Source organism: Streptomyces sp. NPDC018026 (genome assembly GCF_044327745.1).
GTDB classification, from domain to species: domain Bacteria; phylum Actinomycetota; class Actinomycetes; order Streptomycetales; family Streptomycetaceae; genus Streptomyces; species Streptomyces rubrogriseus.
In genome coordinates, this window is the sequence record NZ_JBIRFY010000005.1 from 113595 (window position 1) to 171265 (window position 57671).

A 57671-nucleotide genomic window follows, 5' to 3' on the forward strand; every position below is an offset into this window, starting at 1 on the left:
CGTGTCCGACCTCGCGGACCGGCCCGTCGACTCGCTGTCCGGAGGGCAGCGCCAGCGGGTGTGGATCTCGATGACCCTCGCCCAGGGCACCGACCTGCTGCTGCTGGACGAGCCGACCACCTATCTGGATCTCGCGCACGCGGTCGACGTGCTCGACCTCGTCGACGACCTGCACGAGTCCGGGCGCACCGTGGTCATGGTGCTGCACGACCTCAATCTGGCCGCGCGCTACAGCGACAACCTCGTCGTCATGCGGGAGGGCGAGATCCTGGCGCAGGGCCACCCGCGCGACGTCATCACCGCCGGCCTGCTGCACGAGGCGTTCGGGCTGCGCGCCAAGGTGATCGACGACCCGGTCGGGGACCGCCCGCTCATCGTGCCGATCGGACGCACCCACGTCGAAGTCGGCTAATCCGCACCCGAGTTGTTGAAGTGAGGGTAGGCTTACCTCACACTGGTTGCCGCGACAGCAAAGGGATGCCCGGGATGCTCCTCAGAACGACGCGTATGAAGCCCTGGCGACGACTCGCGGCGGCCCTGTCCGCCGCCGCGCTCGGCGTCGGACTCCTCGCGGGGTGCGGTTCCGACTCGGACGACCCGGCCGACGAGGCCGGCGGCGGCACCCCGGCCGCGGCCGGCGCCTTCCCGGTCACCGTGGAGCACGCGTTCGGAACGACGAAGATCGACAAGGCGCCCGAGCGGGTCGTCTCCGTCGGCTACACCGACGACCAGACCGTCCTGGCCTTCGGCATCAAGCCCGTCGGCATGGTCGACCAGTACCCGAACCCGGCCGGCCAGAGCCCCGACATCAACACCCAGTGGCCCTGGGTGAAGGACAAGTGGGGCGACACAAAGCCCGAGGTCATCATGAAGAACGGTGACACGGGCCCCAACTACGAGAAGATCGCCGCCCTGCGCCCCGACCTGATCGTCGCGGTCTACTCCGAGATCGACCAGGCCGCCTACGACAAGCTCTCCAAGATCGCGCCCACGGTGGGCCGCACCAAGGGCGAGAAGGAGCCGTTCAGCGCTCCCTGGCAGGACAACGCGCTGCACATCGCCAAGGCGCTCGGCAAGGCCGAGGAGGGCGAGAAGATGGTGGCCGACATCCAGGGCAAGCTGGACGCGGCCAAGCAGGCGCACCCCGAGTTCGCGGACAAGACCGCGGTGGTGCTGTCCTGGTACAAGGACTCGGTGGCCCCGTTCACCTCCACCGACGTGCGCGGACGGCTGGTGACCGGCATCGGCTTCAAGTACCAGACCGAGATCGACAAGGTCGCCGGCGGCGACTTCTACACCACGCTCTCGCCCGAGCGCGTCGACCTGGTCGACGTGGACCGCATCTTCGTCATCAACGACAAGGCGGACCAGGACGCGTTGAAGAAGTTCGAGCTGTTCACCAACCTGGACGCCGTCAAGAACGGCAAGGTGTCGTACCTGCTGGACAGCGAGGGCCCGGCGGTCGGCGCGGCCATCTCCCAGGGCACCCTGCTGTCCATGCCGTACGCCGTCGACGAACTCGTCAAGTCGGCCGGGTAGGTGTGAGCGCCACCGACACCCGCGCCGCCACGGCCCCGGCCGTCCTGCGTACGGCGACCGGACGCGAGTCCGGCCGGTGGGTCGCGGCACACTGCCGCGAGGCGCCGTGGCTGACGGCCGCCACGGTGCTCACCACGGTGGCCGGAGCGGCGCTCCAGGTGCTCCCCGTGCTGCTGCTCGGCCGGGTGGTCGACGCGGTGGCCGGGGGCGAGTCGCAGTCCGTCCTGGTCACGATCGGGGCCCTGATGGTCGCCGCGGCGCTGCTCGGCGCGGCGGCGACCGCGGTGTCGACCTATCTGATCGGGCGGCTGGGCGCCGACCTGCTCGCCCGGCTGCGGGAGGGCGCCGTCCACGCCGTCCTGGCGATGCCCAGCGCGCGCGTCGAACAGGTGGGCCGCGGCGACGTGCTGTCCCGGGTCGGCGACGACGTCGCCGTGATCTCCAAGGGAATCCGCACCGCCGTACCCACGGTGTTCTCGGCCGGAGTCCTCGTCGCCATCGCCACGGCCGGCATGTTCGGGCTCGACTGGCGGCTCGGTCTGGCGGGCGCCGGTGCGCTGCCCGCGTACGCGCTGGCCCTGCGCTGGTACCTGCCGAGGTCCGCCCCGCTGTACCGGAAGCAGCGGGTGGCCCAGGCCGACCGGGCGCAGGCCCTGATCAGCGGCCTGAACGGCATCGACACCGTCCGGGCCTACCGGCTCGAAGGCGCCTTCCGCGAGCGGGTCACCCGGGAGTCGTGGCGGGTGCGCGAGCTGGGCATCGAGGTGTTCCGGTTCTTCGGCCGGTTCGTCGGCCGGGAGAACCGCGCCGAGTTCATCGGGCTGACCCTCATCATCGTGGTGGGCTACGCGCTGCTGGAGGCCGACGCGGCCACCCTGGGCGAGGTGTCCGCGGCACCGCTGCTCTTCCACCGGCTGTTCACCCCGCTGGGCGCCATCATGTTCACCTTCGACGAGGCGCAGAAGTCGGGCGCGAGCCTGACCCGGCTGGTCGGCGTGCTGGCGGAGGACGCGGAGGACCGGCTGGTCGGCGACGCCTCCGTCGGGACTGCGGCGGCCGGCGCGTACCCGGTGACCGTGCGGGGGCTGACGTTCACCTACCCGGGCGCCGACGAACCGGTCCTCAGGGACGTCGACCTGACGATCCCGGCAGGGGGCTCGCTCGCCCTCGTGGGGGCGACGGGCGCGGGCAAGACGACGCTGGCCGCGCTGGTCGCGGGCATCGGCACCCCGCAGACGGGGTCGGTGCGCGTCGGGCCGGTGGACCTGGCGGAGTTGGACGAGGCCGGGGCGCGGGCCCTGGTGAGCATCCTGACCCAGGAGACGCACGTGTTCTCCGGTCCGCTCGCCGACGACCTGCGGCTGGCCGCGCCGGAGGCGACCGACGCCCAACTCCGGGACGCCCTGCGCACCGTCGGCGCCGGTCCGTGGGTGGACGCGCTGCCCGACGGGCTGGACACGCCCGTCGGTGAGGGCGGCGAGCGGCTCGACGTGACCAAGGTCGCCCAGATCGCGCTGGCCCGGCTGGTGCTCGGCCGGGCGCCCGTGGTGGTCCTCGACGAGTCGACCGCGGAGGCGGGCAGCGAGGGCGCCGCGGAGCTGGAACGGGCCGTGCTCGCCGCGTGCGCGGGACGCACCACGCTGTTCGTGGCGCACCGCCTGACCCAGGCGATGGCGGCGGACCGGATCGCCGTGCTGGACGCCGGCCGGGTCGTCGAGGAGGGCACGCACGCGGAGTTGGTGGCCCTGGGCGGCCGCTACGCACGGCTGTGGCGGGCCTGGCGGGAGGGCGGTCGGGCGGGGTGTTAGGCATGCCTAAGTTAGGTTAGCCTGCCTTCATTCCTTGGAAGGGGCGTTGAGTCTTCGATGATGGAACCGACCGCTTCTCTCGTACGGCTTTCTCCCGAGCGGCTGACCGGCCTGCGCCGCCGCACCGGCGACTTCTCCGACCGCGTCGTCACCGAGGCGTGCGCCGTCGCGCTGGCGTACTGGGCCGAGGGCCGCGGCCCCGCCGGACTCGACCTCACCCCGGGCACCCTGTTCACCGACGTGCTCGGCTGGACCGACAACGGCGGTACCGCACCCACCGGTTGGAGCGTCGATGCGGACGGCCCGACCATCGCCCTCCCGGACGGCGTCGTGCCGCACGAGGCACAGCTCGCGCTCGACGACCTGGCCGACTTCCCGGACCGCCCGCTCGGCACCATCGGCCCCTCGGGCCCGGCGGAGCGGCTGGAGCTCCTCGCCAGGTGGAACGACACCGACGCCGACCGGGCCCGCCCCGGCCTGGTGGAGATGTTCCGCGAACAGGCGCACGCCAGGCCGGACGCCGTGGCCGTCGTCGACGAGCGCCGCACACTGACCTACCGACAGGTTGCCGAGAAGTCCGCCCAGTTGGCCCACGACCTGGTCGCACGAGGGCTCACCGCGGAAGACGTCGTCGGCATCTCCCTGGAACGCTCCGCCGAGATGGTGATCGGGCTGCTCGCCGTCCTCCGGGCGGGCGGCGCGTTCGTCCCGCTCGACCCGCACTGGCCCGCCGAGCGCCGGGCCGTCGTCATCGAGGACGCCGGGGTCGTCGTACAGCTCAACGCCTCGGGCGAGTCCGCCCCGGGCGAACCGGAAGCCGTGGCCGTCGACCTCGGCGACTGGCGGTTCGACGCCCGTCCCACCGAGGGGCCCGCAGTCACCGTCCCCGGCGACGCCCTGGCCTACGTCATCTTCACCTCGGGCTCGACCGGGCGTCCCAAGGGCGCCATGATCCGGCACGAGGCGATCAGCGAGCGCCTGCTCTGGCAGATCAACGAGATCCTGGGCTTCGGCCACGACGACGCGTCCCTGTTCAAGGCGCCGCTGTCCTTCGACATCTCCATCAACGAGATCTTCCTGCCCCTCGTCAGCGGCGGCAGACTCGTCGTCCTGCGACCCGGCGGCGAACGCGACCCGCACCACCTGCTGAGCGTGATCGACGAACAGCGCGTCACCTTCACGTACCTGGTCTCGTCCATGCTGGACGTGCTGCTGGAGATGGCCGGCGACTCGGGGCGCCTCGACAGCCTCCGCCACGTCTGGTGCGGCGGCGAGGTACTGACGCCCGAACTCTACGAGCGCTTCCGCACCCGGCTCGACATCCCCCTCTACCACGGCTACGGACCAGCCGAGACGACGATCGGCGTCTCGCACGTCGTCTACCGGGGCGCGGCGGAGCGTCTGTCGACGTCGATCGGCCGGGCCAACCCCAACACCCGGCTGTACGTCCTGGACGACGAACTGCGCCCCGTCCCCGTCGGCGTCGGCGGCGAACTGTACGCGGGGGGACTGCTGCTGGGCCGCGGCTACGTGAACGCGCCGGGCCTGACCGCGTCCAGGTTCGTGGCGAACCCCTTCGCCGACGACGGCTCCAGGCTCTACCGGACCGGCGACCTCGCGCGCTTCGCCCCCGACGGCTCGCTCGACTTCCTCGGCCGCGCCGACAACCAGGTCAAGATCCGGGGCATGCGCCTGGAGATCGAGGACGTCGAGGTCGGCCTCGCCGAGCACCCCCAGGTGCGCCACACCTGCGTCGTCGCCAAGAAGAACACGGCGGGTGGCACCTACCTGGTGGGATACGTCATCCCGGCCGCCGGACACGGAGACCTGCGAGCGGACGAGGTCAAGGCCTGGGCCGGCGAGCACATGGTGGAGTACATGGTGCCCGCCCACGTGGTCGTGATGACGGAGTTCCCGCTCACCGCCAACGGGAAGCTCGACCGGAACGCGCTGCCCGAGCCCGTGATCCCCGCGGGCTCGTCCGCCCCGCCCGCCACCGACGAGGAGCGGACGGTGTGCGCGGCGGTCGCGGCACTGCTCCAGCTCGACCGGGTCGGCGTCGACCAGGACTTCTTCCAGCTCGGCGGCGACAGCATCCTGGCCATCTCACTGCTCGGCCGGCTGCGCGACGCGGGGCTCTACGTCACGGCCCGGCAGATCTTCACCCACAGCACGGTGGGAGCGCTGGCGGCGGTGGCGAGCCGCGAGGACACCACCGTCGTGGACCACCGTGACGTGCCCACCGGCAGCGTCGTGGGGTCGCCCGTCGTGCAGTGGCTCGGCGAGACCACGGACGCCGTCGACGGATTCGTCCAGTCGGTGGTGCTCAACACCCCGGCGGACCTGACCGCCGAGGCCCTCGACGCGGTCCTCGCCGCCGTGGTCCGCCGGCACCCCATGCTGCGGGCCCGGCTGGTGCGCGGCGAACGCTGGGGATTCGACATCCCGGAGGCGGAGGCCGCCGCGCCGCTCTGGCGGGAGAGCGACCAGCCGCTCGACGCGTGCCTCGCCCTCGCCACCGAGGAACTGGACCCGGCGGGCGGCGCGATGCTGCGCGCCGTCTGGCGCCGCGAGGCACGGCAACTGGCCCTCGTCGTGCACCACGTGGTGATCGACGGCGTGTCCTGGCGGGTGCTGATGGACGACCTGGCCACGGCGTGGCGGCAGTTCACCTCGGGCACGGCGGTGGAACTCCCAGCGGCCGGAACGTCGTTCCGCCGCTGGACCCAACTGCTGGAGCGTGCCGCGTTCGACGCGGACAGCTCCTACTTCCGGCGCCCCCTTCCGGGGCCCGACGAGCCGTTGGCCGGACGCCCCCTGACCCCGGACGACACCGTGGCACGCGAGCGGATCCGGACCGTTTCGATCGACGCCACGACCACCGCCGCGCTCCTCGGCGACACACCCGCGAAGTTCCACGCCGGGATCAACGACGTCCTGGTGACCGCGCTCGCCGTCGCCCTGGCCCGACGGCGCCACGACCTGGGCCAGACCCAGACCTTCGCGCACATCGAACTCGAGGGCCACGGCCGCGAGCCCGGGTTCGTCGCCCCGTCCGCCGGCTTCGAGCCGGAACTCTCCAGGACTGTGGGCTGGTTCACCACCCTCTTCCCGGTGACCGTCGACCCCGGCGCCGCCCCGGACCCCACCGCACCCGCCTACCTGTCCGCCGCGCTCAAGGCGGTCAAGGAGGACCTCGCACGCGTACCGGACCACGGCGTCTCCTACGGCGCGCTGCGCCACCTGGCCCGCGCCGCCTTCGACGCGCCCGCCCCCCAGGTGCTCTTCAACTATCTGGGCCGCTTCGACGCGGGCTCGTCCGACGACTGGCAACTCGCCAGTGTCAACGGACAATTGGGCGAGAAGCGCGACCCGCGCATGCGGCTGCCCCGCGCCCTGGAGTTCAACGCGATCGCCGAACCCGACGCCACCGGCGCGTACACACTGGTGACCGCCGTCTCCTGGCCGGACGGCATGTTCACCGACACGGACATCACCACCCTCGGCGCGTACTACGTGGAGGCGCTCACGGGGCTGGCCGCCCTGGAGAACGGCGGCCACTCGCCCAGCGACTTCCACCCACTGCGGCTCACCCAGGCGGACGTCGACGCCCTCGACGGCCCGGCGCTGCGGGACGTCCTCCCGCTGACCCCGCTGCAGGAGGGTCTGTACTTCCACTCGGTCTACGACGACGACGCCACCGGCAGCTACGTCGAGCAGCAACTGCTCACGCTGGAGGGCGAGGTGGACCCCGGCCGACTGGCCGCCGCGGCCACCCGCCTGCTGGCCCTCCACCCGAACCTGGCCGCGCGCTTCGTGGCCCTGGCCGACGGCCGCGTCGTCTCCGTACTGGAGAGCGGGCACGAGGCGCCCTTCACCGTGCTGGACCGCCCCGGCATCACCGACGACGAGATCCGCGCCCACGCGGAACGCGACCGCCGCGCCGGATTCGACCTGGCCGGCGGTCCGCCGATGCGGTACACCCTCGTCCGCGCGGGAGCCGGCAGACACGTCCTGGTGCAGACGGTGCACCACATCGTCGCCGACGGCTGGTCCGTGCCGCCCATGCTGCGCACCCTGCTGGCCGAATACCGGGCGCCGGGTTCCGGACACGCGCTCGGCGGCTTCCCCGACCACGTGCGCCGGCTCGCCGCACGCGACGAAGCGGAGAGCGACCGGGTGTGGGACGGGCAACTGGCGGACCTCCCCGGCCCGTCGCTGATCGCCGAGGGGCACCCGCCCTCCGCACACTTCGCCGACACCGCGACGACGGCGGACGTCGACGTCGACGCCGCCGCCCGGTCGGCCGGTGTGCCGCTGAGCGTCGCCGTGCACGGCGCCTGGGCCCTCACCCTGGGCGGCATCCTGCACCGCGACGACGTGGTGTTCGGCTCCACGGTGTCCGGGCGGGACGCGGACGTGCCCGGCATCGAGGACATGGTGGGCCTGTTCATCAACACGATCCCCCTGCGCGCCCGCTGGGCCGCCACCACGACCGCGCGAGAACTGCTGGCCGCCGTCCGGGCACACCAGGCCGCCGTACTGCCGCACCAGCACGTCTCGCTCGCGCGCATCGCCCGCCGGGCCGGAGCCGGAGCGCTCTTCGACACCCTGGTGGTGTTCGACGTGGCGACCGACGTGGACGAACTGCGGCACCCCGGCGACCCCCTCGCCGTCACCGGCATCACCAACGAGGGCGCCCCGCACTACCCGCTGACGCTGGTGGTGGAGCGCACACCGGACGGCCGCGCGCGCTTCAACCTGATCCACGACGCCGAGCTGCTGCGGGAACCCGAGGTCCGCGAGATCCTGCGCTCCTTCACCCGGACCCTCACCGGTCTGCTCACCCGGCCGGACGCCCCGGTCGGCGGCCTGGCGTCCGAGGGCACCGGGCGGGTCGAGCCGGTCCCGCCGACCACCCTGGGCGAACTGTTCGACGCCGCGGCGCGCCGTGACCCGGCCGCCACCGCCGTCACCCAGTGCACCCTCGACGGCGCCACCCGCTCCCTGACCTACGGTGAACTCACGAAGGCCAAGGACGAGTTGGCCGCCGTCCTGCGCGCGGCCGGGGTCGGCCCCGGCAAGCGGGTCGCCGTCGCCGTGCCGCGCTCCCTGGAGCAGGTCGTCGCCCTGATCGCCGTCGTCGGCGCGGGCGGCGCCTACGTACCCCTAGACCTGGCCTACCCCGACGAGCGCCTGGAGTACGTCCTCGCCGACTCCGCCCCGCAGGTCGTCCTCGTGGCCGCGGAGCAGCGCGACCGGTTCGCCCGGCTGCTGGACCGAGCGAAGGTACGGGCCCGCCTGCTCGTACCGGGGGAGGAGCACCCGCCCCCCGCCGCGGAGCCCGGACCCGGAGCCGGCTGGCACGACCCCGCGTACGTGATCTACACCTCCGGATCCACCGGCCGACCCAAGGGCGTCGTCGTCCCCCACTCCAGTGTGGTGACGCTGCTCGCCAACACCCGGCCCGCCATGGCCTTCGGCCCGCACGACGTGTGGGTCCAGTTCCACTCCTTCTCCTTCGACTTCGCCGTCTGGGAGCTGTGGGGCGCGCTCACCCACGGCGGTGAGCTGCTGGTGCCGGACTACGGTCTGACCCGTTCCCCGGTCGACTTCCACCGGCTGGTCCGCGAGCGCGGGGTCACGGTGCTCAACCAGACCCCGTCGGCCTTCCACCGGTTCGCCGAGGCCGACCGGCACGCGGGCGAGCCGCTGCCCGCACTGCGCAGGATCATCTTCGGCGGCGAGGGACTGGACCTCGCGCGGCTGCGCGACTGGGTGGCACGGCACGGCACCCAATCGCCGGAACTGGTCAACATGTACGGCATCACAGAGACCACCGTCCACGTCACCCACCGGGTGCTGACCGCCGCCGACTTCACCCCCGGCGCCCGTGCCGCCAGCCCGATCGGCGGCCCGGTCCCCGGCCTCGTCGTCCACCTGCTCGACGACCGGCTCCGCCCGGTGCCGCCGGGGCGGGTGGGCGCCATCTACGTCGCGGGCGACCAGGTGTCGCTCGGCTACCTGGGCAGGCCGGGGCTCACCGCCGGCCGGTTCGTGGCGAACCCGTTCACCGCCGACGGCACCCGCATGTACCACACCGGCGACCTCGCCCGCCGCACACTCGACGGGCAGCTGGAGTTCGCCGGCCGCGCCGACGACCAGGTGCAGCTCAAGGGCTTCCGCATCGAACCGGGCGAGGTGGAGTCCGCGATCCGCGACCTGGACGGCGTGGTGGACGCCGCCGTCACCGTGGCGGACACCGACGACCACCTGGTGGCGCACGTCGTGGGCCGGGTGCCCGCGGACCTCACCGGGCTCCTGTCGGCGAAACTGCCCGCGCACATGGTGCCGGGCCGGGTGCTGCCCGTGGACGCCCTGCCGCTGACGGTCAACGGGAAACTCGACCGCAGGGCACTGACCGAGCGCGCGACCAGCACGCCGAGCGCGGAGGCCGCGCCGCACGGCGCGAACGACTCCGCACTCGCCACCCTCGTCAACCTCTTCGCCGAGACGCTGCCCGGCTCCGCACCGGACGCCGACACCGACTTCTTCGGCGCCGGAGGCGACAGCATCATCGCCATCACCGTGATCAACCGGGCCAGGGCGGCCGGCCTGCCCGTCGCACCCCGCGACGTGTTCCTGCTCCGGACACCCCGCGCGCTCGCCGAGCACCTGGCGGCGCGCACACCGCTGCCCGAGGTCTCCCCCGCACCCACCGGCTACCAGGACGGCCCGCTGCCACCCACACCGATCATGCTGCGCCGGCGTGAACTGGGCGGCCCCCTCGCCCGGTTCGCCCAGGCCAGGACCCTGTCCGCACCCGAAGGCACCGGATTCGCCGACGTCGAGCGTGCCGCCCGCGCCGTCGTCGCCACCCACCCGGCACTGCGGCTGCGGCTGCGCGTCGGGCACGGGGTGTGGTCCCTGAGCACCGAACCCGCCCGCGAGGTCACGGTGACCCGCGCGGCCGGGACCGACGTGACGCGGACGGCCGACGAGGCGGCCGGCCGGCTCGATCCCGAGAACGGCGACATCGTCGCCTTCACCTGGCTGGAGACCAGCCGCACCCTGGTGGTAGCCGTGCACCACCTCGCCGTCGACGCCGTGTCCTGGCTGATCCTGCTGGACGACCTGGCCGCCGCGCTGCGCGGGGCCGCCCCGGCACCGCCGACCACGTCCTACGCCGAGTACGCACAGGCCCTCACGCACCGGTCCGCACAGGAGACCGACGGCCTGGACCACTGGATCAGCACGCTCCGCGCCCCCGCACCGCTGCCCGCCGCCGGGATGCGGCGCGAGACGACGGCCGTCCTCGCCCCCGACGTGAGCGACCGCGTGACCCGAACCGCACCCGCCGCACTGGGCCTCGGCCTCACCGAGCTGCTGTGCGGCGCGCTGCGCACCGCGCTGACCCGCGTCCAGCCGACGCCCACCGATCTCGCGGTCGAGCTGGAACGGCACGGCCGGGTCCCGGCCCTCGGCCACCACGACTACACCCGCACCGTCGGCTGGTTCACCGCCATCGCGCCGGTACGGCTCACCGCGCACACCGACCCCGTCGCCGCGGCGCGCGAGGTCGCCGAGCGCCAGCCGGACGAGCAGGCGCACGTCGCGTACGGCGGCCTCAGGTACCTCAACCCGCAGACCGCGCCGCTGCTCGGCACCGCTCGGCCGCAAGTCCTGTTCAACTACCTGGGCCGGGGCGGCGAGTCGGACGCGCCGCGCCTCACCGGCGGCGACACGGGCAGCCCGTACGCCGTCGAGGTGAACGCCTGGACCGACGCGGCCACCGGCAGCCTGCACGCGGTCTTCACCCTCGCCGAGGGCGTCCCGGACGAGATCACCGAGCACTGGCACCGCGCACTGGAACGGATCGCCGAAGCCGCCGCGACGGCCGAGCGCACGGCACCCGTCACCCCTCTGCAACGGGGCCTGTACTTCCAGGCCCAGCTGACCGGCCCGGCCGGACACTACGTCGCCCAGAGCTACTTCACCTTCGAACGGCGCCTGGACGCGGACGCGTTGTCCCGGGCGACGGCGTACGTGCTCGCCCGGCACCCGGCCGTCGGCGCGGGCTTCACCACGGACGAGGACGGCAACCCCGTCCAGGTCCTCGCCGCGGGCCGCAGCGTCGACGTCCACACGGTCGAGGCGGCGACGGAAGAGGAGGCCGACGCGCTGCGTCTCGCGGACCGGGAACGCGGATTCGACCCCGCCGAGCCGCCGCTGATCCGCCTGACCGTGGTGCGCCTGCCCGACGACCGCGACGGCCTGCTGCTCAGCTACCACCTGCTGCTGTGGGACGGATGGTCGCGCGAGATCGTGCTGCGCGACCTGTTCGACGCCTACCGTGCCGTCCTGGCGGGCGAGCCCCTCGACCCCGGGCCGGCCGCACCGGGCTTCGAGGACCATGCCCGGGCCCTGGCCGCCAAGGACCCGGCCGCCTCGGAACGCTTCTGGGCGCGGCACCTGGCCGGCCTGTCCGGCCCCACCCTGCTCGCCGGACCGGCGCCCGCCCTCCCCGACGACCTGCCGCGCGCGCTCGCGCACACGCTGACCGCCGAACGGTCCCACGCGCTCAGGGCGGCCGCCAGGACGTACGGCGTCACGCTGAACTCGGTGCTGACCGGCGCCTTCGGCCTCCTCCTCGGCGCCCGCACCGGCCGCGCCGACGCCGTCTTCGGCGTGACCGTCTCCGGCCGCGAGGGCGAAGGGCTGGCCGACGTCGTCGGCGTACTGCTCAACACCGTGCCCATGTGGACCCGGGCCCGGCCGCAGGACACCGTCCGCGCCTACCTCACGGCCGTGCAGGAAGCCAGGGTCGACGCCATGGAGCACGAGCACCTCGGGCTCGGCGACATCCAGCGGGCCGGCGGCCACGACACGCTGTTCGACAACCTGTTCGTCCTGCAGAACTTCCTGGACCTGGACGCCTTCGCCGAGATGAACGCCCGGCACGGCATCACCTCGGTGCGGGCCGACGACTCCACCCACTATCCCTTCACCTGGGTGGTCACCCCCGGCGACCGGCTCACCGTCAAACTGGAGTACCGCGACCACGACACCGCCCACGCCCGGGCCCTCCTCGACGACTACCTCCGGATCCTCGACGACCTGGCCGGACGCACCGGGGCCGCCGAGTCCCGTGCGCCGGTCGGCGCCCTGCCCCCACTGGCCCCTGCCCCCGAGCCCGCGCCGCGCACCGAGATCGGCACGGACACCGTCGTGGACCGCTTCGACCGGGCGGCCGACCGGGCACCGGAGCGGACGGCGCTGGTCGCCCACGGCGCCACGATGACCTTCGCGCACCTGCGGGACCGCAGCCGGGCCGTGGCGGGAGTGCTGGCCCGGCGCGGCATCGGCCCCGGAGCGACGGTGGGCCTCGCCCTCCCGCGCTCCCTGGACTCGATCGTGGCCCTCTTCGCCGTACTGCGCACCGGCGCCGCCTACGTCCCGCTGGAACTGGACCACCCGGACGAGCGGATCGCCGCCATCGTCGCGGACGCCCGCCCCGACGCCGTACTCACCGTGAGCGCCGTGACGCCCCGGCTCACCGGCGGCCCGGACCTGATCGAGCTGGACCGGCCGCTGCCGGACACCGAGCCGTGCGTGACCTTCGCGCCGGACGATCCCGACCGGCTGCGGCACCCCGCGTACACGATCTACACCTCCGGCTCGACCGGCCGGCCCAAGGGCGTGGTGACCGAGTACGCCGGACTCACCAACATGCTCGTCAACCACCGGCGCCGGATCTTCGAACCGGTCCTGGCGCGGCACGGCCACCGCACCTTCCGCGTCGCCCACACCGTGTCCTTCGCCTTCGACATGTCGTGGGAGGAGCTGCTGTGGCTCGCCGACGGCCACGAAGTGCACATCTGCGACGAGGAACTGCGCCGCGACGCACCCCGGCTGGTCGCGTACTGCCTGGAGCACGGGATCGACGTCGTCAACGTCACCCCGACCTACGCGCAGCAACTGCTCGCCGAGGGCCTGCTCGACGACCCGGCCCGCCGGCCCGCGCTGGTGCTGCTGGGCGGCGAGGCGGTCACCCCGGCACTGTGGACGCGGCTGGCCGAGACCGAGGGCACCGTCGGCTACAACCTGTACGGCCCCACCGAATACACCATCAACACCCTCGGCGTCGGCACCTTCGAGTGCCCGGACCCGGTGGTGGGCGTCGCGATCGACAACACCGACGTGTACGTGCTGGACCCGTGGCTGCGGCCGCTGCCCGACGGCGTCCCCGGCGAGCTGTACGTCGCGGGCGTCGGCATCGCGCGCGGCTATCTCGGGCAGCCCGCCCAGACCGCGCACCGCTTCGTCGCCTGCCCGTTCGGCGCGCCCGGCGAGCGCATGTACCGCACCGGTGACCTGGTGGTGCGGCGCCCCGACGGCAACCTGATGTACCTCGGCCGCACCGACCAGCAGGTCAAGATCCGCGGCCACCGGGTCGAACCCGGCGAGGTCGAGGCCGCGTTCGCCGCCCACCCTGCGGTGCGGTTCGTGGCCGCCGTCGCCCAGCCCGACCCGCAGGTCGACGGCGCCCACCGGCTGGCCGCCTACCTCGTGCTGGACGGTGCCGACCTGACCGAGGTCGCCGCCCAAGTGGGCGCCGCGCTGCCGGACTTCCTGCGTCCCACCCACTACGCCCAGGTCGACCGCATCCCGCTGACCGTGAACGGGAAGGCCGACACCAAGGCGCTCCCGGAGGCCAAGCCGCTGGGCGCGCTGAGCACGGCGGGGGAGCGGGCGCCGGAGACGGAGACCGAGACGACGGTGTGCGAACTCTTCGCCGAGGCCCTGGACCTGGACGACGACGAGGTGAGCGCCGTGAGCGACTTCGTGGCCCTCGGCGGCCACTCCATGCTGGCGGTGCGGCTGACCGGGCTGCTCCGCCGGGAGTACGGTCCAGTGATCACCATCCGCGATCTGTTCACCCTGCGAACCCCGGAAGCGATTGCCCGCCACCTCGATGACCACAACTGACACACAGCGGCCCCGCGCGGGGTCCGACATCCTCCGCACCGCCCTGCGGCGCAACGTCGGCGCGATGGCGTGGGGCACCCTCCTCATGGGCCTCTACCAGGCCGGTGAGACCGCCTTCCCCATCGCGCTCGGCCTGATCGTCGAACACACCATGCGGGACCGGAGCCCGCAGGCGCTCGGCCTCTCCATCGCCGCCCTGGCCGTGATCATCACGACGGTGTCCCTGTCCTGGCGGTTCGGGATGCGGATCCTGCAGAAGGCCAACACCACCGAGGCGCACCGCTGGCGGGTCCGGGTCGCGGGCCGCGGACTCCAGCCGGTGGCCAGGGACGTCGACCTCAAGTCCGGCGAGGTGCTGACCATCGCCACCGAGGACGCCGACCAGACCGCCGACATCATCGAGGTGGTGCCGCTGCTGATCAGCTCGCTGGTGGCGGTCGTGATCGCGGCGGTGGCGCTGGGGCTGGCCGACCTCAGGCTCGGACTGCTGGTCATCGTGGGCACCGTCGCGATCCTGTCCGTCCTGAGCGTGATGTCCAGGCGCATCGGTTCCAGCACCCGCGAGCAGCAGGCCCGGGTGGCCCGGGCCGGCGCCAAGGTCGCCGACCTCATCATCGGCCTGCGCCCGCTGCACGGCTTCGGCGGCAACCACGCGGCGTTCCGCTCCTACCGCGAGGTCAGCACGGAGGCGAAGCGCCAGTCCGTCACCGTCGCCCGGGTCAGCGGCGTCTACGCGGGCACGGCGCTCGCCCTCAACGCGGTGCTCGCCGCCGCGGTGACCCTCACGGCGGGCTGGCTGGCCTTCCGGGGCCGGATCACCATCGGTGAGCTGGTCATGGCCGTGGGCCTCGCGCAGTTCATCATGGAACCGCTGAAGCTGTTCTCGGAGATGCCGAAGTACGTGATGATCGCGCGTGCCTCGGCCGAACGGATGGCGCTCGTCCTCACCGCGCCGCCGGTGACGACACCGGGGACGGAACGACCGGCCGCGGGCGGGGACCTGGAGGTCTGCGGCGTGCGGCACGGGGCGCTGCGCAAGGTGGGGTTCCGGGTGCGCGCCGGCGAGTTCGTGGCCGTCGCGGCGTACCAGCCGCGCGCTGCCGCCGATCTCGCCGCCCTCCTGGCCCTGAACGTCCCGCCCGACACCTACGAGGGGACGGTGCGGGTCGGCGGACGGGACCTCGCGGAGCTGGCGGTCGAGGAGGCCCGCGAGCACCTGCTGGTCAACCCCTACGACGGCGAGATCTTCGCGGGCACCCTCCGTTCGAACATCGACCCCTCCGGCACCAGCCGGACCGTCCCCGAAGCCGTCGAGGCCTCGATGCTGACCGATGTGGTCGCCCTGCACCGCGAGGGACTGGACTACGCCGTCCGCGACCGCGGCGCCAACCTCTCCGGCGGGCAGCGCCAACGGCTGTCCCTGGCCCGCGCCCTGGCCGCCGACACCGAGGTATTGGTGCTGCGCGACCCGACCACGGCCGTGGACGCGGTCACCGAACAGCTCATCGCGCGGGGCGTCGCCAAGCTGCGCCGGGACCGCACCACCCTCGTGATTACCAGCAGTCCCGCCCTGCTGGACGCCGCCGACCGCGTCCTCGTCCTGGACGAGGGCGTCATCACCGCCGAGGACACGCACCGCAACCTCCTCGCCACCGACGAGGCGTACTGCCTGGCGGTGACGCGGTGACGCGGTGACCGGGCGGACCGGGGTCCGGCGGGCCGGTCGCGGCGGCCGCTATGCGAGGGCCCAGGCCACGTCCCGGAGCAGCGCGTGCCGCCAGCCCGCGCGGTCGTGGCCCGAGGCCGACCTGGAGACCCGCACGGTCGCACCGGCCCGTTCCGTCAGCGACTCGACCAGGGCGCAGTGGGGGAGCATCCGCTGCTCGTGTTCCCCCACGTCGAACGCGATCCGCAGCCCGGACAGGTCGGGACGGGCGCGCAGCCGTGCCGCGATCGTGCCGCCGACCGGGCCGCCCAGGGGGTCCGGCAGATCCGCGGCGCCGGGCGTCCACCACAGCGACGCCGACTGGCAGGCGACGCGCGACACCAGGTCCGGGAACTCCAGCGCCGCGTACAGCGCGCTCAGACCGCCGAGGCTCTGCCCCGCGACCACCGTCCGGCCGGGGTCGGCCCGCACCCCGCTCCCGGCCACCAGGGGCAGCAACTCGTCCCGCACCGCCTCCCACAGCGCGGGCCGGCATCCGAACTCGGCGCCGCGGTCCCCGGCCGGGAGGAACACCAGGGTGACCGGAGGCATCTCACCGCTCGCGACGGCGGAGTCGAAGGCGGCCGTCGCCGGGTGCAGGTACAGCCAGTCGTCCCCGTCGAGCAGCAGGACCACCGGCCCGCCCCCAGCCACCGGATGGACCCGCACGGTGCGCCGCCCGCCGAGCCGCTCACTGGTCCAGCGCAGCCGGGTGCGGGGCAGCGGCAGCACGTCCGTGGCCCCGACCTGGGGCCAGTGCGGCTGGGCCGGGGCGTCCGGGGTCGCGGCGACGGACCGCTCGCCGCCCGCGCCCGCGGGGTTGTACGGGTCGGCGTACGCGTCCTCGCCCACGACGAACCGGTACGTCACCCGCAGCCGGGCCGGCATGCGCACCTCGGCGTACCAGCAGTCCGTGTCGCGCCAGCGCCGCAGGGGCACCGGATCCGACCAGCTCTCGAAGACGACGCTCGCCGCCCGCGGCCCGCGCCGCAGGAACAGGGTCGTCCACCCGTCGCCGTCGGGTATCGACAGGGGCGTCGTCAGACCGTCCCAGAAGGCGTCGCTGCCGGGCACCGCGGTCAGCCCGAACCCGGCGAAGGTGTCCGCCCCCGCCGACCTCATGAACGTCTCCTTGTGGAGCGGAAATCCGGAAGGCTAAGCTCATCGCGCATTAGGCGAGCCTAACCTAATCCACTGGGAGGTACCGGGTATGAGCACCAACCCCTTCGACGACGCCGACGGCCGTTTTCTCGTCCTGGTGAACGACGAGGGCCAGCACTCGCTCTGGCCGTCCTTCGCGGCGGTGCCGGGCGGTTGGACGACCGTGTTCGAGGAGAACACCCGGGACGCCTGCCTGGCCTACGTCGAGGCCAACTGGACCGACCTGCGCCCGCGTTCCCTCGCCCGGTCCGCGGACGCCTGAGACCGAACTCCGTCACGCGTCGCCGGTGAACTCCCAACTGCCGTGTCCGGCGCGCAGGATGTCGAAGCCGGGCACCGACCGCACGAACTCCGCCCCGCGGGGAGCGGTCGCGCGCCCGGCCTCGGACACCGGCACGTGGACCTCCGCCAGCGCCCCGACGGGCACGCGGACCGTCAGCCGCAGCCTCCCGTCGACGGCGGACCACGCCACCGCCGCCTCCCCGCGCACGGTACGGATGGCGGTGTGCGCCCATTCCACCCCCGTACGGGCGTCGGGGCGCACGGTGAAGGTGCGCCACCCCGCGTCGCCCGGCCTGAGCCCGGCCACGTTCTCGTACAGCCACTGGGCCACGGTGCCCTGGAAGTAGTGGTCGCGGGAGCGGGAGTCCAGCGGCCACATCTCCCACATCGTGTCGGCGCCGTTGTCGTGCCAGTAGCCCCAACTCGGGTACGTGCGCCGGGTGGCCACGGCATGGGCGACGTCCGGGCGGCCGTGGGCGCACAGGACCCGCAGCAGCACGCTGGTGCCCAGGGCGCCCGTGTTGAGGTGGTTCCCGCGCTTCTCGACGTCGGCGACCAGACTCTCCAGGACCGTGGCCCGGGCCCCCGGCGGCACCAGCCCGAACGCCAGCGGTATCGCGTTGGACGTCTGCCGGTAGTCCGGGTCCTTGGCCGTGCGGTAGTGCCCGTCCGGCCCGAGGAACGCCTCGTTGAACGCGTTCCGCAGCCCCTCGGCGGCGGCACGGTAGCGGCCGGGGACATCGTTGTCGCCGGGCAGGCCGGAGAGCGCCTCGCCCAGCTCCGCCGTGTGCAGCAGCGCCCGGTACAGGTAGGCCGTCGCGGTCAGCCGGGTGTCCTCGGGCGGGTTGCCGCCGTAGCCGGGTGCCAGGTAGTCGCCGAGCGCGGTGACGGCCAGTCCGTCCCGCAGCCGGCCCAGTTCCCAGTCCAGGTAGCGGGTCAGCGTCTCCCAGTGCTCCCGGGCCGCCCGCTCGTCCCCGTACGCCCGGTACAACTCGCGCACCACGAAGGGGTACACGGTGGTCCACTCGGGGGAGGGCCCGAGGTCGCCGTAGCCCCAGCCGCCGCTGGGCACGATCACGGGGAGCTGTCCGTCGTCGTTCTGGCTGTCGGCGAGGTCCCCGAGCCATTTGGACAGGAAGCGCTGCATCCCGAAGGCGTACGTCATGACCGGCGTGCCGAGCTGGGCGTCGCCCGTCCAGCCGTTCTTCTCGTACATCGGTGTGTCGGTGGGGATGCCGTGCAGGTTGTTCAGGACGGTGCGCCGCATGGCCCGGTCGAGCCAGTCGTAGAACGGCTCCGAGCAGGCGAACGAGCCGACCTCGTCCACGCGGGAGTGCACCAGCCGTCCCAGCACGTCCTCCGGGGCGGGCCGCGCGGGCAGGCCGTGGACCTCGACGTACCGGAAGCCCTTGTACGAGAAGCTCGGCTCCCACACCTCCTCGTCCCGGCCGGCGCACACGTACTCGTCGGTCTGGAAGCGGCCCGGCACGTGCCCCGTCTCGGCGTGCACACCGCCGTCGGGCTTGAGTTTCTCCCCGTGGACGAGCCGGACCACCGTGCCCTCGGCGGCACCGCGGACGGTCAGCCGGGTCCAGCCGGCCATCGTGCGGCCCATGTCCACGACGTACCCGCCGTCGCGCAGCTCCTCGACGGCCGTCGGGCGGACGGTGTCGACGATCTCGATCGGGTCGTGCGGCTGCGCGCGGAGCGTGCCGCCCGGCGCCTCGCGCACTCCGGCCGGCCGCCACCCCGAGTCGTCGAACCCGGCCCGGGACCAGCCGTCGGGGGCCCGCCGGGCGTCGTAGGTCTCCCCGGCGTACAGGGAGTTGGACAGCGTCGGTCCCTCGGTGATGCGCCACTCGCCGTCCGTGGCGACGGTGGTGCGGGTCCCGTCCGGGTGGTCGATCTCCAACTGCGCGAGCAGCCGGGGCTCGCCGTGCCACGGCGCGCGGTGCCAGTTCCAGACGTTGGGCGTAGTCATGCCGTAGAAGCCGCGCCCGAGGGCGACCCCGATGGCGTTCTCGCCGCGCCGCAGCAGCTCCGTCACGTCGTGGACGGCGTACAGCACCGTCTCGTCGTAGTCGGTGAATCCGGGGTCGAGGACCTGGTCGCCGACGCGCCAGCCGTTGATCTCCGCCTCGTAGTAGGCGAGTCCGCTGATGTGCAGGCGGGCGCGCGCCACGCGGCCGCGGACGGTGAAGGAGCGGCGCAGCAGCGGTGCGGGTGCCTCGGGGCCGGTGACGGTGACGTTGGCGCCCCAGGGCCCCTGGCCGTAGGGGGCCAGTACGGCGGCCGCCTGCCAGTCGCCGTCGTCGAACCCGGGCCGTTCCCAGCCCTCTTGCGCGGCGCCGGTGGTGCGCCAGCCGTCGCCGGTGCGCAGTTCACGGGTGTGTCCGTCCTCGGTCTCGACGAGGAGGCGGGCGAGGAGTCCGCCGGGGTTGACACTGGCCCCGGGCCGGTTGGTGGCGAGGGCGGCGACGAGGATCCCGCCGTCGGCGGAGCGAGCCTGCTCCGTGACGTCCGCCGTGCGGCCGGTGCGCCAGCCGTCGGTCTGCGACGGCGCGTGGAGCACCTGGTGCCCGCCGACGTAGAGGGTGAAGTCGTCGTCGGCCGTGGCGCTCACCACGGCACGCTTCACCACGGAGCCCGCGGGCAGGGTGAGCGTGGCGCGGAACCGGCGTTCGCCCTCCGGGGCGTCCGAGGAGGTCGCGCCGGGGGACCAGATCCAGGACGCGCCGTCCAGGGACGGCGGCGCGGGCGGCTCCTCGGCGCCGATCCAGCTCGCCCGCCAGCCGTCGGCCGGCAGTGAGGTCTCCCACCAGCGGGTCTCGCTCCAGCGGGAACGGCGTCCGGCGGCGTCCCAGACCCGGACCTGCCAGTGGTAGCGGGTGCGGGGGAGCAGCTCGGGCCCGCCGTAGGGGATGCCGACGCTGCGGTCGGAGACGACCTTGCCGGAGTCCCACACCGTGCGGGTGCGCGGGCCCCGGCCACCGGAGTCCCGGGTGACCCGGACGTGGTAGGCGGTCTGCCGGGCGCCGTGCCCGGGGGCGGTCAGCTCCCAGGAGAGCCGCGGGCGTTCGACGTCCGTGCCGAGCAGGTTCTCGGCGTACTCGACGTGGGTCCGCACCACCCGCAGACCGGACTCCGCCGTGCCCGCCTGCGACGGGTCGCCGGCCGTTCCGCCGCCCGCCGCCGCGACCGCGCCGCCGCCGGTCAGCGCCGTGACGCCCGCGACGCCCGCGGTCGTCACGGTGCCGCGGAGGAAGACTCTTCGGTTCCAGCCCTCGGTTCCGGCCGAACTTTCGGTCCATCCGTCGGTCGTGTCCTCGTTCGTTTCCTCGCTCATGTGGGTCCGCCTTTGCGCTTGAAACGATTCAACCGCTCGCTTCACGATCCTATGCACCCGCTGCGGACCGCATCAAGGGATGCGACGGGGATGCGACGGGGGTGCGACGACGGTCGTGCCGAGCGCTCAGTCCTCCGCGTCGAGTCGGGCCAGCCGTGCCGTCACGTCGTCCGCGAGACGGGTGAGCAGGCGGCTGAGGTCCTCGCGGTCCCGGCGCGGCCAGTCGGCGAGCGCCTCGGCGAACCAGCCGAGCAGGGAGGCCACGTACCGGTTGGCGGCCTCCAGTCCGTCCCCGGTCGGCTCGATGAGGCTCGCGCGGCGGTCGTGGGGGTCGGCGACCCGGCGTACCAGACCGCGCTTCTCCAGCGCCTGCACCTGGCGGGTGACGTGCGGGCCCACGACCTGCATCCGGTCGGCGATCTCGCCGATCCGCAGCGGCTGGTCGGCCGTGCGCAGGGTCACCAGCACGCCCATGGCGGGGCGGTCGAGGGCGAGTCCGGCCGCCTCGGCGGCGCGTTCCGTGAGGCGCCCCTTGTTGAACGCGGCGCTGAGCTGGGTGAGCCGGGGCAGTACGGAGAGCAGGTCGTCGTGCGGATCGTCCGGTTCATCCGGTTTTGCGGGTCCGGCGGCTTCGGGGGTCATGAGATCTCCATTTGCATACCTGACTTAGGTATCTATATCGTGGGGAGCGGCCGGTGTCCGGCAGGGTGCCGTAAGCCCTCAATAAAGATACCTAAGGTACGTATGTTTGCCGCTCGTGCGGCACGTGCCTCCGTCTTCCCGGGGTTCGTCCCGGTGGAAGGGTGAGAAGTCATGGTCCACACATCCCGTCCCGCTCGCCGCGTACTGATCTCCGGGGCAAGTATCGCGGGCCCCGCGCTCGCGCACTGGCTCGACCGGTACGGCTTCGAGGTGACCGTCGTCGAGAAGGCGGCCGCCGTCCGCGGGGGCGGCTACCCGATCGACGTGCGCGGCACGGCCCGCGAGGCCGCCGACCGCATGGGTCTGCTGCCGGCGCTGACCAAGGCGCACGTCGACAGTCAGCGGGTCACGTTCGTGGACGCGGCGGGGGAGACGGTCGGCTCGCTCCAGCCCGAGCAGCTGACCGGGGGAGCGGCGGGGGTCGACCTCGAGGTCCGGCGCGGCGACCTGGCCGACGCGCTCTACGCCCCGCTGCGGGAGCGGGTCGAGTTCCTCTTCGAGGACTCGATCGCGACACTCGACGACACCGGCGACGCCGTGCACGTCGTCTTCGACAGCGGCCTGCGCCGCACCTTCGACCTCGTGGTCGGCGCGGACGGACTGCACTCGAACACGCGGAGGCTGGTCTTCGGGCCCGAGGAGCCGTTCCACCGCTACCTCGGGCGCGTCTTCGCGGGCTTCACGCTGCCGAACGAGTTCGGGCTGGCGCACGAGGCCGTCGTCTGGAACGAACCGGGTCGCAGCGCCGTCCTCTACGCCCACGAGCCCGCCGACCGGCTGCACGGCTTCCTCGTCTTCACCCGCGACACCCCGCCCTTCGACGCCTTCCGCGACCCCCGCGCCCAGCGGGACCTGGTGACGGCGTGCTTCCCCGAGCGGGTCTGGCACCTGCCGCGGCTGGTCGAGGGCATGCGCGAGGCCGACGACCTCTTCTTCGACGTCGTGAGCCAGATCCACATGCCTGCCTGGTCCCGCGGGCGTGTCGTCCTCGCGGGCGACGCCGCGCACGCCACGTCGTTCATCTCCGGCCAGGGATCGAGCGTCGCGCTCGTCGGCGCGTACGTCCTGGCCGGTGAACTGGCCACGCACGCGGACCACACGGACGCCTTCGCCGCCTACGAGCGCAGGATGCGTCCCTTCGCCGAGCGCAACCAGGCGCTGGCCACCGGCGGCGGCTCGGCGTTCACCCCCGCCACACGGCAGGAGCTGGACGCGCGCAACGCCCTGCTGCGTGATCCGGAGGCGGTGGCGCGGGCCTTGGTGACCGCGAGCGCACGGGAAGGGCGCGCCGCCCACTCCTCCCTGGAACTGCCCGACTACCCGCGGGCCGCCTGAGGGGGACGCGGGCCCGCCTGTGACCGCCAGCCGTGCAGGAGCAGGTCGAACACCGTCTCCACGGTCGCCCGGGGATCGCGCCGCCCCGTGGTCAGGGCAGGGATCTCCAGGACGAACCGGGCCAGCGCCGCGCACGCCGGGTCGTCCGGCTCCCGGTCGAGTTCCTGCGCGATCGCGGTGCTCAGGGTGTCGGCGTGTCGCATCCACATGCGCTCCCCGTACTCGCGGAGCGCGGGCGTGTCGCCGACCAGGGCGGTGAAGCGCTCCCGGCGCGGATCGGTCACGATCGGCACCCAGGACTCCAGGGCGTGTGCCCGGAGCGCCTCGACCACGCCCTGTCCGTCGGGCCGTTCCCGCACGGCGGCGACCAGCGCGGCGTCGACGTCCTGCTCCCGGTCGAAGACCAGCGACTCCTTGCTCGGGAAGTGCGCGAACAGGGTCGTCGTCGAGACATCGGCCTGCTCGGCGACGTGGCGGACGCTGACCCGGTCGAAACCGTGCTCCAGGAACAGCTCCAGGGCGGCGTCGGCGATGGCCTGCCTGGTCGCCGCCTTCTTGCGCTCGCGACGGCCAGGGGGCGAAGAGTCGGGCATGGCGCCACTCTAACGCACGACTGGAACGACACAGAAACCGGGCCGAGGCAGAAAGCGTAGTGAATAAGAAACTGGAACAGTTGCAGTTTCTCACTCGTTTCTGCTTTGGTGGCTTCCACGGGGGACCCGCCAACGGAAGGAAGCCACCATGAACGCTCCGACGCCCGCCGCCGCGCGGATCAGCATCATCGGTGCGGGCCCGGGAGGGCTCACCTGCGCACGTGTGCTGCGACAGCACGGCATCGCGGTGACGGTGTACGACCGCGATCCGGACGCCGGCTCGCGCGACCAGGGAGGCTCGCTCGACCTGCATGAGGAGGACGGTCAGCTCGCGCTCCGTGAGGCGGGCCTGCTGGAGGAGTTCTTCGCGCTCGCCAGGTGCGAGAGCCAGGAGGAGCGCCGCTTCGACACCGCGGGGCGGCTCCTCGGGCACCGGCTGCCGGACGAGGGCGAGACGGCCCGCCCGGAGATCGACCGCGGTCAGCTCCGGCAGCTGCTGCTGGGATCGCTGGACGCCGGGACGGTGCGGTGGGGACACGGCCTGGAATCGGTGGGCGGGCCGGCCGGCGGACCGCGGACGCTGACGTTCGCCGACGGCAGCACCGTGGAGACGGACCTCGTGATCGGGGCGGACGGCGCCTTCTCCCGCGTCCGTGCGGCGGTGTCCGACGCGGTACCGCGCTACACCGGGGTCGGCTTCCTCGAGGCCTGGTTCGACGACATGGAGTCCGCGCACCCGGAGCTGTCCGAACTGGTCGGCCGGGGCAGCGCCCACGTGGCCGACGGACAGCGGGGGCTCTTCGCGCAGCGGAACAGCGGTGGGCACATGCGCGTGTACCTCATGCGGCGGGTAGCCCTGGACTGGCTGGCGGCGAGCGGGCTGCGTCCGCACGACACCGACGGCATCCGGGCCCGGCTCCTCGCCGAGTACTCCGGCTGGTCACCCCGGATGCTCCGGATGATCACCGAGAACGACGGCCCGTACGTCGACCGCCCGCTCTTCGCCCTGCCGGTGCCGCACACCTGGCGGCACACGCCGGGCGTGACCCTGCTGGGTGACGCCGCGCACCTCATGCCGCCGCTCGGGGTGGGAGTCAACCTCGCCATGCTCGACGCCGCGGAACTCGCGCTCGCCCTCGCGGCGTCCGCCACCGTCGACGATGCTGTGCGCACCTACGAGAAGACGATGCTCCCGCGCTCGGCCGAGATCGCCGGCATGCTGGAGGGCGGTGCCGGTTTCCTGCTGGAGGAGCCGGACGCCGAAGACCTCGCGCGGCTCGGTGCGCCCGGAGCGGACGGGGGACCCGGGGAGTGACGCGGGCCCGGGGAGCGATGCCTGCCCGGGCCGGCAGGGTCGAGCCCATGGCTGCGCTCCCGCCGTTCGTACTCCTCGCCGGCGCCGACGCGGCCCCCTCGTGACCGGGCGCGCCGGTGGGCACGAGGGGGCGGGCGGGCCGGACGGGCCGGGCGGGTCCTAGCAGCTCAGGTTGCCGCCGGGCTCGACGCCGAGGAGCTGGGTGAAGCGCTCGTAGTTGTCGATCCGGCTCTGGACCTGCCCGGGATTGCCCCCGTCGCACTCCAGGCTGCCGTTGATGGACCGGATGGTCTCCCCGAACCCGGCGCCGTTGACCATGGCGTCGTGCGGGGTCATGGTGCCGGGCCCGGTCTGGGTGTTCCAGTACCACAGGCCCGTCTTCCAGGCCACGGCCGAGTCGTTCTGGACCAGGTCGGGGTTGTTGAGCAGATCGATGCCGAGGGCGTCCCCGGCGGCCTTGTAGTTGAAGTTCCAGCTCAGCTGGACGGGCCCGCGCCCGTAGTACTTGTCGTTGCCGGCCGGGCAGCCGTAGGGCTGGGACGCGTCGCAGTAGTGCGGGTAGTTGGCGGTGTTCTGCTCCACCACGTACTTCAGCCCGCCGGTCTCGTGGCTGACGTTGGCGAGGAAGGCGGCGGCCTCCTGCTTCTTCACCGTGTCGCTGCCGGTGTTCGAGAACCCCGGGTAGGCGCTGAGCGCGGCGGTGAGGCCGCTGTAGGTGTAGAAGGAGTTCCGGCTCGGGAACATCTGGTCGAACTGGGCTTCGCTGACCACGAATTCGGCGGCGGTGGTCCGGGCGTCGGACTTCTCGGCGACGGCCGACGGCGCCATGGTCAGCGTGCACAGGGCGGCGGCCGCACCGGTGGCGGCCAGCAGCGCGAGCTTGCGGTGCTGCACGGTATCTGCTCCTGCTCGATGGGAGGGAGGGTCGGTGGAGCGCGGAGGCGGAGGGCCGAGGGGGAGCGGCCGTGCACCCCGAAGGGGGTGTGACCGCTCCCCGGACCACTCCGACCGGTCCGTCAGCCGCCGACGTTGACGTCGATGCAGGCGTAGAACGCGTTGGACGTGTCGGCGACGTTCCACACGGCCAGGACCTTCTGCTGTCCGGTGAGTCCGCCGAAGTCGACCTGGTGGTTCACGACCGCGCCCGGCTTCGCGCCGCCGTCGTCGAACAGGGCGATCCGCTGACCGCCGACGTAGTACTCCCAGGTGCTGGTGGCGTGCTGTGCGGTGAGCTGCCACGAGAACGTCGTGGTCTTCGACACCGGGGTGACCTTCCAGCCCTTGCTGTCGTCGTCCAGCTCCGCGAACCGGCTGTTGCCGCCGCTGCAACTGGTCAGGCCCTTGGGGCCCTCGACGCTCTGCGGCTCGTACTTGATGTCGCCGCAGGACACCGTGCCCGCGGCGCACTGGGCCTGACGGCTGGGCGGGTCGGAGATGTAGCCGTGCGCGCTCGCCGAGGAGGCGGGCAGGCTCACGGCCACGACAGGGGCGAGGACCGCGCCGATCAGGGCAGCGGTCTTGCGACGTGCGTGCATGGGAACTCCTTCACATCCGGCCGTCCCAGGCGCGCGCGGCCATGTGTGGGGGGACCGCGCGCACGCCGAGTACGGCCTCTCGTGGGTGGGGCCAGGAGGCGCGAAGGTGACGCGCACTCACCGTCCCCACCGGGGCGTGGGACCCCGGCAGGGCTCAACTCCGTAAACGGAGCGGCGAGTTCTGTTGGACTAGACCATACAAGCGGTCGACGTGACCGTGTCAAGAGTGTGTCAACGGCGAACCTGCCCCCGGAGAATGCCGGTTGATCAGACCCGCCATCGCGGCGGCCGGCAACGACGGATTACCGGCCGCCGCTTCCACCACCTCCCAGTCGGCGTCGTCCAGCAGCTTCAGGAGAACCGGCGGGGGCAGTGCCGGATGACCGGCGGCCCGGCGGCGCCCTTGCTCGTCCGCCAGGCAGGCGAGCAGGGCGGGGGCCGTCGCGCGGGGATGCCGGGCGATCTCGCGAAGCGCCTTGCGGACCGCCTTCCCGTGCCGGGTGAGTTCCTCCAACAGGGGCGCGGAAGCGTTGGGGTTGGCGGCCACCTTGGCGACGACCCGGCTTCCGTGCCGGTCCACCATGGCGCGCAGCTGCCCCTCGGACAGACCTGGGTCCGCGGCGAGGGACTTCACCACCTTCGCGTCGGGGTCGGCGGCCAGCGCGTCCCGTATCCGGGCGGGCAGATCGCGTCGCCGGGCGAGGAGCATCCGTCCCGTGGGGTCGGACATCCGGGCCAGCTCCGCCACCTCCCCGGCGGTGGCGGAGGCGATCCGGGGCAGCAGGGTGGGGCCGATTCCGGTGTTTCCGGCGACCTGCACGAGCACGTCGAGGGGCACGCCGGGATTGAGGGCGACCGCGCGCCGCACCTCGTGCGAGGAGTCGCCGGACAACGAGCGCAGCAACGTGCCGTCGACCACCGGGTTCGCGGCGACTTCCTCCCGGACCCCGGGGACGGGATCCGCCGCGAGCAGGCAGCCCACCTCGGGGGTCAGGTCGGGGCGGGCCGCGAGCGTCCAGCGCAGCAGTGCCGATGGATGGCCGGCGAAACCGGCGGCGGCCTCGGTGGGTGTGGCGGCGTTGCGCAGTGCCGCCTGCTGGATGTCGTGCACGGTGGACTCGTGGGAGCCGTCGCAGGACGCTCCGGGCGGCAACTCGCAGCCGGGCCGAGGACATTCGGGGTGGTGCGCGAACGGAACCGCTTCCTGGTCGCAGACCAGGCACCGTTGTGCGGCGGGCAGTCCCGCACCGGTCAGCAGTGCCGCCAGGAGGGGCGGCGGGGTCGCCTCGTTGGCCGCGACCGCGCGGCGGACCTCGGCGTGCGGATGGGTCGCCAGCCGGGAGGCGACCTCCCGCGAGGCGCACAACGCCAACTCCGCGACGACTCGTACGTCGTTGTCCGCGGCCAGGGCCTCGACCACGTCGGACGGCAGGTCCGGGCAGGCGGCCAGCTTCGCCCGGCGGGCGTGGTCCGGGTCGCCCGCGAGCAGCCGGGCCCACCGGGGGTCACCACCGCCCTCGCCGAGCAGCGCGAGGGCGGCGTCCGGCCGTGTCACCGGGTCGAGGTCCGCCTCGGTCAGCCGCCCCTCGTGCACGAGCCGGACCGCGCACTCCGGTACGCGCGAGACCAGGGCGAGCACCTGTGACCGGCTGAGATCCGGGCGATCCGCCAGTTCGTCCGCGGTGTCGCCGTCAGCGACCGTGATCAGTCGGTCGACCAGCTCGGCCGGCAGCGCGGGGTTGGTGGCGAGTCCGCACAGAACATGGTTCACAGCGGGCATTCTGCCCGGTCCGTGACCGAGCGCGGACGGGACCGGGGCACCGCACCGGCAAGGGGGCGCCGGTGCGGCCCGGGGCTCACTTGGATTCGAGGCGGCCCAGAGGATGTGTGTCCCCGGCGAGGTCTCGTCGCGCCGCCGTCCAGTCGGTGCCGTCGACACCGAGGGCGTGGCGGAGGTAGGCCAGGGTCACCCGTTGGACCAGGGCGACGTGGGCGGGGTTCTCGTCGGTGGTCTCCGCGGCCTCGTAGCCGGAGATCCCGCCGAGGAAGTGTTCTGCTCCGAAGAGGGTGAGGAGGCTCTTCCGGCCGGGGCTCAGGACGTACGGATCGGCCGTCCAGTCCGCGCCGCGCACGGTGAAGGGGAGGTCGTCCCGGTCGCCCGCGACCACGAGTGCGGGGGTGGTCATGTGCGTGAAGTCGGGGTGCCTCAGCCACGGGAGGTGCTGGGCCGCGAACGGGGTCAGATCGTCGCCGCCGCGGCCGGCCGTCGCGAGCAGCACGCCCGCCTTGATCCGGGGGTCGGACAGGTCCTCGGCCTCCCCGGTCGCGGGATCGCGCACGCGCAGGCCCAGCAGGATGCCCGCGGTCTGGCCGCCGAAGGAGTGACCGGCCGCCGCGATCCGGCCTCGGTCCGTGCGCCCCCGGAGGCCGGGAACGGCCGCCTCCACCAGGTCCAGGCCGTCCAGGACGCGCTTCATGTCCTCGACGCGCGAGCGCCACAGCCCCGGCTTGCGCGGGTCGTCCTCGGGCAGCGCCACGCTCTTCGAGTCGAGGTGGGTGGGCTGGATCACCACGAAGCCGTGGGCGGCCCAGTGGTCGGCGAGCGGGCCGTATCCGTCCAGCGACGAGCCGAAGCCGTGCGCGAGGAGTACGACGGGCAGCCCGTGCCCGGTCACCGGGGCGGACACCCGCACGCGCAGGTCCTCGCCACGCTGGGGTGCGCGCAGCACCACGGGCTTGACCGAGACGACCGGAGCGGTGGCGGCGGCGCCGGCCGCCGCGAGGGTTGATGCGGTCATGAAAGTGCCTTCTCTCTGCTGGTCAAAGGGGTGAGGAAGCGGCCCCGGGACGAGCCGGGGGCCTCGCGCGTTACGCTAAAACCTGACGCCGACGTGAGAGGCAAGTCGTTCGACCGCCGCACGAGAGGAGGCGCGGGATGCGCATCGGGGAGCTCGCCGCCCGGACGGGTGTCAGCGTGCGGGCGCTGCGCTACTACGAGGAACAGGAACTGCTCGTCCCGGAGCGCAGCCACAGCGGCCAGCGGCACTACCCCGAGGGCGCGGTCGACCACGTCCGGCTGATCCAGCAGCTCTACGCCGCGGGCCTGTCGAGCAGGACCATCGTCGAACTCATGCCGTACGCGGCCGACGGCAGGGCCACGCCTGAGCTGCTCGACCGGTTGTCCACCGAGCGGCAGCGTGTCGAGGGCAGGATCGCCGAACTGGTCGGCACCCGGGACCGGCTGGACTCCGTCATCACCGGCGCCACGGGGAGCCTCCGCACCGGCCGGTCCTGCCGCGGCGGGGCCTCCTGAGGCGGACCGGCGGACTTGGCGCCGTGGACCGGAGGTGGGCGGAGCTTCGGCCGTTACCCTCCATGCCGTGATCAACTCTCCTGCGCCTGACCCGATTCGACAAGGGCGGCGGGGACTTCGCCACCGACGCCGACGTGGCCGCCGAGGAGGCGATCCTCGACGTCATCCGTGCCGCGCGGCCCCACGACGCGATATGCGGTGAGGAGGGCGGGCGGCGGGGAGCGGCCGACGCGGCGCGCCAGTCCCTGGTGGATCCGCTGTGCGGCACGCTCAACTACGCCGCGGGCACCATGGCGGTGGCCGTCAACGTGGCGCTGCGCGGCGGCCCGGCGGCCGTGGCCGACCCGTTCGGAGGCGAGGTCCTCTTCACCGACGGCGAGACCGCCCGGGTCCGGCGCGACGGCCACGACGCACCGCTGGCGCCCAGTGCGGCCACCCGGCTGGTCGACGTGAACCTGGACCCGCCCTTCCCGGGCGCGCCCGCGTTCCGGGCGGTCGACCTGCTCACCCACCCCGGCTTCGTGCGGCGCCTGCGGCCGCGGGTCGTGTCCACGACGCTGGCCCTGGCCTGGGTCGCGGCCGGGAAGCGCGCCGCCTACGTCACCGACGGCACCGGCCTGACCGAAAGCGTGCACTTCGCCGCCGGCATCGCGCTGTGCCGGGCGGCCGGCTGCGTCGTCACCGGAGTCGACGGCGAGCCCGCGGGCCCCGCGGGCCGCGGTCTGGTGGCGGCCGCCGACGCCGGGACCCACGCGCTCTTGCTGTCGCTGATACGAGAGGGCCGTACCCGGTAGGGCCGACCGGGTAGAGGATGCCCCACTCGGTGCCGCCCGCCCGGGAAACGACCTCGCCGCTGCTAGTTTCGCCAGCCGTCGGACGAATGCGGACGTTCCGGTCGGATACGGACGCCGCCTGCGGAGGGAGTACGGGTGACTGATGTGCGCGAGGAAGCGTCGGGGACGGGTGCCCCGTTCGGGCGGAGGGCCTTCATGGGGTCGGCCGTCGTGGCGGCCGCAGCGTCCGTCCCGGCCGCCGCGCCCGCCCTCGCGGCCGGGCGGCCGGAGGCAGCCACACGCTGCGCCTCGGGCTCCCGGTCCGTCGCGCACCTGCTCGCGGTCCCCGAGAGCGACCGCGGTGTGGACTGGCTCAGGGAGGCCCTCCAGGTCGCCGTGGCACTCGAACTCGCCACCATCCCGCCCTACCTGTGCGGATGGTGGTCCGTGGGCGACCGCACGAGCCACGTCGCACGGCTGATCCGGCGCATCATCGGCGACGAGATGTACCACATGGGCGTCGTCTGCAACCTGCTGGTGGCGGTGGGCGGCCGGCCGCGGATCACGGACGCCGCCCTCGCCTACCCCGGCCCGCTGCCCGGCGGCGTGCGCGAGGAGGTGAACGTCTACCTCTCGGGTCTCAACCGGCCCTTCGTGCACGATGTGATGATGGCCGTCGAAGCCCCGGAGGCTCCCCTGGCCCGCGGCGTGAACAACTCGCCCGGCATCGGCCACTTCTACGACGAGCTGCTGCGCGCCTTCCGGGCCACGGCACCGCCACTGTCGGCCGGCGGGCAGTTGTCCCAGCGCATCGGCTCCGACGTCCTGGAACCCGTGACCGACGTCGACGGCGTCGAGCGGGCGATCGAGATCATCAAGGAACAGGGCGAGGGCACCACCAGCTCTCCCGAGGACGCCTTCGGCGACGACCACCCGGCCCACTACTACGCCTTCGGCGAGATCTACCACGGCCGGCAACTGCGCCAGGAGGACGACGGCTGGCGGTTCACCGGCGCCCCCGTGCCCTTCCCCGACGCGCGCCCCATGGCCCGGGTCCCGGCCGGTGGCTGGCCCGGCCCCGCGCAGCGGGTCGGGGACCTCCTCGACCGTTTCGACACCGCCTACGCCAAGGTGCTCAGCACCCTGGAGGCGGCCTGGGCCCACGGCGACGCGCGCACCCTGGGCTCGGCGGTCCGGACGATGCGCGCGCTGGAGGGCCCCGCCGTGGAGCTGATGGAAACCGGCATCCCGGGCGGCCGGGGCACCTACGGCCCCCAGTTCCGCCCGCCCCGCGCGTGACGCCGGACGGCGCGAGCCGAGCAGGCCCGCGCGGCAGGGCCGCGCCCCACCGGCTACTGGACCTGCATGATCTGGATCAGGTTTCCGCAGGTGTCGTCGAGGACCGCCGTGGTGACCGCGCCCATCTCCATGGGGTCCTGGCTGAAGTGCACCCCGAGCGAGCGCAGCCGGTCGTGCTCCGCCCGTACGTCGTCCACGGCGAAGGAGGCGGCCGGGATGCCGTCCTGGGCCAGCGCCGTCCGGTACGGGCCCACCGCGGGGTGACCGGACGGTTCGAGCAGCAGCTCGGTCCCGTCGGGGGCCTCGGGCGAGACCACGGTCAGCCACCGGTCCCCACCCTCTCCCACCGGCACGTCGTGCTTCTTCAGGAAGCCCAGGGTCTCGGTGTAGAAGCGCAGTGCGTGCGTCTGGTCGTCGACGAAGACGCTGGTGAGGTTGATCTTCATGGGGTCATCTCCGGTGCGTGGGTTCCGGGCCGTCGGGTCACGAAGCACTCGGGCGGGGCGAACCGGGCAGGAGGGCCGTGCGCGCCATGACCCCGCCGAAGGCACCGACGAGCTGTCCGGAACGGTCGCGGGCCACTGACGCGCACGTCCCCCCGACACCGCGCGCCGGGGGGAGGTACCGAACAGCCGCCCTAGGACTGGGGCCGACGTCCGTGGTTGGCCGGGTGATTGCGGCGTGCCTTCTTCTTCCGGCGTCGCTTCGAGGACATGCGTGCCTCCTTCGGAAGACGTCTGATCGGTGCGCGTTCCGTGTCAGCGCGCATCCGCCGGTGCCGTCCGTCCACGATTCCACGCACGGCCGGGCCGTGCCATTCGGCGCGGCGCGGACCTCACGGACGCCGTGGGGCTCACGGACCGCGCCGTCGACGAGCCCGGCCAGGCGACGTCGTCGATCGCGAGCCACGGCGCTCCGGCCACGGCGGTGGGGGTGAGGCCGGTGAACGCCTTGACCTCCCGGTGCAGGTGGGACTGGTCGGCGTAGCCGCTCTCGAAGGCGACCGAGGCCGGGGCCAGGCCGGCCGCGAGCAGATGGGCGGCGTGGTCGAACCGGACCAGCCGGGCGGCCCGCTTGGGCGTGATGCCGAGCTGGGCGTGGAAGCGGGCCGACAGCCGCTTGCGGCTCCAGCCGACCTCCTCGGCCAGCCCCTCGACCCGTACGCTGCCCCGGCCCGCGAGCGTCGTCCGCCAGGTGTGGGCGACCTCCGGGTCGACCGCAGGCCGGTCCGCCGCGCGGCGGCGGAGGATGTCCGCCGCGAGCGCGAACCGCTCGTCCCACGACCCGGCGGCGCGCAGCTCGTCCCGGACCCGTTCCGCCTCGCGGCCCCAGACGTCCTCGAACGACTCCACCCTCCCGCCGAGCTCCGCCGCCGGGCCGAGCACCGCGGCCGCCACCGCCGGTTCCAGCCGGATCTGCAGGCACACGCCGACGCGGCCCGCCGCCCTGAGGTCGCCCGGGGCGAGCCCGACGACGAAGCTGCCCTGCCCGTGCCGGTCCCGGGCGCTGTACAGGATGCCGTCGCCCTCGCTCAGGTCGATGAGCAGGGTGACGGACGGATGCGCGACCATGGCCATGTCCACGAAGGCGGCCACGTGCTGACTGAACCCGGCCATGGCGACCCCCGCGAGCAGGGCCGAGGGACGCGGGACCGCGACGTCCACGATCGACCAGTCCGGCGGCGCCCCGGTCGGTGCGTCGCCAGGCGGAGGAACCGACACGTCGGTAGGTGTCCCGGTGGACAACACGCCGCCAGTCTAGGTCTCGGGGCCGACGGCCGGGAGGTCCGCGCCCCGGGCGGTGAAGCCGAGCAGCAACTCGCCGGTCGGGCCGGGCGCTTCCAGCGGCGGCAGGTGCCCGACGCCCGGGAGCAGTTCGAGCCGCGCGGTCGGTACGGCCTCGTACCGGTGCGCCGACGCCGGGTCCCAGCGCGGGTCGGCTCCGCCGAAGAGCACCAGCACCGGGACGGTGAGGGCGGCGAGGCGTTCGGGTACGCCGCGCTCGGCGAGGTAGGCCGTGTTCCCGCGGGCCACCGTCCGGAAGGAGCGGTACGAGATGTCCCGCACGTCGTCGACCATCTCGGCCGGGACCTCCACGGGGCCGGCGGCCGTCGCGGCGATCGCCTTGCGGAGCATCGCGTCCGTGCGCCGCGGCCACAGGAGCGGGCCGAAGGGCGGGGCCAGCAGCAACCGGAGAATCAGCGGCTGCGGCAGGAACGCGTCCAGACCCGGGCCCGTGCTCACCAGGGCGAGGGCGCCCACCAGGTCGGGACGCCGCTCCGCGAGCGCCGTGGCGACGTAGCCGCCGCTGGAGTGGCCGGCCACGGTCACGGAACGCAGGCCGAGGTCGTCCAGGAGCGCCGCCAGCCGGTCCGCCTGCAGCGGCACGTCGTACGACGGGGTGGGCGGCGACTTGCCGCAGCCCGGGAGGTCGACGCGCAGGACGCGACGGTGCTCGGCCAGCGCCGGGACCACCCGCCCCCAGGACGCGCCCGAGGCGCCGGAACCGTGGATGAGAAGGACGGCCGGCGCCTGCGGCGGGCCGTCGTGGACCACGTGCATGCCGTGCGAGAGACGGGCGTCGTACTGATTCATGCCGCAAGGGTGCGCCCCGTGCCGGTCACGGGTCTTGTACGAATGTCGCCGCCCCCCGCGCAGCCCCGTCGCGGCTCGCTTATCGTCAGGCGCGCGGGGCGCCGCGCACCGGATGCTTGCTCAGGACGGAGACGCGGTTGAAGGCGTTGATGCTGATCGCCACCCAGATCACGGCGGAGATCTCGTCGTCCGACAGGACACCCCGCGCCTCGGCGTACGCGGTGCTCTGCGCCCCCGCGTCGGCGGGATGCGTGGTGGCCTCCGCGAGGGCCAGCGCGGCGCGTTCCCTGGGCGAGAACAGCTCGGTGTCGCGCCAGGCCGCCAGCACCCCGAGCCGCTGGGTGGTCTCGCCGCCGCGCAGCGCGGCCCTGGTGTGCGCGTTGAGGCAGTAGGCACAGGCGTTGAGCTGGGAGACGCGGATGTTGACCAGTTCCACCAGGATCCGGTCGAGCCCGGCCGCCTCGGCGACGCCCCGGACCGCCTCCGCCGTGCCACGCAGTGCCGCGTAGGCCTCCGGGCTCTGCTTGTCGACGAACACACGTCGTTCGCCGGTGGCTCCGGGGCCGCCTGCGTCGGTGCGTACAGGCGTCTGTGTCATGTCGGGTGCCCTCCGTCGCGCGATACGGTTTCTCACGTCCTATCATCGAACCATAGAAGTTGAAACTGAAACTTTCAGGGGCGAGTGGGAGGACCGAGCGGTGAGCAACACGGAGACGCACCCCGCCGAAGTCAGGTGCGGGGCAGGGGAGGAAAGGGCGCCCGCCGCAGGCGTGGAGATCCTGACGGCGCGGGACGTCCCGCTCGGCGGACCGCGCGCGATGACGGTGCGCCGCACCCTCCCGCAGCGGGCCCGGACGCTGATCGGAGCCTGGTGCTTCGCCGACCACTACGGTCCCGACGAGGTCTCGCGGTCCGGCGGCATGGACGTGGCCCCCCACCCGCACATCGGCCTCCAGACGGTCAGCTGGCTGTTCAGCGGGGAGATCGAGCACCGGGACAGCGTGGGCAGCCACGCGCTCGTCAGGCCGGGCGAGGTGAACCTCATGACGGGCGGTCACGGCATCAGCCACTCCGAGGTGTCCACGCCGGACACCGAGGTCCTGCACGGCGTCCAGCTCTGGGTGGCGCTGCCCTCGGAGCACCGCGACACCGCCCCCGCCTTCCAGCACCACGTCCCCGCCCCGGTGGCCCTGGACGGCGGCGAGGCGCGCGTCTTCCTCGGCTCGCTCGCGGGGGACACCTCACCGGTCGGCACCTTCACGCCCCTGCTCGGCGCCGAGGTGACCCTGGCCCCGGGCGCCACCGTGACCCTCGACGTCGACCCCGGCTTCGAGCACGGCGTCCTCGTCGACAGCGGCGACGTACGCCTGGACGGCACGGTCGTGCGCCCCGCCGAACTGGCGTACGCCGCACCAGGACGAAGGACCCTCGCGCTGAGGAACGCGGCATCCGGCCCCGCCCGGCTGGTGGTGCTGGGCGGTCCGCCATTCCCGGAGGAGATCGTCATGTGGTGGAACTTCGTCGGACGCACCCACGACGAGATCGTGGCGGCCCGGACGGACTGGGAGAACGCGGCGGAGCGCTTCGGCCGGGTCGAGGGCTACCCCGGCGACCGCCTCCCGGCGCCCGTGCTCCCCAACGCCACCCTCTCCCCGCGCAGGAACCCGAGGCCGTAGGGACACCGCCCGGAGTCACTCCGGCCAGGCGGAGTTCTCGATCACCTCGACGAAGTCCGTGCGCCGGAAGCCCGGCAGGAAGTGCGCCAGGACGTCCGCGTTCACCGTGCCGAAGGTGGTCTGCGGACGGTGCCCGAAGCCGTCGGCGAACGCCTGGAGGATCTGCTTCTTGAAGTCCGGGCGGGGGTGGGCGGCGGTGACCGCGTCGATCTCCGCCCGGGTGATGCGGGCCAGGTTCAGACCGAGCACGTCCGTCTCGACGCCGGCGGTGGTCGCCGCGATCTCCGGCGCCAGCTTGTAGGGGACCTCCGGGGTGGTGTGCAGCGCGACGGCCGTCCACACGGTGTCCGCGTCGGCCTCCGGCACGCCGTGGGCCAGCAGGAAGGCCCGCGCCTGGTCCGCGCCGTCCATCTCGAAGCGCTGGTCGTCACCGCGGTAGGGCGGCACCAGGCCGGTGTCGTGGAAGAGAGCGGCGACGTACAGCAGCTCCGGATCCGGCCGCAGGCCCAGGGCGGCGGCCTGGAGACTGCCGAACAGGTAGACGCGCCGCGAGTGGTCGAAGATCAGCGGCGGTGTGGTGTCACGGACGAGTTCGGTCGCCTCCCGCGCCAGTGAGCTGTCGGGGATGTCGATTCCGGCGATGGTCTCCGTCATGGTGGTCCTCCCGGGACGATGCCTGTCGTGTCGGTTCCACCCTGCGCCGGGCGGCCGGACCGCGTCCGCTGTCCGATGGCCACGAACCCCTCGGAACCGGTCATGACTCCCGCGCGTCACGCCTTCCGGGAGGTGGTGGCGAAGCGCTGCTGGTACCGGATGGGGGACAGCCCCAGGTGCCGGGCGAAGGCCCGCCGCAGACTCTCGTAGCTCGGGAAGCCCGATCGGGTGGCGGCCTCGGTGGCGTTGTGCCCGGCGTCGAGCAGGGCCTTGGCCATGTCGAAGCGGATCAGCTCCACGTACTTCATCGGCGTCGTGTCCAGCTCGGCCCGGAACATGCGCGTCAGATGCCGCGGGCTGACCCGCACCCGGGCCGCCAGCGCCTCCAGGCCGTGGTCCGCCGTCGGATCGCCCTGCACCGCCTCCTGGACCAGCCGCAGCACCGGCGTGCGGGGAGCCGGACCCTGGAGCGAGGCGGAGAACTGCGACTGGCCGCCGGCCCGTTGCATGTACACCACCAGCGAGCGGGCGACCCGGCGGGCCAGGCCGGGGCCGTGGTCCTCCTCCAGCAGGGCGAGGGCGAGGTCGATGCCCGCGGTCACCCCGGCTGACGTGTACGTGCTGCCGTCCCGCACGAACAGCGCGTCGGCCTCGACCCGCGTCGACGGAAACCGGCGGGCCAGCGTCGCGGTGTGCTGCCAGTGCGTCGTCGCCCGGCGGCCCTCCAGCAGGCCCGCGGCGCCGAGCACGAAGGCGCCGGTGCACACCGAGGCGATGCGCCCAGCCCGTTCCGCCAGTGCCTTCGCGGCCGCCCCGAGCACGGGGTCCACGGGGGAGTCGGGCAACGCGTCGCCGCCGACGACGACCAGCGTGTCGTGGGCGGCGGTGGCCCGCGCGTCCGTGTCCGCCGGCACCCGCATGCCGATGGACGAGCGCACCGGCGACCCGTCCGCCGAGACGATGCTCAGCCGGTAGTCGGCGCCGAACCGGTTGGCCTCGCTGAAGACCTCCGCCGGACCGGACAGGTCGAGCAGCTTCATGCCGTCGAACACGAGGACGACCACCCTGTGCGGTCCCGCCGTCATTGCTTCCTCCACCATCCGCTTCGCCATGATCTGGTCATTATGAGTGAAAAATGAGGTATGCCGGTTATCGGCGTAAGGTGGCTGGCGCGGATCAACTACGTGGAAGGATCAGTCATGGGCACGGTCACGACCTCCGACGGCACGAACATCTTCTACAAGGACTGGGGCCCGCGCGAGGGTCTGCCGATCGTCTTCCACCACGGCTGGCCGCTCAGCGCCGACGACTGGGACACCCAGATGCTGTTCTTCCTCTCGCACGGCTATCGCGTGATCGCCCACGACCGCCGTGGCCACGGTCGCTCGGACCAGCCCTCGACGGGCCACGACATGGACACCTACGCCGCCGACGTCGCGGCCCTGACCGAGGCCCTCGACCTGCGGGGCGCGGTGCACATCGGGCACTCCACCGGCGGCGGCGAGGTCGCGCGCTACGTGGCGCGCGCCGAGCCGGGCCGGGTCGCCAAGGCCGTACTCGTCAGCGCCGTCCCGCCGGTGATGGTGAAGTCCGACAGCAACCCCGAGGGCCTGCCGCTCGAGGTCTTCGACGAGTTCCGCGCGGCCCTCGCCGCCAATCGCGCGCAGTTCTACATCGACGTGCCGTCCGGTCCCTTCTACGGCTTCAACCGGGAGGGCGCGACGGTCTCCCAGGGGCTGATCGACCGCTGGTGGCTCCAGGGGATGACGGGCGCGGCCAACGCACACTACGAATGCATCGCGGCGTTCTCGGAGACGGACTTCACCGACGACCTCAAGCGGATCGACGTCCCCGTCCTCGTCGCGCACGGAACCGACGACCAGGTCGTGCCCTACGCGGACGCGGCTCCGAAGTCGGTCGAACTCCTGGCGAACGGCACCCTGAAGTCGTACGAGGGGTTTCCGCACGGCATGCTCTCGACCCATCCGGAAGTCCTCAACCCCGATCTCCTGGCCTTCGTGAAGTCGTAGCACCGGTGCGGTCGTGAGCGGGATCCCGGAGGGCGGGGCCGGTGCGGCTCTGCGCGCCCTGCTGACGGACTCGGTCGTCGGACTCGCCGTGTGGGACACCGACCTGCGGTGCGTCTGGGCCAACGACGCCCTCGAACGCTACGACGGAATCGCCCGTGGGCGGCGGCTGGGCCGCCGCCCGCGGGAGTCGCTGACCGGGGACACCGACGAACTGGAGGCGCTCGTACGGCGGGTGCTGACCACTGGACGGTGTGTCACCGGCCGTGAGTACCGGGTTCCGACGGAGCCGGGCGGTCGCCGCGACCGCGCCTTCTCGGCCTCCTTCGTGCGCCTGCACGACGACGGCGGCCACGTCCTCGGTGTGTGCATGCTGATGCTGGTCGTCACCGACCGGCGGTGGGCCGGCGACCGGCTGGCCGTGGTCAGCGAGGCCGGCACCCGGGTCGGCACCACCCTGGACGTCATGCGCACGGCACAGGAACTGGCCGACTTCACCGTGCCGTTGATCGCCGACTACGTCACCGTGGACCTGACGGAGGCGGTGCGCCTCGGTGAGGAGCCGCTCGACCGGCTGGGCCGCTCCCAGGGGCGCGTCCCCAAGTTCCGGCGCGCGGGCAGGGCCTCGGTCCACCCCGGCTCCCCGGAGTCCCTGTGGCTGAACGGCGAGGTCGTCTACGTCCCCGAGACCTCGCCGTTCATGCAGGTGCTGTCCTCGGGGCGCCCGCTGCTGCAACCCGTGCTCGACCCCTCCCACGAGGCCTGGCTGGCCGACGACCCGGCGAGGGCCGCGAAGATCCGCGAGTTCGGCATGCACTCGCTGCTGATCCTGCCGATCCACGCCCGGGGCGTCCTGCTGGGCGTCGCGGTCTTCGTCCGCGCCTCGAATCCGACACCGTTCGACGACAACGACCGGGTGCTGGCGGAGGAGTTGGTGGCCCGGGCCGCGCTGAGCCTGGACAACGCCCGCCGCTACACCCGGGAGCACAACACCGCCCTCGCCCTCCAACGCAGCCTGCTGCCGCGCCGGGTGCACGGCGGAACGGCCATGGAGGTGGCCGCCCGCTATCTCCCGGCGGACGCGGAGGAAGGCGTCGGCGGCGACTGGTTCGACGTCATCGGGCTGCCGGGCGGCCGGCTCGCCCTGGTGGTGGGCGACGTGGTCGGACACGGCGTGAACGCCGCGGCCACCATGGGGCGCCTGGGCATGGCCATCCGCACGCTCGCCGACCTCGACCTGCCGCCCGGCGAGGTGCTGAGCAGGCTGGACCGGACCTTCATCCGGCTGACCGAGGACGAGGAGGAGGGCGGCAGCGAGGTCGCGACCATGAGCGCCACCTGTGTCTACGCGGTCTACGACCCCGCGACCCGGACCTGCGCGTTGGCCCTGGCCGGGCATCCGCCGCCCGCGGTCGTGCACCGGGGCGGCGACTACTCGTTCCCCGATCTTCCGCACGGCCTGCCGCTCGGGGTCGGCCTGCTGCCCTTCCCCACCGCGGAGCTGGAGCTGCCCGCGGGCAGCCTGCTGGCCCTGTTCACCGACGGGCTCGTCGAGGAGCGCGACCAGGACATCGAGGTCGGGCTGCGACGCGTGGGGCGCGCCCTGACCCGCGGCGCGGCCACCCTGGAGGACCTGGGTACGGCGGTGATCGGCACCCTGCCCGCCACACCGCCGCCCGACGACGTCACCCTGCTGCTGGCCCGCGGTCGGTGAGCGGGTGCCCCGCCCGGTGGCGTCAGGCCCTCGGGCGTCCCTCAGGGCGCCGATTCCCGCAGTCGTCGCCCTGCCGCCTTGGCCCGGTTGCCGCAGCGCCGCATGGAGCACCACTTGCGCGGCCGGCCGCCACCGGAGTCGAGGCAGAGCATCCGGCACACCTCGGAGGCGCAGGCGGTCAGCCGGGACCGGCGTGCCTCGTCGGTCATGAGATCGATCAGGTCCCGGGCGACCAGCGACAGCAGGGCCTCCTTGCTCAGTGGCCGGCGCCCCTTGGCCACCCACGCGCCATCGGCCGTCAACTCCAGTCGGGGGGCCGCAGGTTCGGTCCGCGCGAGGAGATTGACCAGGTCCACCGACTCCTGCCGTGGCCGGTGCGCGTCCAGGGCGCCGGAGGCGATGTCGTGGGCGGCCGCGCGCAGTGCGTGCAGCGACCGCAGGACGTCCTGGGGGTCGTGGCCGTCCTCCAGCGTCACCCCCACGCCCCGGCACCAGGCTTCGAGGCGTCCGGCGTCGCCCATCCGCTCGACGGGAACCCCGGGCCTGCGCCCCACGGTGGCCACCAGGTTCAGGCACAGCGCCCCGGCGTCGAAGCGCAGGGCCCGCAGCTGGGCGGTGACCCTGGTGCGGGGCGGCTCGTGCGGCACGGCGTCCATGGTTCTATAGTAACCGTTCAGATGGTTACCAAGGGAGCGGGGGCGGAGTCATGCGTATCGCGGTGATCGGGGCGGGCGGCGTCGGAGGCTACTTCGGGGCGCGGTTGGCCGCGGCGGGGAACGAGGTCACCTTCGTGGCCCGCGGCGGGCACCTGGAGGCCATCCGCCGGTCCGGACTGGTCGTCCACAGCCCCCTGGGGGAGCTGCGCACCTCGCCCGACTCCGTCGTGGCGAGCATCTCGGAGCTGGGCCCCACAGACCTGGTCCTCGTCGCCGTGAAGCTGTGGGACACCGAGGCCGTGGCAGAGGAGCTGCGGACCTCGGCGGCGCACGGGGCGCCGGTGCTGTCCCTGCAGAACGGCGTCCACAAGGACGACGTCCTGCGCGGCCGGCTGACGGACGAACAGGTCCTGGGCGGGGTCTGCTTCATCTCCGCGTTCATCGAGGAACCCGGAGTGGTCCGGCACAACAGCCCCTTGCAGAAGGTCGTGCTCGGCCCGTACCGGTCCGGCTCGGCGGCGACCGGCCGGGCCGTGCTGGCCGCGTTCCGTGACGCCGGGATCGACGCCGAGGGCAGCGACGACATCGAGCGGGCGATCTGGGAGAAGTTCGTGTTCCTGGTGGGTCTGTCGGCCACCACGGCGACCGTCCGACAGCCCATAGGAGTCGTTCGCGCCAACGAGCGGAGCAGGCGCCTCCTGTACGAGGTCATGGCCGAGACGGTGGCGGTGGCACAGGCGTCCGGAGTGCGGCTGGACAGCGGCTTCGCCCAGGACCGGTTCGACTTCTGCGACACCCTTCCCGCGGCCATGACCTCCTCCATGCACAACGACCTGGACAAGGGCAACCGCCTCGAACTGCCCTGGCTCAGCGGGGGAGTGGTGGACCTCGCCGACCGGCTGGACGTGCCCGTACCGCGCAACCGGACGGTGGCCGACATCCTCGCGCCGTACGTCCTGGGCCGGCCGGCCGGATCCTGACCGGCGCGGAGCGCGGACCGCTTGCCGCCCGCCCCGCCTACTTCTTGACCCGGGCGAGGAAGTCCCGCATGTGGCCGGTGATCTCCTCCAGGTGGGTCTCCAGGGCGAAGTGCCCGGTGTCGAGCAGGTGGATCTCGGCGTCGGGCAGGTCGCGCAGGAAGGCGCGGGCGCCGTCGGGGCCGAAGATCTCGTCGTTCGCTCCCCACACGGCCAGCAGCGGCACCCGGGTGTCGCGGAAGTACTGCTGGAGCCGGGGGTAGAGGTCGACGTTGGTCGGATAGTCGCGGAACAGCGTGAGCTGGACGGCGTCGTTGCCGGGCCGGTCCAGCAGGGCCAGGTCCAGGGACCAGGTGTCGGGGCTGACGAGGCTCCGGTCGCGGACCCCGTTCAGGTACTGCCAGCGGATCATCTCGGGGCCCAGCGCCGCCCGGGCGGGAGCCTCGGTCTCGGGGGTCGGGTCGTCGGTGTAGGCGAACAGCCCGTCCCAGAAGCCCTTGACGAAGCCGTCGGTGTAGCCGTTGCCGTTCTGGGTGACGATCGCGGTGATGCGGTGCGGGGTCCGGGTGGCGATCCGCCACGCCACCGGCGCCCCGTAGTCCTGCACGTACACCGCGAAGCGCTCCACCCCGAGCTGGTCCAGCAGGCCGACGGTCACGTCCGTGAGGGAGTCGAAGCTGTAGTCGAACGCGTCGGCCGCGGGCATCGCCGAGTATCCGAAGCCGATCATGTCGGGTGCGATCACGTGGTAGGTGTCCGCGAGCTTCGGGATCAGATCGCGGAACATGTGGCTGCTGGTCGGGAAGCCGTGCAGCAGCACGACGGCCGGTGCCTGCGGGTCACCGGCCTCCCGGTAGAAGACGTCCAGGCCGTCGACGGTGGCGGTCCTGTGGTGCACGGCGACGCTCATGGCAAACCCCTTTGGTCACGTTTAGTGGTTAGGTAGAGTCCAGCACGCCGGGGTTAACCTGTCAAGCGGACTTAAGTGGTTAGGTAGAGTTGCTGTAACCTGCCAATGTCGATGAAACGGTTAGGGGTGAGAGCGGTGACCGACAGGGCCGCGGAGGACGTCCTCCTGGAGCTGCTCAACACGACTCCCGTCGTGCGGGGCTCGGCGACCGACGCTCTCGGTGCGCCCGCCGAAGGCCGCGCCTGGGCGCGCGGCCACGGGGGCACCGGGTCGGACGAGGAGGTCGCCCTGCTGGTCGCCGTGCGCGACGCTCTCCAGGACGTCGTCCGGGGGTGGCGGGACCCCGCCTGCCTGGGCGGGTTCCTCCAGGGGGTCAGTAAGCTGCCGGTCATCGAGGACGGCGGGCTGCGATGGGTGCTTCAGGTCCCCGACGCGCACCGCCTGGCCGTCGAGCTGGTGCTGACCTGGGCGCACGTCGAGGAGGCCAGGCCGGGACGGCTCAAGTCGTGCGGCAACCCGGAGTGCCGGCGCTTCCTGCTGGACCGGAGCAAGCCCAACAGCGCCCGGTGGTGCTCCATGGCCGAGTGCGGGAACCGGATGAAGGCCCGGCGGCACTACCAGCGCGCCAAGGGGCCCCAGGCGTAGGGGGAGCGGGCCCGCGCGTCAGGCCGCCGCCATCGCCTCGTGCTTCCAGAAGCCCGAGAAGGTGATGCGCTCCTTCGGCAGCCCCAGCCGGTGCAGGTGCCTGCGTCCCTCGGTGGCCAGGGTCGACTCGCCGACGACGAAGGCGTACCCCGACGCGTCGGCGCGGCCCAGCCGGCGCAGCTCGCGGAGCGCGGCGGCACCGGGGACCGAGGTGTCGTCCCGCCGCACGACCCAGGAGACCGTCATCCCGGCCGGGGCGTTCAGCTCGCGGCGGTCGGCGTCGGTGGGGATCTCCTGGATGAGCCGTCCCACGGTGCCCTCGGGGAGCGAACGCATGATGCTCGCCGTGGCGGGCAGCCCGGTCTCGTCGGCCACCACGGTGACCTCGGAGGCGTCGTGCGGGCAGTCGAAGAGGATGCCCTGGTCGAGCAGGGCGAGCGCGTCCCCGGGCCGGGCGGCGCAGGCCCAGATCGCGGCCCTGCCCTCGACCTCGCCGGTGGGGCCGCGGTGGACGACGAAGTCGATGTCCAGCTCGGCCGCGGTACGGCGGTAGTCGGCCACGGAGTAGTTGGCGCAGTGCGGCCGCTCGTCCTCCGGGATGGCGAGGTAGGGCTGCCACCACTGCGAGCCCGTGAACTCCGGCAGGCGCAGGTCGCGTTGGTGGGGGAGCTGGAGGAACAGGCGGAACCAGTGGTCGTACCCCAGCCACGGAAAGCCGCCGAGCCCCGGCCCGGTGACCGTGACGCGCTGCATGGACGGGGAGACCCGCCGGGTCCGCACCACGCGGGCGCGGAACATCTCCGGATGCTGGGGCGTGAGCCGCCGAACCTTCGCCATGAAGGGAAGGCTAGCCTAAGTTGCCGTCGATTCCGAGTCCGTGATCTCCAGCCGTGCGCCGCGGGTCCGGTCGGACGCCGGGCCCGTCGCCAGCTCGACCGACCCCGGCTCCACCACCGGGCGCAGGTCGCGCCCCACCGAGGCCAGCGTGTCCGGGCCCACCTCGAAGACCGCGTCGGCCTGCGCGCCGGGCGCGAGGCTCAGGCGGACGAAGCCCCGCAGCTCGCGCACGCGCGGCCAGGACGAACCCCCGGACAGGCGGCGCACGTAGAGCTGGACCGTCTCCTCGGCGGGCCGGGACCCCGTGTTGCGGACCGTGACCCGGCAGGTCAGGCGAGGCGCGCGGGTGCCGACCCGGTCGTGCGACAGACGCGGTGCCCCGTACGCGACGCTGGTGTACGACAGACCGTGCCCGAAGGCATGCAGCGGCCCGGCACCCTGGTCGACGTATCCGCGGTAGCGGTGGTCCTTCCCGTTGTAGTAGACGGGCAGTTGGGCGGTCGACCGGGGCACGGACACCGGCAGCCGCCCGCGGGGTTCCGCGTCGCCGAAGAGCACCTCGGCCACCGCACGCCCGCCCCGCGGACCGGGATACCAGGCGCTCAGCACCGCCACCGCGGGCGCGTCCAGCTCGGGCAGGGCGTGCGGCCGGCCCTGGACCAGCACCACCACGACCGGGGTCCCGGTCGCCGACACCGCCGCCAGCAGGGCCCGTTGCCCCGGCGGCAGCGACAGGTCCGCCAGGTCCACCCCCTCGCCGCACGTCATGCCGGACGGCGTCCCGGTGCCGGTGACGGCCGCCCCGTTCACGTCGAAGACCGTGTCCGGGGAGCGGGCACTGGAGCCCCCCAGCACCAGCACGGCCACGTCGGAACCGGCCGCCAGCGCGACGGCCGCCGGGACGTCCGACACGTCGTCACCCACCAAGGCGCACCCCCGGCCGTGCACCACCTCGGTGCCCGGCCCGACCGCCGCGCGGATGCCCGCCAGCACGGTGATCCCGCCACCGGGCCGCTGCGGCGCCGTGTAGTCGCCGATCTGCTGCGCCACGGAGTCGGCGTTGGGACCCAGCACGGCGATCCGCCGCACCGCACGGGACAGGGGGAGGACGCCGCCCTCGTGGGCGAGCAGCGTGACCGACGCACGGGCGACCCGCTCGCCCAGCTCGGCCGGGTCGGGCAGGTCCGCGGCCTCGGACCGGGCCGGAGGCAGCGGCTGTTCGAACAGGCCGAGGCGGAACTTCAGCCCGAGGACCCGCGCCACCGCGGCGTCCAGCGCCGACTCGGACACCAGACCGCGTTCCACCGCCTCGCCCAGCCGCCCGAACGAGTCGTCCCACAGGCCCAGGTCGCACCCGGCGTCGAGGGCCAGCGCCCCGGCCGGAACCGGATCGCCGGTCAGCCGCACCAGGCGGTCCACCGCGGTGCCGTCCGCCATGACGACGCCCTCGAAACCCCACTCCGCACGGAGCAGTTCGGTCAGCAGGTACCGGTTCGCGACGCAGGGCAGGCCGTCGAACTCGTTGTAGGCGGCCATCACCCCGGCCGCACCGGCGGCCACCCCGACCCGGGCCGCCGCCAGGTGCACCTCGTGCAGTTCGCGCGGCCCCAGCTCCGTCGCCGCACTGTTGCGGCCGCCGACCGTGGCGCCCTGCCCGGCGAAGTGCTTGAGGACCACCGCCACCCCCGCCCGCCGCGCACCCTCGACCAGCGCCTCGGTCATCCGCGCGGCGAGGTACGGGTCCTCCGTGAAGCACTCCTCGCTGCGCCCCCAGCGCGGGTCGCGCACCAGGTCGAGCGCGGAGACCAGCGCGACGTGCGCGCCGCGCGCCCGCAGTTCGGCGGCGGCCCCGGCCACCGCGTCGGCGTACAGGTCCGGATCCCAGGTGGCGCCGGCCGCGAGATTGACCGGGAGCACCGTGCCGTCCAGCGCCTGGTGGCCGTGCGGCATCTCCTCCACCAGCAGGACGGGGATGCCCAGCCGGGTGTGGTCCATGACGTACCGCTGCACGGCTGCCGCGGTCCGCGCCCCGTCCGCCGCGTCGAGGCCGTCCGCGAAGCCGACACCGGACCAGGCGTCGGCCCGCTGCAACCCGTACAGTGCGCCCATGCCGTCGAAGGCGGCGACCTCGGCACGGAAGGCGCCGGTGAGACGGTGCCCCTCCCCGGCACGCTCGTAGGCGTCCCAGCCGTACATGCGCTGGTTCACCTGACCGACCTTCTCCGCGAGGGTCATGCGGCCCAGCAGGTCACGGACCCGGTCCGGCATTGGTGCAGCCGGGTCGCGGTAGCGGGGGAGGCTCATCGCAGCTCCAGCACGGCCACGCCGTACGCGTCGAGCGCCACGTCCTCCACCGGGGCGCCGTCGGCCAGGCCGTGCAGCCTCCCCTCGGCGGCCGGACGGACCACCAGCGGGTCGGGACTCTGGCTGACCAGCCACACGAAACGGCGGCCGTCGGCGTGGACCAGGACGTCCGCCGACACGTGCGGGTCGGCGACCGTGACGGGCCGCCGCACCCCCGCCACCTGTGCCAGCGCGCCGTAGAGACGCTGCGTGACATCGGGGTTGACGCGCGCCGTGCGGGCCGCCATGTGCTCCAGCGGATAGGTGGACAGCACCGTCCGGCCCACCCCCGTCTCGTGCACGATCAGGGCCGGCCGCCCGTGGGCGTCCACCGCGACGACCCGGCCCGCACGCGGTACGACGGGCAGATAGGCGCGGCTGTCCTCGTTCCCCGCCACCGGGAAACGCAGCACCTCGCCGGCCCGCAGGCCGCCGAAGTCCTCGGTGAACGTCATCTCCAGCACGTCGTCCTCGATCGGCTCGGCGACGCCGTAGGACAACTGCAGCTCCACGCCGAAGAGCCCGTCGAGGTCGTCGAACCAGGGACCACGGGTGGCAGGGTGCTCGCCGGAGCAGAACGACAGGTACACGGTGGCGCCCTCGGCGGCGCGGCGGGCCAGCTCCCTGCGGGTGCGGGTGGTGAGCTGCCGGGTGGCGGGCAGCAGGTAGAGCGACGCCTCGCCCGGCATCCCGTCCGCCTCGCGGGTGAGCGCCACCGGCAGGTCGGCGGCGCGCGCGGTGACGTAACCCTGGTGCAGGGACGTGAAGATGAGCGGCCGGTCGGCGGGACGGCTGTAGGGATAGCCCCGTTCGAGGAAGGCGGGCACGACGAGGGCGGCGTCCGCGTCGGTCCGGGAGCAGCGCGGGAAGTCCACCGCCTTCAGCACCCCCGCGAAGGCGGCCAGTTCCCGCAGGGGCTCCTTGGGCGCCCCGGTGGAGTCGGTGATGCCGAAGTGCATCTCGAAGGGATGGTGGTCGTAGGGGGACCGGTCCCACAGGTCGTCGTAGTCGGTGTTGTTCCAGGCGAGCCAGCCGGTCGCCCCGCCCAGCAGCGAGTTGTGCAGGGTCTGCCGGTAGAAGATCCCCGCGTTGGCGGCCGAGACCGTGTCGGTGGACAGCCCGAACTCCTCCAGCACGACCGGCTGTCCGGTCACCGAGGCCAGCTCGCACTCGAAGGCGGCCCGGTAGTGCTGCCGCGGCCGGTCGGTGTCCGAGCGGTACACGTGCGGGCCCACGAAGTCGACGTACTCGGCCGTCTCCCGCAGCGAGAAGCCGTTGTCACGGCCGGTCACCTCGATGCCCCACGCCCCGTCGCCCAGCGACACCGGCTGCGTCGCGCCGGTCGCCCGGACCGCGTTGCACATGGCCTGGGCCCACGCGGTCACCACGTCGGTGGCGGGCGGGTCGACCTGGTAGATCCGCCCGTACCCGGGCATCTCGTTGGTGATCAGCCAGCCGGTGACCGCCCGGTGGTCCTTGAAGCGCCGGGCCATGCGGGAGACGAACCACGCCTGGCGGCCCACCATCCACACGTCCTCGTAAAGGTCGCGGTTGCCGCGCCAGGCGGGGTCCCAGTTCTCGCCGGACATGTGGCCGACGATGAACGTCGGTATCGTCCCCATGCCAGCCTCCACATGAGCGTCCAGGAAGTCCTCGAAGCGCGCGCACAGTTCGTCGTCGATCCGGTCGGGCTCCGGGTGGAAGTCCGGCCAGTAGAAGAAGGACCGGGTCGTGTTGAGGCCGTGGCCGGCGAGCACGCGCAGTTCCTCGCGGACGGTCTTCGGATCGTAGTCGCGCCACATCAGCGGGCCGCCGGTGCGGGACCAGAAGTTGGCGCCGAGCCAGGGCAGGACGTCGGGCTGGTGGATGAGCTGGGCGCTGTGGCGTCGCATGGTCCTTCTCGGGTGGTGGGGGTGCGGATGGTGCGTGGCCGCGGCCTGCCGCGGCCGGACGGTGGTCAGGTGGGGGCGGGCCCCGTGGACTCGCGGACGACCAGGCGCGGCCGTTCGGCGAGGGCGGTGTCCTCGACCTCCTCGCCGCACAGGACGAGCAGCATGCGCGCGGCCGCCGCGCCCACCCGCTGCACCTGCTGGTCGACGGTGGTCAGCCGGGGGTGGAGCCAGGAACCGAGCGGCAGGTTGTCGTAGCCGACGACGGACACGTCCCGGGGAACGGCCAGTCCGGCGCGCTGCGCGGTGCCGATGCCGCAGACCGCCATCGAGTCGTTGGCGTACACGATCGCGGTGGGCCGGTCGGCGGAGTCGAGCAGCGCCTCGGTGGCGCCGACGGCGCGCCGCTCGCTGAAGTCGGTGGGCAGCACCGCGAACGGGCGCAGGCCCGCCTCGCGCAGGGCGTCCTCGAAGGCGGCCCGGCGCACACGGGTGTGCTGGAGTTCGGGCGGCCCGCTCACGTAGGCGACGCGCCGGTGGCCGAGGTCCAGCAGGTGCGCGACGGCCTCCGCGATCCCCGCGCCCTGCTCGCGCAGGCCGACCCGCGGGACGACGGCCGTGTCGTCGGGCGATCCGAGCAGCACCGCGGGCAGTCCCAGGCGGGCGAGCAGCGCGGGCCGGGCGTCGTCGTCGCGGGCGTCGGTGAGTACGGCGCCGTCCACCCGGCCCTCGGCCGCGAGCCGCTCGTACAGCGCGTTCTCCTCCCGGTGACCGCTGACCAGGTGCAGCAGCAGGCCGTAGCCGCGCGGCGCCAGTTCGCCCTCTATGCCGGTGATCAGCTCACTGAAGTGCGGGTCGGAACCCAGCACGTCCGTGGGGCGCCGCACCACCAGGGCGAGGCTGCGGGTGCGCGCGTTGCGCAGCGCCGCGGCGGAGGCGCTGGGCGACCAGCCCAGCTCCAGCGCGGCGTCCAGGATCCGGCGGCGGGTCGCCTCGGAGAGCCGGCCCTTGTTGTTGAAGGCCTGCGACACGGCGGCCGTCGACACCCCGGCCGCCGCCGCGACCGCCTTGATCGTGGGCCGGCGTCCGGCCCGCTCGGTGGAGACGCTCACATCTTCACCGCCCCGCTGACCAGGGCCTGCTGCATGCGCTTCTGCAGCAGGGTGTAGACGAGCCACACCGGCACCAGGGTCAGCACCGTGCCCGCCGTCAGCACGCCGTAGTCCGTGCCGGTGATCGACTTCAGCGTGGGCAGGGCCACCTGGACCGTGCGCTGCGCCGGGTCCGGGCCGATGATGACCAGCGAGTACAGGTACTCGTTCCAGAAGGTCAGGAAGTTCAGCAGCAGCACGGTGGCGATGCCCGGCAGGCACATGGGCGTGTACACGTGCCGCAGCACCGCGAAGGTGGACGCCCCGTCCAGCCGGGCGGCCTCCTCCATCTCCGGCGGGATGGTGCGCATGAACTGCACCAGGATCACCACCGACAGCGGCAGTGCCGTCGCGGGCAGGAACAGCACCATGAAGATCCGGGTGTGGAACAGCCCGGTGGCCGCCGCGAGCAGGAAGGTGGGGAAGAGCGCCGCGAACGTCGGGATCAGGAAGCCCAGCGAGAAGACCTTCTCGACCACGCCCGCCAGCCGCCCGGTCGAACGCGCCAGCGCGAACGAGGCCGGGATCGCCAGCAGCAGGGTCAGCGCCAGCGAGAAGACCGTCACCAGCGCCGAGTTGACGACCGCGAGCCCGAGGTCGGCGCTCTCGAACGCGGTCCGGAAGTTGCCGAGCCCCAGGGAGGACGGCGGGGCGAAGGGGTGCGCGAAGATCTCGTCGTTCGACTTGAACGCCGAGGCGAGGAAGTAGTACAGCGGGACGACGAGCAGCACCGCGTACGTCCACACCAGGATGTGGGCCGGGAGCCAGCGCTTGCCGAGCTTCATCAGTGCTGCTCCGATCAGTAGTTCTGGCGGAAGACACGGCGGATCGTCAGCAGCCCGACGAGTCCGGCGAGGAAGAGGAGGACGCCGACGGTCTGGCTGTAGCCGAGGTCGGCGGCGATGAACGCCTTCTGGTAGACGAGGAACGACAGCGTGGTGGACGAGGTGCCGGGGCCGCCCTGGGTGAGCAGCAGCACGTGCTGCGCGGAGCCGAACAGCGTCCACAGGAACTGCAGCATCGTCACCACGCCCACGTAGTCGCGGATGACGGGGAAGTGGACCGACCACATCGTCCGCCAGTGCCCCGCCCCGTCGAGCTGCGCGGCCTCCCCGAGCTCGTCCGGCACGCTGCCCAGCCGGGCGGCGAACAGTACGGCGGTGAAGCCGATGCCCGCCCAGATGTCCAGGGCGATCAGACACGCCAGGGCCGTCGACGGCGAGGCCAGCCAGGCGTCGGCGAGGGAGCCGAGACCGACGCTCTCCAGCCCGCCGTTGAGCAGGCCGTCCGGCGACAGCGCCGCGTAGAACACCATCGCCTTCGCGGGCGTCGAGATCAGCCCCGGGATGAAGAGCAGGTACCGGACGACCCGGTGACCGGGCGGGCGCTGGGCCACGTAGTACCCCAGCATGAACGCGCAGACGATCATCACCGGGACGGCGACGGCCAGTTGTACGGCGGTGTTGCGGACCGCGTCCCAGAACACCGGGTCGTCCAGCACCACCCGGGCGTTGTCGAGACCGGCGAAGGACACCGGCTGGAGCATGCCCGGCCAGTGCAGGGCCGCGATCACGAAGATGGCGAGCAGCGGCCCGACCATGAAGACCAGGTACCAGACCAGCGCGGGCACCGCGAGGACGGTGCCGCCCTGCCGGCGCCGGCCCGCGGCCGGGGCGGGGGAGGGCGGCGGGGCGGACCTGCGGGCCGCGCTCCCGTCCGGCGTCGTCGTGAGCGTCGTCATGCGGTGACTCCCGGGGAACGGGTGGAACGGGGGAGGTGGAGAGGGAGGGTGAGGGGGACGGGGGAGAACCGGGCGGCAAAGCCGTCGGTGTCCGGGCGGGTCATGCGGACCGGTACGCGGACTCGAGGGCGGCGCGCACCCGGGCCGGGCTGGTACCGCGGGTGAAGGAGGTGCTGGTCGCGGTGATCAGCGGCTGCGCGGCGGCGGGCGGCACGTACACGTCGGGCAGCAGCACCTGGCTCACCCCGGAGCCCAGCCGCTGGGCCGCCCCGACCAGCGGGAAGCCGGTGGAGACGGCGTCCGTGCGCAGGGCCATGTCCCGGCCGCTCTCCGTCACGAACCGCGCCACGACGTCCTCGCGGTACATGAACCGCAGGAACTTCTCGACCTGCTCGATCTTGCGGACGCCGTTGGGGCTGATCCAGAAGCCGATGAGGGTGTAGGCGCGGATGACGGTGGGACCGTCGTGCGCCGCCCCGTCGGCCAGCGGCCAGCCGCCGACCTCCGTGTGCCCGGCCACCTTCTCGGGCACCTTGGCCAGGGCGGAGGACATCGCCGACTGGACGGCCGCCTCCTCGGTGTTGAACTGCGTGGTCATCGAGTCGGAGGTGAGGCCCTGGGCCTTGTCCGCGAACGCACCGGCGTCGCGCAGGTGCGCGAAGTACTCGATGCCCAGGCGGGCGCCGCGACCGCCGAAGTCACCCGTGGAGTAGACGTGCCGAGCCTCGTCCTGGGACAGGAACGTCTGGATGATCTGCGCCAGCAGCTTCTGGCCGGTCCAGTCGTTGCCGCCCACGGTCACCGGGGCGATGCCCTTGGCGCGCAGCTTGCGGGCCGCGGCGATCAGCTGGTCCCCCGTGGTGGGGATCGCGTCGATGCCGGCCCGGTCGAGCAGGGCGCGGTTGTAGGCGACGGGCCAGTTCGTGGCGAAGTAGGGAAAGGCCCGGACCCGGCCCTCGTCGTCCGTCCAGTCGGCCAGCGCGGCGGGCAGGACGCGCCCGCGCAGCCCCCAGTCGTCGAGATAGGGCTTGACGTCGACGGTCGCGCCGACATCCGTCCAGGCCAGCGTCTTGTCGTACAGGTTGACCATCACGACGTCGGCCTCCTTGCGGGCCAGCCGTGAGGTCTCGTAGACCTGGGCGAGGTCGTCGCCGTTGACCAGGTTCTTGACCTTCACCCCCGGGTTCTCCTCGCGGAAGCGGTCCACGGCCGCGAGATACGTGGGGGAGCCCGGCGCGGTGGTGCCGAGCTGGGTGTGGACGACGAGGGTGTCCGGGTCGGAGTCCGCCGACGCCAGCGACGAGCAGCCGGACAGAGCGGGCAGGGCAGCGGCCGCGGCCAGACCGGAACCGGCGGCGAGCAGTTCGCGCCGTGTCAGCGATGAGCGCACAGGGGTGGTCTCCAGCCGAGCGGTTAACGATTGGTTAATCGATGTACCTCGTGAGGTGCGAGGACTGTATGGAGTGGCGGGACCACGGTCAAGGGGGTGGCGCGGGGAGATTTCCGGTCCCGTGCGGGACGCGGGCTGCCTGGTCAGGCCGTCGCCGAGTCCTCCATCGAGTCCTCCGCAGAGTCCTCCGCAGAGTCCTCCGCCGCGTCCTTCACGCGGAGGCCGAGCCGGTCCGTCACGGTGGTCAGGGCCGGTCCCAGCGGGAGCGCGATCCTGGTGGCGGCCAGCCGGTCGCCGCGCGTGGCGTCGCGGTTGACGATCAGGACCGGCTTGCCCGCCTCGGCCGCCTGGCGGACGAAGCGCAGCCCCGACATCACCGTCAGCGAGGAGCCGAGGACCAGCAGTGAGGACGCCGCGCGCACCAGCTCGCGGCAGTGTTCGACGCGGCGCGGCGGTACGTTCTCGCCGAAGAACACCACGTCCGGTTTGAGGATGCCGCCGCACACCGTGCACGGCAGCACCCGGAAGTCCCCGACCTGCTCGTCGGTGAGGTCGGCGTCGCCGTCCGGGTTGATTCCGGCGGCCACCGGCGAGAAGCCCGCGTTGGCCTCCTCCAGGCGCCGGGCGAGTTCACGGCGCGGGCTGAAGACGCCGCACGACAGGCAGACGACCCGGTCCAGGCTGCCGTGCAGTTCCACGACGCCTTCGCTGCCCGCGGCCTGGTGCAGACCGTCGACGTTCTGGGTGATCACGCCGGTGAGCAGGCCGTGCCGCCCGAACGCCGCCACCGACCGGTGTCCCGCGTTGGGCCGGGCCCGGCCGAAGGTGCGCCAGCCGAGGTGGCTGCGCGCCCAGTACCGGCGGCGGGCCTCGGGGTGGGCGGTGAAGTCCTGGTAGGTCATCGGCGTGTGCCGGCTCAGGCTGCCGCCCTCGCCCCGGTAGTCGGGGATGCCCGACTCCGTGGAGATGCCCGCCCCGCTGAGCACCAGCACCCCGCCGGCCCGCAGCGCGTCGGCGACGGGTGCCAGGTCGGCGGTGCCCGGCGGCAGGTCCGCTCCCGGGGTCCAGCTCAGAGTGGGGCGCATGCGCATGCGGCAAGGGTACGGAACGCGCCGCCGTCCCCGGCGTGGCGGGGCGCACACCGACGCCGCACGCTTGCGGAGTGCCGCCGCCGACCGCCCGCCACCGCCCCCGGCCGGCCCCGGCATGACCTTTTCCGTCCCCGGTGACAGACTTGCACTGTCCAGGGGGCCCGTGAGGCTCCCGCCGGGAGAGGCGGCCTGGCCGGGAGTGGTCGATGTTCCGCAAGCGTCCCGCACCTGACGGTGAAGAGCTGCTCGCCCGGCTGGCCTCGCTGACCACACGGGCGAAGGAGCTCGCCGAGCTGCGGCGCTCGCAGGTCGAGCTGGCGATCGCCCTGCAGCGCGACATGCTTCCCGCGGACCTGCCCGCCGTCCCCGGCATCCACCTGGCCGCGTGCTACGCGCCCGCGTACGCCGGGCTCAACGTGGGCGGCGACTGGTACGACGCCTTCACCCTCCCCGACGGCCGCATCGGCCTCTCCGTCGGCGACGTCCAGGGCCACGCCATCGACGCGGCCGCCTTCATGGGTCAGGTCCGGGTCGGGCTGCGGGCGCTGGCCTCCGTGACCAGCGAACCCGGCGACCTGCTGGCCTGCACGAACGAACTGGTCCTGTCCCTGAACAAGGACCTGTTCGCCACCTGCACCTTCATGCGCTACGACCCGGCGACCGGCCTCCTGGAGAGCGCCCGGGCCGGCCACATCCCCTGCGTGCGGGCCACGGCGGACGGCAGGGCGGAGGTCTGCCGGGACGAGGGCGGCCCCCCGCTGGGCGTCCTGGAGGGCACCGAGTACCCGGTGACCCGGTACCGGCTCGCCACCGGCGGAGTGTTCGTCCTGGTCACGGACGGCGTGGTGGAGGGACCCTCGCTGAACGTCGACGAGGGCCTGGAACGGGTGGTGCGACTGGCGAGCCTCGCCGCCGTCGTCGGCATGGACGCGCACGCGCTGGCGGCCGCCGTGCTGAAGAACGCCGAGCTGATCGGTCACGAGGACGACGCGGCCGTGCTCGTCGTCGGCCACGACGGGCGTGGCGTTGCGCGCGGCGTTACGCCGTAGGGCGCCACGGAGCGCCTCTCGCCTCGCCGACCCGGCGGCACCGGTGTCTGATGGCTGCTGTGGTGGGTATCCGTGCGTGGCCTCGACCGGTCGTCCTCGCCTGCGCGACGCTGCTGCTCGCCGGCTGCTACTACGCGGCGGGGCGGCTGGGGCTGTCGCAGCAGCTGACCGCGGACGGTTCGATCGTCACGCCCATCTGGCCGCCCACCGGCCTCGCGGTGGCCTGCCTGCTCCTGTTCGGTCCGTGGTGCGTGCCGGGCATCGCCCTCGGCGCGCTGCTGGTCATCGTCTCCCTGGGAGCCCCCGGGCCGGAGACCGCGGGCATCGTGGCGGGCAACACCGCCGCCCCCGTCTGCGCCTGGCTGATGCTGCGCGCGGTGGGGTTCCGGGTGAGCCTGAGCCGGCTGCGCGACGGACTGGCCCTCGTCTTCCTTGGGGCGCTGACCGCGATGCTGATCAGCTCGGGAACGGGCATCGGCATGCTCCTGCTGTCGGGCAAACTCCCCACCGACCACCTCGACCTCGTCTGGCTGGCCTGGTGGGTCGGTGATGCCATGGGCGTCGTCCTCGTCACCCCGCTGCTGCTCCTGCTGTACCGCGCCCGCCTGCCGCCCCCGTCCGCGCGCTGGACCGAGGCCGCCGGGCTCACCGTGGTCGTGTGCGTCCTGGTGCCGCTGATCATGTACAGCTCGGTCAGCGTGCTGTTCCTCGCCTACCCGATCCTGATCTGGTCGGCGCTGCGCTTCCAGCTGGCGGGCGGCATCCCGTGCGCCCTGTTCGTGTCGGTGACGGCCACCGTCGTGGCCCGGCAGGAGGCCGGCTCCTTCGGGAAGCTGACCGACATCGAGACGATGATGAAGCTCCAGGCCTTCAACGGCACCCTGGGACTGACCGCGCTCCTGCTCTCGGCGGTGATCAGCGAACAGCTCAACACCAGACGGTCGGTGGAGCGCGCCTGCCACGAGCTGGTCGAGGCGTTGCAGCACCTGAACGCCGGCGGCTCCGGGACTCCGGGTCCGCCCGGAGGAGCCGGCCGGTGAGCGCGGTGCCGGGCGCCCGCCGCCCCGCCGCCCCTCCGTCGGCGGCACCCACCCGGACGGCACCCGTCCGGGCAAGTGCGCGCGTGGGCGTCAGAAGTCGTAGTCGTCGATGTTCCCGGCGTCGAAGACCGTCGGATCGCCGAGGGTGATGACCCCGTTCCCGGTGAGCTGGAACCAGCCCATGTCCCCGGCCAGGAACATCTGTCCCTCCCGGCCCGTGATCTGCCCGGAGGCGAGGGCCACCGCGGCGTGACCGGCCAGCTCGCCGAGCTTGGCCGGGTCCCACAGCAGGAACGCCTCCACCGTGCCGTCCTTGATGTAGGGACGCATGTCGTTGGGGGCGCCGAGTCCGGTGAGCTTCACCTCGCCCTTGTACTCCGACTGGGACAGGTACTTCGCGGCCGCCTTGATCCCGTTGGTGGTGGGGGAGATGATCCCCTTCAGCTTCCCGTGCTCCTGGAGCAGTTCCTCGGCCTTCCGGTACGACTTCTCGGCCTCGTCGTCGCCGTGGACGACGTCCACCAGCCGCATCTCCTTGTACCGCGGATCCTCCAGCTCCCTCTTGATGCTGCTGATCCAGGCGTTCTGGTTGGTCGCCGTCTGCGCGGCGGACAGGATCGCGATGTCGCCCTTGTAGCCGATCTGTTCGCCGAGCAGTTCCAGCTGCCGTACGGCGATGTCCTCGGCGCTCGCGGGGGAGACGAAGGCGTAGCGGCACTCGGGTTTCGTGTCGGAGTCGTACGTGACGACCTTGACGCCCTCCGCCATGGCCTTCTTGAGGGCGTCGCACAGCGCGTCGGGGTCCAGCGCCGAGACGGCGATCGCGTCGGCCTTCTGCTCGGTGAGGTCGTTGATGTGCGCCACCTGCCCGGCGGCGTCGGCGCCCTGGTCCGTGCCCACCTCCTTGAAGGCCGAGCCCAGTGACTCGACGGCGCGCTCCCCGCCCCGGTCGGCGACCGAGAAGTAGGGGGTGTTCACCTGCTTGGGAAGGAAGCCGACGGTCAGCCCCGTCTTGGTGGGCGCGTTGGGGGAGGCCTCGGCGTTCTTGGCGTTCGTCGCCGTGCCGTCGTCCGCGGAGCCGTCGCCGTCGCCGCACCCGGCGGTGAGGAGACTGAGGGAGGACACGGCGGCGACGAGTACGGAGGCACGGCGTGCGGGGGTTCGGTGCATGTGCTTCTTTCGATGAGTCGACATGCGGCGACCGAAGACCGTTCACCAGGGTGCGTTCAGCCATGGCGGTCTTGCGGGTGCGCGGAAGTCGCGTGGGGGCCGCCCGAGCGTGGGGCCAGGGCACTGAAAGGATTCAATCGAGCTTGACCGGGACGTTAGGCAGAAACGCCGTTGTGGTCAATGGACTTGCGGGAAACAGTTCTTGGGCCCGCGGTCCCTCGGGCCTGCCCCCGCGGGGGTTGCTCAGTCCGGTGCCCGCGTGCCCGTTCCCGGCGCCCGGCCGAGCGTGCGGTCGAAGACGGTGAGCAGCAGGTAGAGCACCGCGGCGCCGAGCATCACCCAGGCGAGCCGGTGCAGGCCGCCGGTGTCGGCCCGTTGCCCGAACGCGGCGGCGGCCGCGGAGGAGGCGACCATCGAGCCGA

44 protein-coding genes (2 of these 44 cut by a window edge) are annotated in these 57671 nt (G+C 73.1%); 18 read left to right on the forward strand and 26 right to left on the reverse strand.

Features of this window, described 5'->3' with window-relative positions; all coding sequences use genetic code 11:
- The 5 genes from ACH4D3_RS17775 to ACH4D3_RS17795 all read left to right on the forward strand — a co-directional run.
- A protein-coding gene (locus ACH4D3_RS17775; protein ID WP_398322996.1) for an ABC transporter ATP-binding protein crosses the window boundary here: on the forward strand, positions 1-412 show its 3' portion. It extends 428 nt beyond the left edge of the window; the window shows 412 of its 840 coding nt (coding positions 429-840); its start codon lies off the left edge, out of view; the stop codon is at positions 410-412.
- Between the two features lie 74 nt (positions 413-486).
- Complete coding sequence (locus tag ACH4D3_RS17780; protein WP_398322998.1) at positions 487-1539, forward strand: iron-siderophore ABC transporter substrate-binding protein; 1053 nt, start codon at positions 487-489, stop codon at positions 1537-1539.
- A 2-nt stretch (positions 1540-1541) separates the two neighbouring features.
- Positions 1542-3347: an ABC transporter ATP-binding protein gene (locus ACH4D3_RS17785; protein WP_398323000.1), complete on the forward strand. Its 1806-nt coding sequence runs from the start codon at positions 1542-1544 to the stop codon at positions 3345-3347.
- A 57-nt stretch (positions 3348-3404) separates the two neighbouring features.
- Entirely contained in the window at positions 3405-14336 is a 10932-nt protein-coding gene (locus tag ACH4D3_RS17790) for an amino acid adenylation domain-containing protein (RefSeq protein WP_398323002.1), read from the forward strand.
- Complete coding sequence (locus ACH4D3_RS17795) at positions 14323-16023, forward strand: ABC transporter ATP-binding protein (RefSeq protein WP_398323004.1); 1701 nt, start codon at positions 14323-14325, stop codon at positions 16021-16023. The genes ACH4D3_RS17790 and ACH4D3_RS17795 overlap by 14 nt, the downstream gene beginning before the upstream one ends.
- Before the next feature lie 48 nt (positions 16024-16071).
- Here the strand turns inward: ACH4D3_RS17795 and ACH4D3_RS17800 are convergent, their stop codons facing one another.
- The gene (locus ACH4D3_RS17800; RefSeq protein ID WP_398323006.1) at positions 16072-17163 is read right to left on the reverse strand and encodes an alpha/beta fold hydrolase; all 1092 of its coding nucleotides are present in this window, start codon (positions 17161-17163) and stop codon (positions 16072-16074) included.
- Positions 17164-17251: 88 nt separating this feature from the next.
- On the opposite strand from ACH4D3_RS17800, the gene ACH4D3_RS17805 reads away from it, so the two are divergent.
- Positions 17252-17464 (forward strand): MbtH family protein, encoded by a 213-nt coding sequence (locus tag ACH4D3_RS17805; protein ID WP_398323008.1) that lies wholly within the window; start codon positions 17252-17254, stop codon positions 17462-17464.
- Between the two features lie 12 nt (positions 17465-17476).
- Here the strand turns inward: ACH4D3_RS17805 and ACH4D3_RS17810 are convergent, their stop codons facing one another.
- Both ACH4D3_RS17810 and ACH4D3_RS17815 read right to left on the reverse strand, forming a co-directional pair.
- Complete coding sequence (locus ACH4D3_RS17810) at positions 17477-20830, reverse strand: family 78 glycoside hydrolase catalytic domain (RefSeq protein WP_398323010.1); 3354 nt, start codon at positions 20828-20830, stop codon at positions 17477-17479.
- A gap of 126 nt (positions 20831-20956) precedes the next feature.
- Complete coding sequence (locus tag ACH4D3_RS17815; protein WP_398323012.1) at positions 20957-21472, reverse strand: MarR family winged helix-turn-helix transcriptional regulator; 516 nt, start codon at positions 21470-21472, stop codon at positions 20957-20959.
- A 171-nt stretch (positions 21473-21643) separates the two neighbouring features.
- Between ACH4D3_RS17815 and ACH4D3_RS17820 the strand changes: the two genes are divergently transcribed.
- Positions 21644-22867 (forward strand): FAD-dependent monooxygenase, encoded by a 1224-nt coding sequence (locus tag ACH4D3_RS17820; RefSeq protein WP_398323014.1) that lies wholly within the window; start codon positions 21644-21646, stop codon positions 22865-22867.
- Here ACH4D3_RS17820 and ACH4D3_RS17825 read toward each other — a convergent pair.
- Positions 22849-23460, reverse strand: coding sequence for a TetR/AcrR family transcriptional regulator (locus tag ACH4D3_RS17825; protein WP_398323016.1), 612 nt, complete (start codon positions 23458-23460; stop codon positions 22849-22851). The genes ACH4D3_RS17820 and ACH4D3_RS17825 overlap by 19 nt on opposite strands.
- A 148-nt stretch (positions 23461-23608) precedes the next feature.
- Here ACH4D3_RS17825 and ACH4D3_RS17830 point away from each other — a divergent pair, with 148 nt between their 5' ends.
- A complete protein-coding gene (locus tag ACH4D3_RS17830) occupies positions 23609-24775 on the forward strand; it encodes an FAD-dependent oxidoreductase (RefSeq protein ID WP_398323018.1) in 1167 nt (388 codons plus the stop codon).
- Between the two features lie 159 nt (positions 24776-24934).
- Here ACH4D3_RS17830 and ACH4D3_RS17835 read toward each other — a convergent pair whose 3' ends face one another.
- The 4 genes from ACH4D3_RS17835 to ACH4D3_RS17850 form a co-directional block, all read right to left on the reverse strand.
- Positions 24935-25669: a chitinase gene (locus ACH4D3_RS17835; protein ID WP_398323020.1), complete on the reverse strand. Its 735-nt coding sequence runs from the start codon at positions 25667-25669 to the stop codon at positions 24935-24937.
- 122 nt (positions 25670-25791) lie between these two features.
- Positions 25792-26310 (reverse strand): lytic polysaccharide monooxygenase auxiliary activity family 9 protein, encoded by a 519-nt coding sequence (locus tag ACH4D3_RS17840; protein WP_398323021.1) that lies wholly within the window; start codon positions 26308-26310, stop codon positions 25792-25794.
- Positions 26311-26530: 220 nt separating this feature from the next.
- The gene (locus tag ACH4D3_RS17845; protein ID WP_398323023.1) at positions 26531-28081 is read right to left on the reverse strand and encodes a hypothetical protein; all 1551 of its coding nucleotides are present in this window, start codon (positions 28079-28081) and stop codon (positions 26531-26533) included.
- 85 nt (positions 28082-28166) lie between these two features.
- Positions 28167-29108, reverse strand: a complete 942-nt coding sequence (locus ACH4D3_RS17850; RefSeq protein WP_398323025.1) for an alpha/beta hydrolase family protein — start codon at positions 29106-29108, stop codon at positions 28167-28169.
- 137 nt (positions 29109-29245) lie between these two features.
- Here ACH4D3_RS17850 and ACH4D3_RS17855 point away from each other — a divergent pair, with 137 nt between their 5' ends.
- The 3 genes from ACH4D3_RS17855 to ACH4D3_RS17865 all read left to right on the forward strand — a co-directional run bounded on the left by ACH4D3_RS17855 (position 29246) and on the right by ACH4D3_RS17865 (position 31695).
- Entirely contained in the window at positions 29246-29623 is a 378-nt protein-coding gene (locus ACH4D3_RS17855) for a MerR family transcriptional regulator (protein ID WP_398323027.1), read from the forward strand.
- Positions 29624-29703: 80 nt separating this feature from the next.
- Positions 29704-30417 carry an inositol monophosphatase family protein gene (locus ACH4D3_RS17860; RefSeq protein ID WP_398323599.1) on the forward strand — a complete coding sequence of 238 codons (714 nt, stop codon included), beginning with the start codon at positions 29704-29706 and terminating at the stop codon, positions 30415-30417.
- Positions 30418-30552: 135 nt separating this feature from the next.
- Positions 30553-31695 (forward strand): ferritin-like protein, encoded by a 1143-nt coding sequence (locus ACH4D3_RS17865; protein ID WP_398323029.1) that lies wholly within the window; start codon positions 30553-30555, stop codon positions 31693-31695.
- Between the two features lie 53 nt (positions 31696-31748).
- On the opposite strand, the gene ACH4D3_RS17870 is transcribed toward ACH4D3_RS17865, so the two are convergent.
- The 4 genes from ACH4D3_RS17870 to ACH4D3_RS17885 all read right to left on the reverse strand — a co-directional run bounded on the left by ACH4D3_RS17870 (position 31749) and on the right by ACH4D3_RS17885 (position 34887).
- Positions 31749-32141 (reverse strand): VOC family protein, encoded by a 393-nt coding sequence (locus ACH4D3_RS17870; RefSeq protein WP_398323031.1) that lies wholly within the window; start codon positions 32139-32141, stop codon positions 31749-31751.
- A gap of 312 nt (positions 32142-32453) precedes the next feature.
- Positions 32454-33311 (reverse strand): helix-turn-helix domain-containing protein, encoded by an 858-nt coding sequence (locus ACH4D3_RS17875; protein ID WP_398323601.1) that lies wholly within the window; start codon positions 33309-33311, stop codon positions 32454-32456.
- Positions 33312-33452: 141 nt separating this feature from the next.
- Positions 33453-34289, reverse strand: a complete 837-nt coding sequence (locus ACH4D3_RS17880) for an alpha/beta fold hydrolase (protein ID WP_398323033.1) — start codon at positions 34287-34289, stop codon at positions 33453-33455.
- Between the two features lie 85 nt (positions 34290-34374).
- The gene (locus ACH4D3_RS17885) at positions 34375-34887 is read right to left on the reverse strand and encodes a carboxymuconolactone decarboxylase family protein (protein ID WP_398323035.1); all 513 of its coding nucleotides are present in this window, start codon (positions 34885-34887) and stop codon (positions 34375-34377) included.
- 100 nt (positions 34888-34987) lie between these two features.
- Between ACH4D3_RS17885 and ACH4D3_RS17890 the strand changes: the two genes are divergently transcribed.
- A complete protein-coding gene (locus ACH4D3_RS17890; protein WP_398323037.1) occupies positions 34988-35965 on the forward strand; it encodes a pirin family protein in 978 nt (325 codons plus the stop codon).
- Positions 35966-35980: 15 nt separating this feature from the next.
- Here the strand turns inward: ACH4D3_RS17890 and ACH4D3_RS17895 are convergent, their stop codons facing one another.
- Both ACH4D3_RS17895 and ACH4D3_RS17900 read right to left on the reverse strand, forming a co-directional pair.
- A complete protein-coding gene (locus ACH4D3_RS17895; RefSeq protein ID WP_398323039.1) occupies positions 35981-36619 on the reverse strand; it encodes an HD domain-containing protein in 639 nt (212 codons plus the stop codon).
- Positions 36620-36735: 116 nt separating this feature from the next.
- Positions 36736-37719 (reverse strand): GlxA family transcriptional regulator, encoded by a 984-nt coding sequence (locus tag ACH4D3_RS17900; RefSeq protein WP_398323603.1) that lies wholly within the window; start codon positions 37717-37719, stop codon positions 36736-36738.
- A 99-nt stretch (positions 37720-37818) separates the two neighbouring features.
- Between ACH4D3_RS17900 and ACH4D3_RS17905 the strand changes: the two genes are divergently transcribed.
- On the forward strand, positions 37819-38649 hold the full coding sequence (locus ACH4D3_RS17905) for an alpha/beta fold hydrolase (RefSeq protein WP_398323041.1): 831 nt from the start codon (positions 37819-37821) through the stop codon (positions 38647-38649).
- Positions 38650-38662: 13 nt separating this feature from the next.
- Positions 38663-40360: a SpoIIE family protein phosphatase gene (locus ACH4D3_RS17910; RefSeq protein ID WP_398323043.1), complete on the forward strand. Its 1698-nt coding sequence runs from the start codon at positions 38663-38665 to the stop codon at positions 40358-40360.
- A gap of 41 nt (positions 40361-40401) precedes the next feature.
- On the opposite strand, the gene ACH4D3_RS17915 is transcribed toward ACH4D3_RS17910, so the two are convergent.
- Positions 40402-41016, reverse strand: a complete 615-nt coding sequence (locus tag ACH4D3_RS17915) for a CGNR zinc finger domain-containing protein (protein WP_398323045.1) — start codon at positions 41014-41016, stop codon at positions 40402-40404.
- Positions 41017-41066: 50 nt separating this feature from the next.
- On the opposite strand from ACH4D3_RS17915, the gene ACH4D3_RS17920 reads away from it, so the two are divergent.
- Positions 41067-41996 (forward strand): ketopantoate reductase family protein, encoded by a 930-nt coding sequence (locus ACH4D3_RS17920; protein WP_398323047.1) that lies wholly within the window; start codon positions 41067-41069, stop codon positions 41994-41996.
- Positions 41997-42033: 37 nt separating this feature from the next.
- Here ACH4D3_RS17920 and ACH4D3_RS17925 read toward each other — a convergent pair whose 3' ends face one another.
- Entirely contained in the window at positions 42034-42903 is an 870-nt protein-coding gene (locus ACH4D3_RS17925) for an alpha/beta fold hydrolase (RefSeq protein WP_398323049.1), read from the reverse strand.
- 135 nt (positions 42904-43038) lie between these two features.
- Between ACH4D3_RS17925 and ACH4D3_RS17930 the strand changes: the two genes are divergently transcribed.
- Positions 43039-43548, forward strand: coding sequence for a CGNR zinc finger domain-containing protein (locus tag ACH4D3_RS17930; RefSeq protein ID WP_398323051.1), 510 nt, complete (start codon positions 43039-43041; stop codon positions 43546-43548).
- Between the two features lie 18 nt (positions 43549-43566).
- Here ACH4D3_RS17930 and ACH4D3_RS17935 read toward each other — a convergent pair whose 3' ends face one another.
- The 8 genes from ACH4D3_RS17935 to ACH4D3_RS17970 form a co-directional block, all read right to left on the reverse strand.
- Positions 43567-44385 carry a siderophore-interacting protein gene (locus tag ACH4D3_RS17935; protein WP_398323053.1) on the reverse strand — a complete coding sequence of 273 codons (819 nt, stop codon included), beginning with the start codon at positions 44383-44385 and terminating at the stop codon, positions 43567-43569.
- 15 nt (positions 44386-44400) lie between these two features.
- A complete protein-coding gene (locus ACH4D3_RS17940) occupies positions 44401-46689 on the reverse strand; it encodes a glycoside hydrolase family 3 N-terminal domain-containing protein (RefSeq protein WP_398323054.1) in 2289 nt (762 codons plus the stop codon).
- Positions 46686-48620: a cellulase family glycosylhydrolase gene (locus ACH4D3_RS17945; protein ID WP_398323056.1), complete on the reverse strand. Its 1935-nt coding sequence runs from the start codon at positions 48618-48620 to the stop codon at positions 46686-46688. Before ACH4D3_RS17945 ends, ACH4D3_RS17940 begins: the two co-directional genes overlap by 4 nt.
- A gap of 65 nt (positions 48621-48685) precedes the next feature.
- The gene (locus tag ACH4D3_RS17950; protein ID WP_398323058.1) at positions 48686-49729 is read right to left on the reverse strand and encodes a LacI family DNA-binding transcriptional regulator; all 1044 of its coding nucleotides are present in this window, start codon (positions 49727-49729) and stop codon (positions 48686-48688) included.
- Positions 49726-50553 (reverse strand): carbohydrate ABC transporter permease, encoded by an 828-nt coding sequence (locus ACH4D3_RS17955; protein WP_003978411.1) that lies wholly within the window; start codon positions 50551-50553, stop codon positions 49726-49728. Before ACH4D3_RS17955 ends, ACH4D3_RS17950 begins: the two co-directional genes overlap by 4 nt.
- 14 nt (positions 50554-50567) lie before the next feature.
- Complete coding sequence (locus ACH4D3_RS17960; protein WP_398323060.1) at positions 50568-51509, reverse strand: carbohydrate ABC transporter permease; 942 nt, start codon at positions 51507-51509, stop codon at positions 50568-50570.
- A gap of 100 nt (positions 51510-51609) precedes the next feature.
- Positions 51610-52899, reverse strand: a complete 1290-nt coding sequence (locus ACH4D3_RS17965) for an ABC transporter substrate-binding protein (RefSeq protein ID WP_398323062.1) — start codon at positions 52897-52899, stop codon at positions 51610-51612.
- 143 nt (positions 52900-53042) lie between these two features.
- Complete coding sequence (locus ACH4D3_RS17970; RefSeq protein WP_398323064.1) at positions 53043-53990, reverse strand: NAD-dependent protein deacetylase; 948 nt, start codon at positions 53988-53990, stop codon at positions 53043-53045.
- Positions 53991-54196: 206 nt separating this feature from the next.
- Between ACH4D3_RS17970 and ACH4D3_RS17975 the strand changes: the two genes are divergently transcribed.
- On the forward strand, positions 54197-55039 hold the full coding sequence (locus ACH4D3_RS17975) for a PP2C family protein-serine/threonine phosphatase (protein ID WP_398323066.1): 843 nt from the start codon (positions 54197-54199) through the stop codon (positions 55037-55039).
- Positions 55040-55089: 50 nt separating this feature from the next.
- Positions 55090-56079 (forward strand): MASE1 domain-containing protein, encoded by a 990-nt coding sequence (locus ACH4D3_RS17980; RefSeq protein ID WP_398323068.1) that lies wholly within the window; start codon positions 55090-55092, stop codon positions 56077-56079.
- A 90-nt stretch (positions 56080-56169) separates the two neighbouring features.
- Here ACH4D3_RS17980 and rhaS read toward each other — a convergent pair whose 3' ends face one another.
- Complete coding sequence (rhaS, locus tag ACH4D3_RS17985) at positions 56170-57249, reverse strand: rhamnose ABC transporter substrate-binding protein (RefSeq protein ID WP_398323070.1); 1080 nt, start codon at positions 57247-57249, stop codon at positions 56170-56172.
- Between the two features lie 243 nt (positions 57250-57492).
- A protein-coding gene (locus ACH4D3_RS17990; protein WP_398323072.1) for an MFS transporter crosses the window boundary here: on the reverse strand, positions 57493-57671 show its 3' end. 1276 nt of this gene lie beyond the right edge of the window; only the last 179 of its 1455 coding nucleotides appear in the window; the start codon falls outside the window, past its right edge; the stop codon is at positions 57493-57495.

What these genes read in the sequence shown, in the direction of transcription:
- ACH4D3_RS17940 (WP_398323054.1), bottom strand. Translation starts at nt 46,689, where the DNA reads ATGAGCCTCCCCCGCTACCGCGACCCGGCTGCACCAATGCCGGACCGG.
- ACH4D3_RS17875 (WP_398323601.1), bottom strand. Translation starts at nt 33,311, where the DNA reads ATGGCCGGGTTCAGTCAGCACGTGGCCGCCTTCGTGGACATGGCCATG.
- ACH4D3_RS17780 (WP_398322998.1), top strand. Translation starts at nt 487, where the DNA reads ATGCTCCTCAGAACGACGCGTATGAAGCCCTGGCGACGACTCGCGGCG.
- ACH4D3_RS17885 (WP_398323035.1), bottom strand. Translation starts at nt 34,887, where the DNA reads ATGACACAGACGCCTGTACGCACCGACGCAGGCGGCCCCGGAGCCACC.
- ACH4D3_RS17915 (WP_398323045.1), bottom strand. Translation starts at nt 41,016, where the DNA reads ATGGACGCCGTGCCGCACGAGCCGCCCCGCACCAGGGTCACCGCCCAG.
- ACH4D3_RS17850 (WP_398323025.1), bottom strand. Translation starts at nt 29,108, where the DNA reads ATGACCGCATCAACCCTCGCGGCGGCCGGCGCCGCCGCCACCGCTCCG.
- ACH4D3_RS17925 (WP_398323049.1), bottom strand. Translation starts at nt 42,903, where the DNA reads ATGAGCGTCGCCGTGCACCACAGGACCGCCACCGTCGACGGCCTGGAC.
- ACH4D3_RS17970 (WP_398323064.1), bottom strand. Translation starts at nt 53,990, where the DNA reads ATGCGCATGCGCCCCACTCTGAGCTGGACCCCGGGAGCGGACCTGCCG.
- rhaS (WP_398323070.1), bottom strand. Translation starts at nt 57,249, where the DNA reads ATGCACCGAACCCCCGCACGCCGTGCCTCCGTACTCGTCGCCGCCGTG.
- ACH4D3_RS17805 (WP_398323008.1), top strand. Translation starts at nt 17,252, where the DNA reads ATGAGCACCAACCCCTTCGACGACGCCGACGGCCGTTTTCTCGTCCTG.
- ACH4D3_RS17815 (WP_398323012.1), bottom strand. Translation starts at nt 21,472, where the DNA reads ATGACCCCCGAAGCCGCCGGACCCGCAAAACCGGATGAACCGGACGAT.
- ACH4D3_RS17955 (WP_003978411.1), bottom strand. Translation starts at nt 50,553, where the DNA reads ATGAAGCTCGGCAAGCGCTGGCTCCCGGCCCACATCCTGGTGTGGACG.
- ACH4D3_RS17810 (WP_398323010.1), bottom strand. Translation starts at nt 20,830, where the DNA reads ATGAGCGAGGAAACGAACGAGGACACGACCGACGGATGGACCGAAAGT.
- ACH4D3_RS17825 (WP_398323016.1), bottom strand. Translation starts at nt 23,460, where the DNA reads ATGCCCGACTCTTCGCCCCCTGGCCGTCGCGAGCGCAAGAAGGCGGCG.
- ACH4D3_RS17880 (WP_398323033.1), bottom strand. Translation starts at nt 34,289, where the DNA reads ATGAATCAGTACGACGCCCGTCTCTCGCACGGCATGCACGTGGTCCAC.
- ACH4D3_RS17820 (WP_398323014.1), top strand. Translation starts at nt 21,644, where the DNA reads ATGGTCCACACATCCCGTCCCGCTCGCCGCGTACTGATCTCCGGGGCA.
- ACH4D3_RS17795 (WP_398323004.1), top strand. Translation starts at nt 14,323, where the DNA reads ATGACCACAACTGACACACAGCGGCCCCGCGCGGGGTCCGACATCCTC.
- ACH4D3_RS17935 (WP_398323053.1), bottom strand. Translation starts at nt 44,385, where the DNA reads ATGGCGAAGGTTCGGCGGCTCACGCCCCAGCATCCGGAGATGTTCCGC.
- ACH4D3_RS17895 (WP_398323039.1), bottom strand. Translation starts at nt 36,619, where the DNA reads ATGACGGAGACCATCGCCGGAATCGACATCCCCGACAGCTCACTGGCG.
- ACH4D3_RS17975 (WP_398323066.1), top strand. Translation starts at nt 54,197, where the DNA reads ATGTTCCGCAAGCGTCCCGCACCTGACGGTGAAGAGCTGCTCGCCCGG.
- ACH4D3_RS17900 (WP_398323603.1), bottom strand. Translation starts at nt 37,719, where the DNA reads ATGGTGGAGGAAGCAATGACGGCGGGACCGCACAGGGTGGTCGTCCTC.
- ACH4D3_RS17830 (WP_398323018.1), top strand. Translation starts at nt 23,609, where the DNA reads ATGAACGCTCCGACGCCCGCCGCCGCGCGGATCAGCATCATCGGTGCG.
- ACH4D3_RS17800 (WP_398323006.1), bottom strand. Translation starts at nt 17,163, where the DNA reads ATGAGGTCGGCGGGGGCGGACACCTTCGCCGGGTTCGGGCTGACCGCG.
- ACH4D3_RS17980 (WP_398323068.1), top strand. Translation starts at nt 55,090, where the DNA reads ATGGCTGCTGTGGTGGGTATCCGTGCGTGGCCTCGACCGGTCGTCCTC.
- ACH4D3_RS17905 (WP_398323041.1), top strand. Translation starts at nt 37,819, where the DNA reads ATGGGCACGGTCACGACCTCCGACGGCACGAACATCTTCTACAAGGAC.
- ACH4D3_RS17960 (WP_398323060.1), bottom strand. Translation starts at nt 51,509, where the DNA reads ATGACGACGCTCACGACGACGCCGGACGGGAGCGCGGCCCGCAGGTCC.
- ACH4D3_RS17840 (WP_398323021.1), bottom strand. Translation starts at nt 26,310, where the DNA reads ATGCACGCACGTCGCAAGACCGCTGCCCTGATCGGCGCGGTCCTCGCC.
- ACH4D3_RS17855 (WP_398323027.1), top strand. Translation starts at nt 29,246, where the DNA reads ATGCGCATCGGGGAGCTCGCCGCCCGGACGGGTGTCAGCGTGCGGGCG.
- ACH4D3_RS17870 (WP_398323031.1), bottom strand. Translation starts at nt 32,141, where the DNA reads ATGAAGATCAACCTCACCAGCGTCTTCGTCGACGACCAGACGCACGCA.
- ACH4D3_RS17945 (WP_398323056.1), bottom strand. Translation starts at nt 48,620, where the DNA reads ATGCGACGCCACAGCGCCCAGCTCATCCACCAGCCCGACGTCCTGCCC.
- ACH4D3_RS17790 (WP_398323002.1), top strand. Translation starts at nt 3,405, where the DNA reads ATGATGGAACCGACCGCTTCTCTCGTACGGCTTTCTCCCGAGCGGCTG.
- ACH4D3_RS17920 (WP_398323047.1), top strand. Translation starts at nt 41,067, where the DNA reads ATGCGTATCGCGGTGATCGGGGCGGGCGGCGTCGGAGGCTACTTCGGG.